Source organism: Rhizobium sp. RAF36, assembly GCF_052114105.1.
In the GTDB taxonomy this organism is placed as follows: Bacteria; Pseudomonadota; Alphaproteobacteria; order Rhizobiales; family Rhizobiaceae; genus Rhizobium.
Genome location: NZ_JBFREC010000008.1, coordinates 170949 through 227972, shown reverse-complemented (window position 1 = coordinate 227972; position 57024 = coordinate 170949). Strand labels below are relative to the sequence as shown.

53 protein-coding genes and 1 pseudogene (2 of these 54 running past the window's edge) are annotated in these 57024 nt (G+C 61.0%); 26 read left to right on the top strand and 28 right to left on the bottom strand.

Annotated elements, in window-relative coordinates; all coding sequences use genetic code 11:
- The 8 genes and pseudogenes from ehuC to AB4Z25_RS24350 all read right to left on the bottom strand — a co-directional run.
- Positions 1–4, bottom strand: the start of a protein-coding gene (ehuC, locus tag AB4Z25_RS24385) for an ectoine/hydroxyectoine ABC transporter permease subunit EhuC (protein WP_442209629.1). 662 nt of this gene lie to the left of the window's left edge; the window shows 4 of its 666 coding nt (coding positions 1–4); its start codon is at positions 2–4; its stop codon lies beyond the left edge, outside the window.
- A gap of 62 nt (positions 5–66) precedes the next feature.
- The gene (gene ehuB / locus AB4Z25_RS24380; RefSeq protein ID WP_442209627.1) at positions 67–918 is read right to left on the bottom strand and encodes an ectoine/hydroxyectoine ABC transporter substrate-binding protein EhuB; all 852 of its coding nucleotides are present in this window, start codon (positions 916–918) and stop codon (positions 67–69) included.
- Between the two features lie 62 nt (positions 919–980).
- Positions 981–1997 (bottom strand): N(2)-acetyl-L-2,4-diaminobutanoate deacetylase DoeB, encoded by a 1017-nt coding sequence (gene doeB, locus AB4Z25_RS24375; RefSeq protein ID WP_442209626.1) that lies wholly within the window; start codon positions 1995–1997, stop codon positions 981–983.
- 4 nt (positions 1998–2001) lie between these two features.
- Positions 2002–3180 (bottom strand): ectoine hydrolase DoeA, encoded by a 1179-nt coding sequence (doeA, locus tag AB4Z25_RS24370; protein WP_442209624.1) that lies wholly within the window; start codon positions 3178–3180, stop codon positions 2002–2004.
- Entirely contained in the window at positions 3177–4190 is a 1014-nt protein-coding gene (gene eutC, locus AB4Z25_RS24365; protein ID WP_442209622.1) for an ectoine utilization protein EutC, read from the bottom strand. The genes doeA and eutC overlap by 4 nt, the downstream gene beginning before the upstream one ends.
- Positions 4187–5203, bottom strand: coding sequence for a hydroxyectoine utilization dehydratase EutB (eutB, locus tag AB4Z25_RS24360; protein WP_442209621.1), 1017 nt, complete (start codon positions 5201–5203; stop codon positions 4187–4189). Before eutB ends, eutC begins: the two co-directional genes overlap by 4 nt.
- Positions 5204–5272: 69 nt before the next feature.
- A complete protein-coding gene (gene ehuR, locus AB4Z25_RS24355) occupies positions 5273–6721 on the bottom strand; it encodes a MocR-like ectoine utilization transcription factor EhuR (RefSeq protein ID WP_442209619.1) in 1449 nt (482 codons plus the stop codon).
- A 122-nt stretch (positions 6722–6843) separates the two neighbouring features.
- Positions 6844–6930 (bottom strand): annotated as a pseudogene (locus AB4Z25_RS24350) (ion channel); the annotation flags it as partial.
- Between the two features lie 88 nt (positions 6931–7018).
- Here AB4Z25_RS24350 and AB4Z25_RS24345 point away from each other — a divergent pair.
- Complete coding sequence (locus AB4Z25_RS24345; RefSeq protein WP_442209670.1) at positions 7019–7429, top strand: serine hydrolase; 411 nt, start codon at positions 7019–7021, stop codon at positions 7427–7429.
- A gap of 43 nt (positions 7430–7472) precedes the next feature.
- Here the strand turns inward: AB4Z25_RS24345 and AB4Z25_RS24340 are convergent, their stop codons facing one another.
- A complete protein-coding gene (locus AB4Z25_RS24340; RefSeq protein ID WP_442209617.1) occupies positions 7473–7943 on the bottom strand; it encodes a hypothetical protein in 471 nt (156 codons plus the stop codon).
- Positions 7944–8185: 242 nt separating this feature from the next.
- Here AB4Z25_RS24340 and AB4Z25_RS24335 point away from each other — a divergent pair, with 242 nt between their 5' ends.
- The 15 genes from AB4Z25_RS24335 (at position 8186) to AB4Z25_RS24265 (ending at position 27185) form a co-directional block, all read left to right on the top strand.
- Positions 8186–9721 carry a DHA2 family efflux MFS transporter permease subunit gene (locus AB4Z25_RS24335; protein WP_442209615.1) on the top strand — a complete coding sequence of 512 codons (1536 nt, stop codon included), beginning with the start codon at positions 8186–8188 and terminating at the stop codon, positions 9719–9721.
- A 235-nt stretch (positions 9722–9956) separates the two neighbouring features.
- On the top strand, positions 9957–10988 hold the full coding sequence (locus AB4Z25_RS24330; protein WP_442209613.1) for a substrate-binding domain-containing protein: 1032 nt from the start codon (positions 9957–9959) through the stop codon (positions 10986–10988).
- Positions 10989–11059: 71 nt separating this feature from the next.
- A complete protein-coding gene (locus tag AB4Z25_RS24325; RefSeq protein WP_442209611.1) occupies positions 11060–12604 on the top strand; it encodes a sugar ABC transporter ATP-binding protein in 1545 nt (514 codons plus the stop codon).
- Positions 12605–12632: 28 nt separating this feature from the next.
- Positions 12633–13622 carry an ABC transporter permease gene (locus AB4Z25_RS24320; RefSeq protein ID WP_442209609.1) on the top strand — a complete coding sequence of 330 codons (990 nt, stop codon included), beginning with the start codon at positions 12633–12635 and terminating at the stop codon, positions 13620–13622.
- A gap of 1 nt (position 13623) precedes the next feature.
- Entirely contained in the window at positions 13624–14628 is a 1005-nt protein-coding gene (locus AB4Z25_RS24315) for a sugar-binding transcriptional regulator (RefSeq protein ID WP_442209608.1), read from the top strand.
- The gene (locus AB4Z25_RS24310) at positions 14625–15620 is read left to right on the top strand and encodes an aldo/keto reductase (RefSeq protein WP_442209607.1); all 996 of its coding nucleotides are present in this window, start codon (positions 14625–14627) and stop codon (positions 15618–15620) included. The genes AB4Z25_RS24315 and AB4Z25_RS24310 overlap by 4 nt, the downstream gene beginning before the upstream one ends.
- A gap of 12 nt (positions 15621–15632) precedes the next feature.
- A complete protein-coding gene (locus AB4Z25_RS24305; RefSeq protein ID WP_442209605.1) occupies positions 15633–17378 on the top strand; it encodes an FAD-dependent oxidoreductase in 1746 nt (581 codons plus the stop codon).
- Positions 17351–18193 (top strand): class I fructose-bisphosphate aldolase, encoded by an 843-nt coding sequence (locus AB4Z25_RS24300; RefSeq protein WP_442209603.1) that lies wholly within the window; start codon positions 17351–17353, stop codon positions 18191–18193. The genes AB4Z25_RS24305 and AB4Z25_RS24300 overlap by 28 nt, the downstream gene beginning before the upstream one ends.
- A 31-nt stretch (positions 18194–18224) precedes the next feature.
- Positions 18225–19754 carry an FGGY-family carbohydrate kinase gene (locus AB4Z25_RS24295; protein ID WP_442209601.1) on the top strand — a complete coding sequence of 510 codons (1530 nt, stop codon included), beginning with the start codon at positions 18225–18227 and terminating at the stop codon, positions 19752–19754.
- Between the two features lie 2 nt (positions 19755–19756).
- Positions 19757–21370: a GMC family oxidoreductase gene (locus AB4Z25_RS24290; RefSeq protein ID WP_442209668.1), complete on the top strand. Its 1614-nt coding sequence runs from the start codon at positions 19757–19759 to the stop codon at positions 21368–21370.
- A gap of 363 nt (positions 21371–21733) precedes the next feature.
- Positions 21734–23080, top strand: a complete 1347-nt coding sequence (locus AB4Z25_RS24285) for an LLM class flavin-dependent oxidoreductase (protein ID WP_442209599.1) — start codon at positions 21734–21736, stop codon at positions 23078–23080.
- 26 nt (positions 23081–23106) lie between these two features.
- Positions 23107–23952, top strand: coding sequence for an ABC transporter permease (locus tag AB4Z25_RS24280; protein ID WP_442209597.1), 846 nt, complete (start codon positions 23107–23109; stop codon positions 23950–23952).
- A gap of 55 nt (positions 23953–24007) precedes the next feature.
- On the top strand, positions 24008–25012 hold the full coding sequence (locus AB4Z25_RS24275) for an ABC transporter substrate-binding protein (RefSeq protein WP_442209595.1): 1005 nt from the start codon (positions 24008–24010) through the stop codon (positions 25010–25012).
- 11 nt (positions 25013–25023) lie between these two features.
- A complete protein-coding gene (locus AB4Z25_RS24270; protein WP_112390038.1) occupies positions 25024–25794 on the top strand; it encodes an ABC transporter ATP-binding protein in 771 nt (256 codons plus the stop codon).
- Between the two features lie 35 nt (positions 25795–25829).
- Entirely contained in the window at positions 25830–27185 is a 1356-nt protein-coding gene (locus tag AB4Z25_RS24265) for an LLM class flavin-dependent oxidoreductase (RefSeq protein WP_442209594.1), read from the top strand.
- Between the two features lie 60 nt (positions 27186–27245).
- On the opposite strand, the gene AB4Z25_RS24260 is transcribed toward AB4Z25_RS24265, so the two are convergent.
- Positions 27246–27761 (bottom strand): PAS domain-containing protein, encoded by a 516-nt coding sequence (locus AB4Z25_RS24260; RefSeq protein WP_442209592.1) that lies wholly within the window; start codon positions 27759–27761, stop codon positions 27246–27248.
- Between the two features lie 514 nt (positions 27762–28275).
- Here AB4Z25_RS24260 and AB4Z25_RS24255 point away from each other — a divergent pair.
- From AB4Z25_RS24255 to AB4Z25_RS24230, 6 genes are all read left to right on the top strand, one after another.
- On the top strand, positions 28276–29445 hold the full coding sequence (locus AB4Z25_RS24255) for an ABC transporter substrate-binding protein (protein ID WP_442209590.1): 1170 nt from the start codon (positions 28276–28278) through the stop codon (positions 29443–29445).
- Positions 29442–31187 (top strand): ABC transporter permease, encoded by a 1746-nt coding sequence (locus tag AB4Z25_RS24250; protein ID WP_442209588.1) that lies wholly within the window; start codon positions 29442–29444, stop codon positions 31185–31187. Before AB4Z25_RS24255 ends, AB4Z25_RS24250 begins: the two co-directional genes overlap by 4 nt.
- Position 31188: 1 nt before the next feature.
- Entirely contained in the window at positions 31189–32283 is a 1095-nt protein-coding gene (locus AB4Z25_RS24245) for an ABC transporter ATP-binding protein (RefSeq protein WP_442209586.1), read from the top strand.
- 89 nt (positions 32284–32372) lie between these two features.
- Positions 32373–33527, top strand: a complete 1155-nt coding sequence (locus tag AB4Z25_RS24240) for a mandelate racemase/muconate lactonizing enzyme family protein (RefSeq protein ID WP_442209584.1) — start codon at positions 32373–32375, stop codon at positions 33525–33527.
- Between the two features lie 236 nt (positions 33528–33763).
- Positions 33764–34642, top strand: a complete 879-nt coding sequence (locus AB4Z25_RS24235) for an alpha/beta hydrolase (protein WP_442209582.1) — start codon at positions 33764–33766, stop codon at positions 34640–34642.
- Between the two features lie 5 nt (positions 34643–34647).
- Positions 34648–35496 carry an IclR family transcriptional regulator gene (locus AB4Z25_RS24230; RefSeq protein WP_442209666.1) on the top strand — a complete coding sequence of 283 codons (849 nt, stop codon included), beginning with the start codon at positions 34648–34650 and terminating at the stop codon, positions 35494–35496.
- 30 nt (positions 35497–35526) lie between these two features.
- On the opposite strand, the gene AB4Z25_RS24225 is transcribed toward AB4Z25_RS24230, so the two are convergent.
- The 7 genes from AB4Z25_RS24225 to AB4Z25_RS24195 all read right to left on the bottom strand — a co-directional run bounded on the left by AB4Z25_RS24225 (position 35527) and on the right by AB4Z25_RS24195 (position 40927).
- Positions 35527–36354 carry a shikimate dehydrogenase family protein gene (locus AB4Z25_RS24225; protein WP_442209580.1) on the bottom strand — a complete coding sequence of 276 codons (828 nt, stop codon included), beginning with the start codon at positions 36352–36354 and terminating at the stop codon, positions 35527–35529.
- The gene (locus tag AB4Z25_RS24220; protein WP_442209579.1) at positions 36351–37436 is read right to left on the bottom strand and encodes a Gfo/Idh/MocA family protein; all 1086 of its coding nucleotides are present in this window, start codon (positions 37434–37436) and stop codon (positions 36351–36353) included. Before AB4Z25_RS24220 ends, AB4Z25_RS24225 begins: the two co-directional genes overlap by 4 nt.
- Positions 37437–37447: 11 nt before the next feature.
- Entirely contained in the window at positions 37448–38176 is a 729-nt protein-coding gene (locus AB4Z25_RS24215) for an amino acid ABC transporter ATP-binding protein (RefSeq protein ID WP_112390091.1), read from the bottom strand.
- A gap of 55 nt (positions 38177–38231) precedes the next feature.
- Positions 38232–38876 (bottom strand): amino acid ABC transporter permease, encoded by a 645-nt coding sequence (locus AB4Z25_RS24210; protein WP_442209577.1) that lies wholly within the window; start codon positions 38874–38876, stop codon positions 38232–38234.
- Positions 38877–38885: 9 nt separating this feature from the next.
- A complete protein-coding gene (locus AB4Z25_RS24205; RefSeq protein WP_112390032.1) occupies positions 38886–39554 on the bottom strand; it encodes an amino acid ABC transporter permease in 669 nt (222 codons plus the stop codon).
- Positions 39551–40000: a type II 3-dehydroquinate dehydratase gene (gene aroQ, locus AB4Z25_RS24200; RefSeq protein ID WP_112599079.1), complete on the bottom strand. Its 450-nt coding sequence runs from the start codon at positions 39998–40000 to the stop codon at positions 39551–39553. The genes AB4Z25_RS24205 and aroQ overlap by 4 nt, the downstream gene beginning before the upstream one ends.
- 96 nt (positions 40001–40096) lie before the next feature.
- On the bottom strand, positions 40097–40927 hold the full coding sequence (locus tag AB4Z25_RS24195; RefSeq protein ID WP_442209574.1) for a transporter substrate-binding domain-containing protein: 831 nt from the start codon (positions 40925–40927) through the stop codon (positions 40097–40099).
- Positions 40928–41169: 242 nt separating this feature from the next.
- Here AB4Z25_RS24195 and AB4Z25_RS24190 point away from each other — a divergent pair, with 242 nt between their 5' ends.
- On the top strand, positions 41170–43056 hold the full coding sequence (locus AB4Z25_RS24190) for a bifunctional sugar phosphate isomerase/epimerase/4-hydroxyphenylpyruvate dioxygenase family protein (RefSeq protein WP_442209572.1): 1887 nt from the start codon (positions 41170–41172) through the stop codon (positions 43054–43056).
- Positions 43057–43065: 9 nt separating this feature from the next.
- On the opposite strand, the gene AB4Z25_RS24185 is transcribed toward AB4Z25_RS24190, so the two are convergent.
- Together AB4Z25_RS24185 and AB4Z25_RS24180 are read right to left on the bottom strand one after the other, a co-directional pair.
- A complete protein-coding gene (locus tag AB4Z25_RS24185) occupies positions 43066–43740 on the bottom strand; it encodes a GntR family transcriptional regulator (protein ID WP_112390029.1) in 675 nt (224 codons plus the stop codon).
- A gap of 39 nt (positions 43741–43779) precedes the next feature.
- The gene (locus AB4Z25_RS24180; protein WP_112390028.1) at positions 43780–44466 is read right to left on the bottom strand and encodes a GntR family transcriptional regulator; all 687 of its coding nucleotides are present in this window, start codon (positions 44464–44466) and stop codon (positions 43780–43782) included.
- Positions 44467–44833: 367 nt separating this feature from the next.
- Between AB4Z25_RS24180 and AB4Z25_RS24175 the strand changes: the two genes are divergently transcribed.
- Complete coding sequence (locus AB4Z25_RS24175; protein ID WP_442209570.1) at positions 44834–45874, top strand: isopenicillin N synthase family dioxygenase; 1041 nt, start codon at positions 44834–44836, stop codon at positions 45872–45874.
- 37 nt (positions 45875–45911) lie between these two features.
- Here AB4Z25_RS24175 and AB4Z25_RS24170 read toward each other — a convergent pair whose 3' ends face one another.
- Complete coding sequence (locus tag AB4Z25_RS24170; protein ID WP_112390022.1) at positions 45912–46217, bottom strand: hypothetical protein; 306 nt, start codon at positions 46215–46217, stop codon at positions 45912–45914.
- Between the two features lie 196 nt (positions 46218–46413).
- On the opposite strand from AB4Z25_RS24170, the gene AB4Z25_RS24165 reads away from it, so the two are divergent.
- Complete coding sequence (locus tag AB4Z25_RS24165; protein WP_112599014.1) at positions 46414–46761, top strand: RidA family protein; 348 nt, start codon at positions 46414–46416, stop codon at positions 46759–46761.
- 50 nt (positions 46762–46811) lie between these two features.
- Here AB4Z25_RS24165 and AB4Z25_RS24160 read toward each other — a convergent pair whose 3' ends face one another.
- The 4 genes from AB4Z25_RS24160 to AB4Z25_RS24145 form a co-directional block, all read right to left on the bottom strand.
- Positions 46812–48878, bottom strand: coding sequence for an ATP-binding protein (locus AB4Z25_RS24160; RefSeq protein WP_442209567.1), 2067 nt, complete (start codon positions 48876–48878; stop codon positions 46812–46814).
- Positions 48856–50364, bottom strand: a complete 1509-nt coding sequence (locus AB4Z25_RS24155; protein WP_112390019.1) for an ATPase domain-containing protein — start codon at positions 50362–50364, stop codon at positions 48856–48858. Before AB4Z25_RS24155 ends, AB4Z25_RS24160 begins: the two co-directional genes overlap by 23 nt.
- A 192-nt stretch (positions 50365–50556) precedes the next feature.
- Complete coding sequence (gene yghU / locus AB4Z25_RS24150) at positions 50557–51450, bottom strand: glutathione-dependent disulfide-bond oxidoreductase (protein ID WP_442209565.1); 894 nt, start codon at positions 51448–51450, stop codon at positions 50557–50559.
- Positions 51451–51686: 236 nt separating this feature from the next.
- A complete protein-coding gene (locus tag AB4Z25_RS24145) occupies positions 51687–52520 on the bottom strand; it encodes an alpha/beta fold hydrolase (protein WP_442209664.1) in 834 nt (277 codons plus the stop codon).
- 273 nt (positions 52521–52793) lie between these two features.
- Here AB4Z25_RS24145 and AB4Z25_RS24140 point away from each other — a divergent pair, with 273 nt between their 5' ends.
- Entirely contained in the window at positions 52794–53222 is a 429-nt protein-coding gene (locus AB4Z25_RS24140) for a MarR family winged helix-turn-helix transcriptional regulator (RefSeq protein WP_442209563.1), read from the top strand.
- Positions 53223–53315: 93 nt separating this feature from the next.
- On the opposite strand, the gene AB4Z25_RS24135 is transcribed toward AB4Z25_RS24140, so the two are convergent.
- The 4 genes in view from AB4Z25_RS24135 to AB4Z25_RS24120 are tightly spaced (at most 32 nt apart) and all read right to left on the bottom strand, a layout consistent with a single transcriptional unit that may run on beyond the window.
- Positions 53316–54701 (bottom strand): LLM class flavin-dependent oxidoreductase, encoded by a 1386-nt coding sequence (locus AB4Z25_RS24135; protein WP_442209561.1) that lies wholly within the window; start codon positions 54699–54701, stop codon positions 53316–53318.
- Positions 54702–54733: 32 nt separating this feature from the next.
- Positions 54734–55711 (bottom strand): ABC transporter permease, encoded by a 978-nt coding sequence (locus AB4Z25_RS24130; RefSeq protein ID WP_442209560.1) that lies wholly within the window; start codon positions 55709–55711, stop codon positions 54734–54736.
- A 1-nt stretch (position 55712) separates the two neighbouring features.
- Positions 55713–56729, bottom strand: coding sequence for an ABC transporter permease (locus tag AB4Z25_RS24125; protein WP_442209558.1), 1017 nt, complete (start codon positions 56727–56729; stop codon positions 55713–55715).
- Positions 56719–57024, bottom strand: the final stretch of a protein-coding gene (locus tag AB4Z25_RS24120) for a sugar ABC transporter ATP-binding protein (RefSeq protein WP_442209556.1). It continues 1245 nt past the right edge of the window; only the last 306 of its 1551 coding nucleotides appear in the window; its start codon lies off the right edge, out of view; the stop codon is at positions 56719–56721. Before AB4Z25_RS24120 ends, AB4Z25_RS24125 begins: the two co-directional genes overlap by 11 nt.

The following is a 57024-nucleotide window of genomic DNA, read 5'->3' as shown; positions in this document are numbered from 1 at the left end:
TCATGCGGAAGTCTCCCGGTCCTTAGGAGTGGCGCCCGATCAGAGGTGATCGAGCGCCTTCTGCCGTTACTTGCCGGCGCAGAGGTCTTCGACCTTCTTGCCTGCCGCCGCAGCGATGCTCTGTTCGGATACACCGTACTTGGTCAGGATTGCCTTGTACTCATCCGTCGTGCGGAACTTGACGAGGGCGGCATTGAAGGCGTCGCGCAGTTCCTTGTCTTCCGGACGGAAGGCGAAGCCACCATAGTTGCGAACCGGGGCGTCCTTGACGATCGGATCCTCGAACGGCGCGGCTTGTTCGACCTGCGCTTGGCCCTTTGCCAGTGCCGCGACAGTCAATTCCGTCGCTGCATAGGCGTCGGTGCGGCTTTGAACAGTCGGGATCGCATCGGCATTGGCCGGAATGAAGACGATCTGCTCATCCTTGACGCCGACGGCGCGCAGGAAGTCGACATTGTTGGCGCCCGAAACGACGGCAACCGTCAGCGACGGGTCCTTGGCGATATCGGCATAGGTCTTCAGGCCCTTCGGATTGCCCCTCTTGACGAGCAGGCCTTCGCCATAGGAGGAGTTCGGCTCGGTGAAGGCCACCTGCTTGCAGCGTTCCGGCGAGATATTCTGCTCGGCGGCGGCAAAATCGAAGCGCTTGGCCTTGAGGCCGGGGATCAGCGTACCGAACGGCGTCACCGTCCAGTTGATCTCGGCAATTCCCATGGATTTCAGCACGGCGCTGGCGACATCCGGGCCGATACCGGCAGAGGTGCCGTCGGGCTGCATGTAGGAATAGGGCACTTCGTTGGCGGTGGCAGCGCGGATATAGCCCTGGTCCTTGACCTCTGCGAGCGTCAGGGCGCTGGCAGATGTTACGCCCAGGATCAGGGCAAGGGCGGAAAGGCCGGCGATCGTCTTGATAGGCATGCGAATTCTCCTCTGGTTAGGGTTTGCGGTCCGTTTTCGGATCTCGCGTCGGTTTCTCTTGGTTATGTCTCTCCCGTGACCGTGGCGATCACGGAAAGGCAGTCGCCGGCCTTTATCAGGCCGGGTACGTGGCGAGCCGCGAGCACGCCATCCATGGCGGCGCGGTACTCGATCGGTGCGAGGCCGGTCTTGCCGGCCGGATAGACGCGGGCGATGATCTCGCCGTTTCTCACGGGATCACCGAGATCTACGGCGAAGGCGATCAGCCCCTCATCCTCGGCAAAGGTAAAGCAGTCGCTCGATGGCATATCCAACCAACGAGTGGGCGTGACATTCGGTTCACCCGAAAGGATCCCGGCATGCCGCAAAAGATTGAGGCTGCCCCGACGGGCAATCCCGATCGAGCGTGCCGTGGCCGTCCCGGCGCCGCCGAGTTCGGTGGTAACGAAGGTCTTGCCCATCTCTTCGACCGTTGTGTCGAGCATGCCGACAGCGTCGATCTCCAGCATCTTCATGGAGAAGGGGGCAGCGAAGGCGGCGACGGCATTAAAGCAGCGCGCCTCCTGATCCTTGTCCGGGAGTTCGTGCGCGGCGGCATAGGGCAGGAAGTCCAATGTCCTGCCGCCTGAGTGGAAGTCGATAACGATATCGGCGAGCGGGAGCAGATGGCGCGTGACGTAATCGGCGATCTTTTCGGTCACCGTGCCGTCCGGTCGGCCCGGAAAGCTGCGGTTCAGGTTCCCCCGATCGATCGGCGACGTCCGTGTTCCGGCGCGAAAGGCCGGGTAGTTGAGGGCGGGAACGATGATGATGCGACCATTCACTTCGGAAGGATCCAGCGTCTGCGCCAGTTCGAAGAGTGCCGCCGGCCCTTCATATTCATCGCCATGGTTGGCGCCGGTCAGAAGTGCCGTCGGGCCTTCGCCATTGGCAATGACGCAGATCGGGATCATGACCGAGCCCCAGGCGCTGTCATCACGGCTATAGGGCAGGCGCAGATGTCCATGCCGCACGCCCTTTGCGTCGAAATCGACGGAGGGCGTGATCGGCGAGGGACGGAGCGCAGCACTGGTCGGCATCGCCTCAGCCCTTCACGAACAGTTGGCGCGGCACATTCGACAGGCATTCGACGCCGGTTTCGGTGATCGCTATACTCTCGGTGATCTCAAGCCCCATATCTTCCAGCCAGAGGCCGGTCATGAAATGGAAGGTCATGCCGGGCTTCAGTTCGGTGCGGTCGCCGGGGCGCAGGCTCATGGTGCGCTCGCCCCAATCCGGCGGGTAGGAAAGCCCGATCGGATAGCCGGTGCGGTTGTCCTTGATGATCCCGTATTTCTTCAGGACGGCGAAGAAGGCGTTGGCGATATCTTCGCAGGTGTTGCCAGGCTTGGCAGCCGCAAGACCAGCTTCCATGCCTTCCAGCGTCGCCTTCTCGGCATCGAGAAAGGCTTGCGTCGGCTTGCCGAGGAAGACGGTGCGCGACAGCGGGCAGTGATAGCGCCTGTAGGCGCCGGCGATCTCGAAGAAGGTGCCTTCGCCTGAGAGCATCGGCTTGTCGTCCCAGGTCAGGTGCGGCGCGGATGCGTCGGCGCCTGATGGAAGAAGCGGCACGATTGCCGGATAGTCGCCGCCGAACTCAGGCGTTCCCCGGATGCCCGCGTCATAGATTTCGGCGACGAGATCGCATTTGCGCATGCCAGGCTCGACCACCTCGACGATGCGCTTGTGCATCAGTTCGACGATCTTGCCGGCCTTGCGCATGTAGTCGAGTTCGGTCGGGCTCTTGATGGCGCGCTGCCAGTTGACGAGGCCTGCGGCATCCTTGAAGCGGGCATTCGGCAGGTTCTTCTGCAACGAGGCGTAGGCAGCCGCAGAGAAGTAGTAATTGTCCATCTCCACGCCGACCGTGAGGCCCGACCATTTGCGCTCGTCGATGATCTTCGAAAGCAGATCCATCGGGTGCCGTTCGGTCGACTGCACATAATGATCGGGATAGCCGACGATGTTGTCGTGATGGAGGTAAGCGGTGCGCTTTGCGCCGTTGGCGTCCTGCTTGCGGCCGTACCAGATCGGCTCGCCTGATGGTGGCACCAGCACGCATTGGTGCACATAGAAGGACCAGCCATCGTAGCCGGTGAGCCAGTGCATGTTCGACGGGTCGGTGACGACGAGCAGATCGATCCCGGCCTTTTCCATCGCATGACGGGTCTTGGACAGGCGCTCGGCATATTCCTCACGCGTAAAGTTCAGCGTCACACTCACGCGGCATCTCCCATTTCTCTTTTGTTTTCGATTGTCTGGCCGCTGTCTGCCGCGACGGCGCGGCTGACGGCCAGATTGGCGATCGCGGTGTCCTGCACGCCGGTGCCCGTCAGGTCGGCGAAGGTTATGTCTTCGGCACTTGCGCGGCCCGTTGCCTTGCCGGCGATCACCGCTCCGAGTTCGGCGAATTGCTGTTCCGATGTGGCAAAGCCGGCCTTGATGGCGTGGTGCAACTCGCCGAGAATGCATGTCTGTGACAGCCGGTCGGCAATGTAGGTGGTGCGGGCGAAGACGGCCGGATCGATCTCGTTCTTGTGTTCGGAATCCGATCCCATCGCCGTCAGATGCTGGCCGGGTTCGAGCCACTCGGCCATCAGGATGGGCTTCTCGGTCGGCGTCGTGGTGACGATGATGTCGCTGCCGCGTACGGCCTCGCGCGGATCGGCAACGGCGGTAACGTCGATCCCGTATTGCCGTGCGCAGTCTGCGGCCAGCTTCTCTGCTTTTTCATGATCACGCGCCCAGATGCGCGCCGATCTGATAGGCCGCACCAGCATCAGTGCCGCAAGCTGCAGCTGCGCCTGCATGCCTGCGCCGAAGATCGTGGCGACGGAGGCATCGTCTCGCGACAGATGGCGGGCAGAAACGGCACCGGCTGCCGCGGTGCGCACGTCCGTCAGGTAGCCATTGTCGAGAAGAAGTGCTTCCACCAGGCCCGTCCTGGCGCTGAACAGGATCATCAGCCCGTTGAGGCTGGGAAGGCCAAGCTTCGGATTGTCGAAGAAGCCAGGGCTCACCTTGATCGCGAAGCCGTCGAAACCCGGCACATAGGCCGTCTTGACGTCCACTTCGCCGCGGAACTCGGGAATGTCGAGACGCAGGATCGGCGGCATGGCAACCGGCAGGGTCGCAAGCGCCAGAAACGCCTGCTCGACACAGTCGACGGCGGAAAGATCGAGGCTGACGACGGCACGCAGGTCTCTTTCCGTCAGGATCCGAATGCGGCTCATGCGGCGCCTCCCGCGATGATGTGGCGGTGAACCGCAGGATCGATATTGCCGCCAGAGATGATCAGGGCCGTGGTGCCGGAGAGCGCGACCTTGCCTGCAAGGATGGCGGCGATGCCAACGGCACCGGCACCCTCGACTGTCTCGCCTTCTTCGCGCGCGGAATGGCGAATGCCCATTGCAATCTCGGCCTCGGTCAGCAGTACGCTCTCGTCGAGCAGATCGCGGCAGAGCGGAAAGGTCACGCGGTTCGAGAGGCCGATACCGCCACCCAGCGAATCCGCCAGCGTTTCTTCCTCGCGCACGGCAACAGGTCTGCCGGCGGCGATCGATGCATGCATCGCCGCGCCGCGCTCCATCGAGATGCCGATGATCCGCACCCGAGGCTTCAGCGACTTGACCGCGACGGCGATGCCAGCTGCCAGCCCGCCGCCGGAAAGAGGGATGAGAATGGTCGAGAGATCCGGCAGGTCATCGACGATCTCGAGGCCGATCGTGCCTTGGCCGGCAACGACGTCGGCATGGTCAAACGGTGGGATCGGCGTCAGTCCATGGCTTGCAACGAGCCGCTCGACCTCGTCCTGCGCATCGTCCTGCGAGACGCCGACAATGCGGATTTCCGCACCCAGTGCCCTTATGGCTTCGACCTTGTTGGCGGGCACCAGCGACGACATGCAGATCGTTGCCGGGATGCCGAGCGCGCGCGCTGCAAAAGCGACGGCCCGGCCGTGATTGCCGGTCGAGGCGGTGACGAGACCACGCTCGCGTGCGGCCGGATCGAGCGAGAGGATGGCGTTCGTCGCGCCGCGCAGCTTGAAGGCGCCGATCGGCTGACGTGTCTCGAGCTTCAGATGAACGGGTTGCCCGGCATGCCTGGAGAGCGCAGCGGAGTGAACGAGCGGCGTGCGCGTCACGTGATCCCGGATGCGGGCGGCAGCGCGCTCGATATCAGCCAGGCTGACCGGCAGCGTCTCGTCTGTTGATCTCGGCAATGTCTCGCTCTTCATGATTGTCATGTTGAGAGCGAAATAAAATCATGTCAATTATTATATTGTAATGATTCAATGATTGTGCCGCACCGGATCTCAGCCGATGGAGCCGACGTCATAGACGGGCGGCAGCTGCTCGAAGGCCTGCCGCACGGTCGTCAGCGCCTTCCTCAGGCTCGCATGGCTCATTCGTCCGCCAAGGCAGATACGGATGCCGCCACCGTGCCCGGGTCCGGCAATGAAGGGCTCCGATGGCGTGACCGCGACCTTCTGGTTGGCGAGCGAGCGCACCAGGCCGTCCTCGGTCCAATGTTCAGGCACTTTCAGCCAGGCGCAGAGTGACAGCGGGTGGCTGGATGCGAAATGGCCGCCGAGGATTTCGACAGCGATGGTTTGGCGTGCGCGTGCTTCCTCCCGCTGTATTGCCAGCAAATGCTGCGCCGTGCCGTTCTCGACCCAGCGCGTGGCGATTTCGGCGGTCAGGTAGGTGCCGCTCCAGCTCGACACCCGCAGGATGGAGGCAGCGCGGATGGAATAGGCGGGTGGGACGACGAGATAGCCGACCCTGAGGCCTGTCAGGACCGTCTTGGTAAAGCTTGTGGCGAAGAAGCCGAGATCAGGCAGCAGCTCGCTGATCGAGGGCAGGTCGTCCTCGATCATCGGCCTGTAGACCTCATCTTCGATGACGAAGACGCCGTAACGCTGGGCGATCTCGGCGATCGCGCGCCTGCGCGCCGCGCCGGCAACATGGCTGGTCGGATTGTTGAGCGTCGGAATGAGGACCAAAGCCCGTACGCTGCCCGCTGCGCAGGCGGCTTCCAGGGCATCGGGCAAAATCCCCTCGGCATCGGTGGGCAATCCCTTCAGGCTGAAGCCGAGGATATTGGACAGGCCGATGATGCCGTGATCGGTGAGATTTTCGCACAGCACGACATCGCCGGAGCGGATGATGCAGCTGAGCGCAAGGAAGATGCTATGCGCCGCTCCGTTGGTCACCAGGATGCGCTCGGCGCCGGCGCTGACGCCCATCGGCCGCAGCCAGAGCTGCGCTGTCTCGCGATGGCGGTCGAGCCCGGCGATCGGACGGCAGGGCCGCATGAAGCTGGCGATATCGCTGTCTGCGAGCTCGCGGAAGATTTCTCGGGAAGCGTCCTCATGCGCGTCTAGATAGACGGCGCGGATGATGGAAAGGTCTAGCACTTCGTTTTCGCTGTGGTCGAGCATCATCCGGCCTGCGCGGTCGGTCACGCGCGGCCTGACGAAGGTGCCACGGCCGATCTCGCCACTGAGATAGCCGAGCCTTTCTGCTTCCTTGTAGGAGAGGCTGACGGTCTGGACCGACAGCCCGATTTCGCGCGCCAGATCGCGATGTGTCGGCATCCGATCCATCGGCTTGAGAAGGCCGGAATCGATATCGGCGATGATACGCTCGGTCAGAGCCGAATGCTTCGTCTCGCCCTTTTGCTTTGCTAGGCTCGGTCGCCAATTGACCGGTTTTGTCGCGGAAATCGGTTTTGTGGCGAGCGGATTGGCTTGGCGGCGCATGAATTGTCTCGTTCTAACGGAAAGTATTTCATGACATTATGCACGTTCCGAACAAAAAGATGAAGCGCTGAGCATAGTGAGCGGCATTCCTCACGACCCTTCGTCCGGTATATTCAGGATTTCGGCGTCGTGATGTCTCCAAACCCCGCCGCCGTCACGGTCACGACGGTGAAGTAGAGCGCATCAACGAAGCCTTCGCCTCCCGCTCTTGTCGAAGAACGACTGAATGACGGAGCCTGTCCTGGTAAGGGCTTCGCTATCTAACACGATGGTGCCGCTGAGCGGCCCCATGCCCGGATCACCGTCGACCTGGAAGGCACGGCGCGGGCCGGCGGCGGCCTGTTCCTGTCCGCGCGCGACTTCGCCCGTCTTGGCGATCTGATCCGCCGCGGCGGCGCACGCGACGGAAAACAGATCATTCCCGCGGACTGGATCCGCGACACCACGACCGGCGGCAGCCGTCATGCCTGGACAACCGGCAACTTCGCCCCCTGGCTCCCCTCCGGCTACTACCGGAACCAATGGTACCAGACCGGCAACGCCGACGGCGCCTTCTTCGCACTCGGCATCCACGGCCAATGGCTCTTCGTCAACCCGCGCGCAGACCTCGTGATCGTCAAATTCTCGTCACAGCCGAATCCGGTGGATGATGGCCTGAAGCAGATGAATATGGCGCTATTCGATGCGATTGCGGAGATCGCTGGATAGGGCGGTGGTAACGCAGGCGGCGGAAGCTCGCCGGCCGGCGGCGTCAATTGTCCCCGGCGAATTCGACGGATGAGATTTCGACCGACCAATCCAGGTCGCCCGGCGACGGGTTGCCAGGCAGGGTTTGCAGGCCGCGATACGAATTGAGCGCCCAGCACGTGCCGTAGGTCTCATGCGGTCCGATGATCTTGTAGCTGGACAGATAGTCCGAGTAGGTCTCGATGCTGAAACCTGGACGTTTGGCGATCAGGCGAAAACGCACCGTGTTGATCGCGCGGTCCGATCCGTTGGAAAGTTCGACGAAAACCGGCTTGTCCGCTGTCTCACAGCCGCGCGTTGAACTCTTGCCCACCACGAGCCTTGCCATGTCATCGCGACCGGACTGTTGGGAGTAAAAATATGCGGCAATGCCCCCGCCGGCGACAATGAAGATCGCAAGAGCAATTAATGCAGGCCGGGGAAACAGAAAGAAGAAAACAACAAATACAACGACGGCAACGATCAACAATATCATCTGGCGATGCCCCTTTGATGATGACCTAGTGTCATTGGCCCGGACATGCAAGGCTGGGGCCTGGGATGATCGTTTCATCCGCTAGCTATCGGCGCGTATAGGGCCATGCCATTGTGGCAGGAGAGGTTCGTCCTCGCCTTCGGATCTGCGGCTCGATGCCCTCTTGTTTTCGATTGCCAATGCCGTGACGCTGACGGTGCGCCAATCGGATCGATAACGCGGCTCTCTGGAGGGCCAGAACCATGCCTGATGTTGCAGACGCCAGTTCGAAGCCCGTGCTCGTGTGGACCGGCTTTCTGGCGATGTGCATAGGCATGTTCATGGCCATCCTCGACGTTCAAGTCGTTGCGACTTCGCTGCCGACAATCCAGTCAGCGTTGGCAATCGACCCGGACCAGATGAGCTGGATACAGACCGCCTACCTGATCGCTGAAGTGGTCGCGATACCCCTGACCGGTTTTCTGACGCGCCTCCTCAGCATGCGGTGGCTGTTCGTCGCCTCCCTGAGCCTCTTTGTTGTCGCGTCGGCCGGCTGCGCCACGAGCGGCAGTTTTGACGGCCTCGTTGCCTGGCGCGTTCTTCAGGGCTTCTCCGGCGGCACATTGATCCCCTCGGTATTCTCGGCGGTCTTCATCCTTTTCCCCGCGGAGCGGCAGACAATTGCGACGACTATTGCCGGCGTCCTCGCGGTTCTCGCGCCGACGGTCGGGCCTATCGTCGGCGGCTGGCTGACAGAGACCTATTCGTGGCACTGGCTGTTTCTGGTCAACGTCATCCCTGGCATCCTCGCGGCACTGGTTGCCGCGCGATCGCTGCCGCGGGAAACCGGCGACATTTCCGAGCTCCGAAACCTTGACATATCAGCGCTTATGCTGATGGCGGCGAGCCTCGCATCACTGGAAATCGCCTTGAAGGAGGCTCCGACCAGCGGCTGGCGGTCGCTCTACGTCATCTCGCTTCTCATCTTGTCGATCGGATCGGGATTTGCCTTCGCCGCGCGGACGTTGCGCCGGTCGCGGCCGCTGGTGAACCTCAACAATTTCCGCGACCGGAACTTCCTGGCGGGATCGATCCTCAGCTTCATCCTTGGCATCGGCCTGTTCGGATCGGTCTATCTGATGCCGGTCTTTCTGGCTTTTGTACGCGGACATAACGCCCTGGAGATCGGCATGACCATGCTTGTCACCGGGATAACCCAGCTTGCGACGGCACCGATCGCCGTGGCGCTGGAAAAGCGCGTGGATGCCAGGCTGTTATCTGCCTTCGGCTTTGCGCTATTTGCGGCGGGTATCGCCATGAGTGCCTTCCAGGATCCACGTTCCGATTACGATGCGATGTTCTGGCCGCAGGTTGTCCGCGGCACCGCGATCATGTTTTGCCTTCTGCCGCCAACGCGCCTGGCGCTCGGAACGCTGCCACCAGACCGGGTCCCGGATGCGAGCGGGCTCTTCAACCTGATGCGCAACCTCGGCGGTGCCATCGGCATCGCCCTAATCGACACGATCATCTACACCCGGTCGGATCCGCTGGGGCAGGCGCTTTTGGTGCGGCTGCAGGCTGGGGATGTAAAGGCCGCGGCATTCGCCGGAATTCCAATGCAAATGATCGCCGATCAAAAAGGACCGCTGAGCGAGGAGACGATGGCGGCGATCGACCCGCTTGTGCAAACCGCGGCAACCGTTCTGGCCCTCAACGAGGCATGGATGGTCATGGCCGTTCTTACGGCGTGCGCGATGCTGTGTCTGCCCTTTGCCCGAAGAGTTGCTTCGGCCGGCTGATGCGGCAAGGTGTGATCAAGCGCGGAATACTTGTCCACCAAAACATTCCACGGTTTCAGGCCTCACTTCTCGGCTTCTTTATGAAATATATTTCATTGCGTGAATTATATTGACAGTACTCATTGCCTCAAGCTAACTGACATTACCGGCGTTCGAGGAGGAAATCCGGTTTCACTAAAAAGGCGCAAGCGCGCCATCGGCTTTTTGGGAGGGGCTTCGGCCTCGAGGAGGAACTTTGCGCAATTTTCTAGGAACGACTGCGATAGCCCTTTTGGCTGCCGCGACGTTGAGCACTGCGGCATCGGCAGCGGAAACGGATAACCCGTTTCGTTGCAAGCCGGGCGAAAAATACGTCATGAACGTTATGGTTTCGGGCGTCGAATACTGGTTTCCGGTCTATGAAATGTTCAAGCAGGCAGGTCAGCAGCTCGGTTGCGAGACCGCCTATACCGGCACACCGGAATATGACGTCAACAAGCAGATCGCGACCTTCGATCAGGCTCTGGCTCAGAACCCAGCCGGAATTCTCGTTCACCCGATGAATTCCGACCCCTTCATCGAGCCGATCAACCGGGCGATCGGCCAGGGCACGGCCGTTGTCACCTTCGCGGCGGATTCACCGCTTTCCAAGCGCATTTCCTTCATCACCTCGGACAACACGCGCGAAGGCACCTATGCCGCCGATGCGATTGCCGAGAAACTGGGTGGCAAGGGCGAGTATGCGGTTCTGGAAAATCCGGGGCAGGACAACCACGACAAGCGCATTGCCGCTTTCATCGCCCGCATGGATGAAAAATATCCGGACATGAAGCTCGTCGGCCGGGCTGCTTCGAACCAGGATCCGAACAAGGCCTACCAGGGCCTGATGAGCCTGGTTCAGGCACATCCGAACCTCAACGCCGTCTTCATGCCGGAAGCGAACTCTGCAATCGGTGCGGCTCAGGCCAACAAGGAAAGCGGCGGCAAGATCCTGGTGATGTGCGCCGACGTCAACGCCAATATTCTCGACATGATCAAGGCAGGCGAAGTGTTCGGTTCGATCAATCCGAACCAGGGCATGCAGGGCTACATGGGCTTCATGATGCTTTGGCTTGCCAAGCATCCCGAACTGATCGATCCGATGAACGATGCCAAGCGTTCGGGCTTCAACCCGATGAGCATTCCCTTCGTCGACAACGGCCTGTCGATCGTGACGGCTGCCAATGCCGATGATTTCTATTGGGACAAGTATCTGAAGCGCCGTGGTACCAAGGGTATCGAGGAATAAGCTTTCAGCAAGGCTGCCCGGGATGAGGAGATTCCGGGCAGCCACGCAAAGCACGAAGGAGGGAGATTGTCATGGTTCACGCGCCGGTCTTGGAGATACGCAATGTCAGCAAACGCTTTGGCGCGATCAAGGCCCTGACAGAGGTGACGTTTTCCCTTGAAAAGGGCGAGGTTCATGCTCTCTGCGGTGAGAATGGCGCGGGAAAATCGACGTTGATGAACATCATCGCCGGCGTATTGCAGCCGAATGAGGGAGAAATCCTTGTCGATGGCGCAGCGGTCAAGATCGCTTCCCCTGCCTTTGCCCAGTCGCTGGGTATCGGCCTCGTTCACCAGGAAATCGCGCTCTGCCCGGATGCGACGGTTGCCGAGAACATGTTCATGGCGGCAACCAACCGCCGCCGCTCGCCCTTCATGAATTTCGCCAGGCTGGAGCGCGAGGCGCAGGCGGTGATGAACCGCCTTGCTCCGATCGACGTCCGCCAGAAGGTCGGCGATCTGCCGATCTCAAGCCAGCAGCTGGTCGAGATCGCCAAGGCGCTGACGCTCGACTGCCGCGTCCTGATCTTCGACGAGCCGACGGCGGCGCTGACGGAAGCTGAAGCGCAGGTGCTGTTCGGCATCATCAACGATCTGAAAGCCCAGGGAATATCGATCGTCTATATCAGCCATCGTATGGCCGAGATCTTCAGTCTCTGCGACCGGGTCACCGTCTTTCGCGACGGACGTTATGTTTTGACGGAGAACGTGTCCGAAATCACGTCGGAAGACATTGTCCGCCGTATGGTCGGCCGCGAAATCACGCAGCTCTATCCCGAAAAGCAGCCTGTTTCCGAGCGCGGGGGAGAGCCCATTTTGTCCATCCGCGATCTCGGCGACGGCAAGCGCTTCCATGATGTCAGCTTCGAGCTGCGGAAGGGCGAAATCCTGGGGATCGGCGGCCTCATCGGTTCCGGCCGGACGGAGATTGCAGAGGGCATCTGCGGCCTGCGCACCGTAACCGAAGGCGACGTCAAGCTGGAAGGCAAGGCATTGCGGACGGCATCCTATGCAGATGCGGTTCGGGCGGGCGTGGTCTATCTGTCGGAGGATCGCAAGGGTTCTGGCGTCTTCCTCGATCTGTCGATCGCGCAGAATATCGCCGCTCTCGATCTGAAATCGCTGACCGGGCGGTTCGGGCTCCTGAACACGAAGGCGGAGGCAGAACGGGCAACGGATCTCACGCGCCGCCTGGGCGTCCGCATGGGTGGCATCGACATGCCGGTCTCATCGCTTTCCGGCGGCAACCAGCAGAAGGTGGCGATCGCCAAGCAGCTGGCAGTCGATCCGAAAGTTATCCTCATGGATGAGCCGACCCGCGGTATCGACGTCGGCGCCAAGTCCGAGATTCACCGGCTGCTTCGCGATCTCGCGCGGTCCGGGATCGGCATCGTCGTCATCACCTCGGAGCTGCCCGAGCTGCTCGGTCTTTGCGACCGGGCGGTCGTCATCCACGAAGGCCGGGTTGCCGGCGAACTCGAAGGCGAGGCGATGACCGAGGAGGCGATCATGCGGCTAGCCTCCGGTGTCGACACGCGGCAACACTTCACAACAAAGGCATCAGAGCATGCCGTCTGAAGAAAAAGCAGGGGCAGGAGACCAAACAATGACAGATCACGCATTGGCGGCGGCGAAGGAGCGGCCCTCTTCCTGGAAGAGATTCGGAACGATGCGGGAGGCGGGGCTGATCGCCATCATTCTCGCACTGTGCGTACTCATGAGTTTCGGCTCTCCGCACTTTCTGACGCTCGGCAATTTCAGAGCCATGCTGATGTCCTTCTCGGTGGAAGGCATCGTCGTGGTCGGCATGACCATCCTTCTGATCGTCGGCGGTATCGATCTGTCCGTCGGGTCCGTCGTCTGTTTCTCGATGGTGCTGTCGGGCTCGCTGTTTCTGATGGGCCTCGATCCGTGGAGCGCGTCGCTGATCGGAATTCTCGCGAGCGCGCTGATCGGTTGCGCGATGGGTTTCTTTGTCACGGTCGTCGGGCTCAACCATTTCATCACGTCACTCGCGGCGATGGTCATCGTGCGTGGAGTCTGCCTGATCATCACCAAGGGAACGCCGCTCTCGCTGTTCACGCTGCCACCGTCGTTCAAGGCGGTCGGGCAGGGAACGTTCTACGGGGTGCCTTACGTCATCCTGATCTTCGTGGCGGTCGTTGCCATCTTCGATTTCCTGCTGCGCCGGGCGACCGCCTTCCGCAAGGTTTTCTATACCGGCAGCAATGAGAAGGCAGCGCTCTATTCCGGGATCAAGACAGACCAGGTGAAGTTCTGGGTGACGGTTCTTTGCGCCACGCTGTCAGGCGTCGCCGGCGTCATCTACATGTCGCGCTTTGGTGCGGCCACCCCGACCTTCGGCGTTGGCATGGAGCTTAACATCATCGCGGCGGCTGTGATCGGCGGTGCATCTCTCAGCGGCGGGTCCGGGACGATCCTGGGCGCCATCCTCGGCATTGCGCTTCTCTCGGTCGTCACTAGCTCGCTGATCCTGCTCGATGTCTCCGTCTACTGGCAGGACATGATCAAGGGCTGCATTCTGCTGGCGGCGGTTTCCATCGACCATTTCCTTCACAAGCGGAAGGCTATCTGACATGCGGATTGCAAAACCGAAATCTCCCGCCGCACCGCGCGAAGAAATCGTCATTGCGCGGCAGATGCATCAAGCTCTGGTGCTGCACTTCCTTGAAGGACTGACGCAGGCACAAATCGCCGACCAGCTTGGCATCTCGCATGCCACCGTCAACCGGCTGATCAAGCGCGGGCGCCAGCTCGGCCTCGTTGAAATCAAGATCAAATCGCCGGTCGAGCCGTTGGTCGACATGGAGGAACAACTTCTGGCTCTCGGCGGCATCAGCCGTGCCATCGTGGTGCCGACCGTCTCCGACAATCCGCAGACGGCTTTGCAGGCGGTTGGCGAGGCGGCAGCACGTCTGCTTCTGGAGCAGATTGCCGACGGGGACACGATATGCATCACCGGTGGCAAGGGCGTCAGCGCTGTCGTTGCCGGTCTTCAGGCGCCGCGCCGTTTCGGTGTCGAAGTCATTCCGGCAACGGGCTGTGTGCAGGGCAAGCACTATACCGATGTGAACCACGTCTCGACGATGATGGCGGATAGGCTGGGTGGCCGGTCATACCAGATCCACGCGCCTCTCTTTGCCGACAGCGCGGCCGAGCGCGGCATGCTGATCAACATGCGTTCGGTTGCCGATGTCTTCAAAAGAGCGCGTGAGGCCAAGGTGGCGATCGTCGGCATCGGCTCGATCCTCTCCGACGACTCCAGCTATTACGATCTCCATCCGTCTTCCAGCACCGACCGCGCCGCGATCGAGCGCTCGGGTGCCTCATGCGAACTGCTTGCTCACTTGCTCGATGACGCAGGCGATATCTGCGACTACAGCCTCAACCGTTCTCTCGTGTCGCTGACGCTGCCGGAATTCGCGTCGATCCCGACGAAGATCGGCGTGGCAAGCGGGCCGAACAAGGCGGGTCCTATCCTCAGCGTCATGCGCGGCCACCATCTCGATACGCTGGTCACCGACGAGGCGACCGGTGCACGCGTTCTGGCGCTTGCAAGCTCGGAAGGAGGACGCGCATGAGCGGGCAGCAATTGACACGCGAAATCGGATCTTCGGGCGTCGCCGCCTCGGCGGTCGGCCTTGGCACCTGGGCTATCGGCGGCTGGATGTGGGGCGGCACGGACGAGGCGGAATCGATCTCCGCGATCCAGGCCTCGCTCGACGCCGGTGTGACCTTGATTGACACGGCGCCGGCCTATGGTCTCGGCCGGTCGGAAGAAATCGTTGGCAAGGCGCTCGCCGGCCGACGCGACAAGGCGGTCATCGCAACGAAGTGCGGCCTGGTCTGGCATACGGACAAGGGAACGCATTTCTTCGATCAGGACGGCAAGCCTGTTTACCGCTATCTCGGCCGCGATGCGATTTTCCATGAAGTCGAAGAGAGCCTGCGCCGCCTGGGCACCGACTATATCGACCTCTACATCACGCATTGGCAGGACCCGACCACGCCGATCGAAGAAACGATGCGGGCGCTCGAAGATCTGAAAACATCAGGCAAGATCCGCGCGATCGGCGCCAGCAATGTCAGTGCCACCGAGCTCAAGGCCTATATTTCCGCTGGCGGTCTGGATGCCATCCAGGAGCGTTTCAGCATCATCGACAGAGAGATCGAGGCCGATTTGTTGCCGCTGACCGGCGCAAACGGCATTGCGACGCTGAGCTACTCTTCTCTCGCACTTGGCCTCCTGTCCGGCGCGATCGGGCCTGAGCGGGTCTTTTCCGGGGATGACCAACGGCGGGACAATCCGCGCTTCTCTGTGGCTAACCGCGAGAAGGCGCTGGCTTTTGCCACGGCCATCCGGCCGGTCGCCGACAAGCACAGGGCCAGCATCGCGCAGACGGTCATCGCCTGGACGCTTGCCCAGCCCGGCGTCACTTTCGCGCTTTGCGGCGCCCGCAATCCGGCACAGGCGATCGACAATGCCCGGGCCGGAACCATACGGCTGGACGCGGAAGATCAGTCGGCCATCGACGCAGCCATCTCAGCGAAACTGACCGATATGGACAGGTAACGGATCGCCATCATGAATCGTGAAGAGACGTTGGACGGGCTTCGCCAAAGCCCGAAAGTGGACGTGTGTGTCATTGGCGGCGGTATCAACGGCATCAGCGTCTTCCGGGAGTTGGCGCTACAGGGGGTCAATGTGCTTCTCGTCGAGAAGCACGATTATTGCTCTGGTGCGAGCGCGGCGTTGTCACGCATGGTGCATGGCGGCCTTCGCTATCTGGAGAATGGCGAATTCAAGCTGGTGCAGGAATCGCTGATGGAGCGTGAGCGGCTGCTGCGCAACGCCCCGCACTATGTTGCCCCTCTGCCGACGACAGTGCCGGTTTTCGATATCTTCTCGGGGCTCGGCAACGGCATCGTCCGCTTCCTGGGCTTGACCCGCCGGCCAAGCCGACGCGGCGCCGTTGCGATCAAGGCGGGGCTCTGCATCTATGACTTCCTGATCCGCAAGCGGGCCATGATGCCGTTGCACCAGTTTCGCAGCCGGCGGGCCACTCTCGCCAAGTGGCCGGCGCTCAATCCTGATATCCGGAGCTCCGCCACCTACTACGACGCCTGGGTCAGCCACCCGGAGCGGCTTGGCATCGAACTGCTGGACGACGGACTGTCGGCGCAACCACAGGCGCGTGCATTGAACTACGCGGAGATCACCGGGAAAGCCGGCGGCTATGCCCTCCGCGACAGTATCGGCGGCGCGTTGGTAGCGATCGAGCCGGCACTCATCATCAACGCAACGGGCGGATGGATCGACATTACCAACAACACGCTCCTTATGCCGGATGCCCGCCCGGCACCTCTGATGGGAGGAACCAAGGGCTCGCATCTCATCATCGACAATACGGCTCTCCACGATGCGCTTGGCGGCCACATGATCTATTACGAAAACGAGGATGGCCGGATCTGCATCCTGTTTCCCTATCTGGGCAAGGTGCTGGTCGGCTCCACCGATATTCGCGTCGAAGACCCGGAAACGGTGCGCTGCGAGGCCGACGAGCGCGACTATATCCTCCAGTCGCTTGCCTTCGTCCTGCCGGGGATCGAGATCCGGCCGGAAGAGATCAGCTTTCAGTTCTCCGGCGTGCGGCCGCTGCCGGCGAGCACGGACAGTTTCACCGGCCGCATCCCACGCGATCATTTCTGCACGGTCATCGACGCCGATGACGGCGGTGCGGCGGTGGTGTGCATGATCGGCGGCAAATGGACGACGTTCCGGTCCTTCGGCGAATTGGCAGCAGACATCGCGCTGGAACGGCTGGGCAGGCAGCGGCAGATCTCAACCGCTGACCGGGCAATCGGCGGCGGGCGGAGATTTCCACTCGATCGTGCAGCCTGGATCGCTGAAGCCGCGGCGGGAAAAGGGCTCCCCGCGGCGCGCATGGCAGCGCTTTTCTCTCGCTACGGCACAGAGGCGGAGGCGATCGCGAGCTTCATCGCAGCCGCACCCGATGCAAGCATGCCGCATGCGGACTACTCGGCGCGCGAACTGCTTTTTCTTATCCGCAACGAAGCGGTCGAACGGCTGGACGATGTGCTTCTCAGGCGAACCACCCTTGCCATAAGCGGTGATCTGTCCCTGCAGATGGTGGATGCCGTGCTCGATCTTATTGCAACCGAGAGATCCTGGACGCCGGCGCAGCGCGAGGCCGAACGCGCCCGCTTTCTGACCCTCTTGCGCGAACGTCACGGCGTTGCCGAAAGCACACTTTTCGAACGGAATGAACAAAGGAGCATGGAATGCGAAACAACAGCAAAGTCCGGATGAACAGGCTGTTCGGTGGTGGCCGTTGCCTGGACGTGGCAATCGATCATGGAGTGTGCAACGAGCCGTCGTTTCTGAGCGGCCTGGAAGACATGCAAACGGTCGTCCGGGCTCTGGTCGATGCGGCGCCCGATGCAATCCAGATGAATTACGGCCAGGCCGACCTGCTGCAGGATGTTGCGGGCAAGGACAAGCCGGCGCTGGTCATGCGCGTCGATATGGGCAATCCGTACAACAGCACGCGCCACCGCCACATGTGGGCCGTGCTGCAGAACGAGGCGGAACCTCTGATCGGCGCCATCGAGATGGACGCGGCCTGTGTCGTCGTCAATCTGTTCATGCTGCCGGATGAGCCGGACCTGTTCCGCCAATGTGTCCAGAACATCGCCCGCATCCGTGCGGATTGCGACAAATACGGCATGCCGCTGATGATCGAACCGCTGGTGATGCAGCCGGTCGACAAGGCCGGCGGCTATATGGTGGACGGTGACGCCGACAAGATCGTCACCCTGACCCGCCTTGCCCGTGAGATGGGAGCCGATATCGTCAAGGCAGACCCGACGACCAATGCCGAGGATTTTCACCGGGTTGTCGAGGCGGCGCGGTGCCCGGTGCTGGTGCGTGGCGGCGGCAAGGAAGACCTTCGTGCCGTCTTTGGCAAATCGGCGGCCTTGATGCGGCAGGGCGCGGTCGGCATGGTCTATGGGCGCAACATCTATCAGCACGCCAACCCCAGTGCGGTTGTTCGAGGATTGATGGCGATCGTGCATGACGATGCTGGCGGCGACGATGCCTTCGAGCTTTATCAGCGCGGCTAAGACTCAATAAAAACCTTGGGAGGGGTTCCGCATGGCACGTTATCTACTGGGGCTGGACGCCGGCAACACGGTCATCAAGGCCGTGATTTTCGACACGGAGGGCAATGAAATTGCCGCCGCATCCGCGGAGGGACACAGCCGGATGCCGCATCCCGGCCACGTAGAGCGTGGGCTCGACGAACTCTGGTCGAATGCCCGCAAGGTCATTCGCAGCTGCATCGAGCAGGCCGCCATCGAACCCGGGGATATTGCCGGCGTCGGCTGTGCCGGTCATGGAAACGGCCTCTATGCACTGGATCGGGGCGGAGAGCCGCTGCTCGGCATCCAATCGCTCGATACGCGAGCCGCTGCGCTGGTGGAGGAATGGCAGTCGCAGGGCGTCGGCGATCGGACACATCCGATCGCCCGGCAGCGTCCCTGGCCATCGCAGACGCCAACCTTGCTGGCCTGGCTGAAGCGTCACCGGCCGGACCTGTTCAACCGTATCGGGACGGTATTCCTCTCCAAGGACTTCGTCGTCAACCGGCTGACCGGCCGCCGTGTCAGTGATGTGTCCGACATGTCCGGAGCTGGCCTGCTCAATCTTGCCGAGCGTCGCTATGACGCCGCACTGATGGAGGCCTACGGTCTTGGTGATCACATGGATCTCCTGCCGCCGCTGATCGAAAGTGCGGATATCGCCGGTGCGGTGACTGAAGAGGTCTCCCGGCAAACGGGACTTGCCACGGGCACGCCTGTGGTCGGCGGGCTGTTCGATGTCGTTGCGTCGGCGCTCGGTTCTGGCGTATCGCGCACCGGCAGTGCGTCGATCATCGCAGGTACCTGGAGCATCAATCAGGTTATCATCGATGGCCCCGACCTCGACGGGCCGGTCTTCATGTCATCGACCTTCGATCGCACCCGCTACATGGCGATGGAGAACAGCGCCACCTCGGCTGCCAATCTCGAATGGCTGGTCAAGGAGTTCTTCGAGGGCGACCACTCAGCGGCCGGTTCACCCTTTGACGCTTGCTGCGCGCTAGCTGGGGCAATCGATCCGGCCGCAGACGATCCGCTCTACCACCCCTATGTCTATGGTGCTCAGCAGGACGGCCATGCGCGCGCCGGCTTCTACGGCATTGCGGGGTGGCATAGCAAAGGCCATCTGGTGCGCGCCGTGCTCGAAGGTGTTGCGTTCGGTCACCGTCAGCATATCGAGACGATCCGGAAGGCCGGCGCGGTATTCAACGAAGCAGTGCTGTCAGGGGGGGGCTCGCGAAGCCTCATCTGGCCACAGATCTTCGCCGATGTGCTTGGCGTTCCCGTCACCGTTGCCCGCTCGCGTGAGACCGGCGCGCTTGGCGCTGCGATCGCGGCCGGCACCGGCGTCGGTCTCTTCGCAGACTTTGAAGCAGGTGCCGAAGCAATGGTCCGCGTTGAGCGGCACTACCGGCCGGACACCACGCTGGAAGCCCACTATGCACGACGCTACGCGCTCTACACTGACATCGCCGAGGCGATGGCGCCCCTTTGGCGGCGGCTGACGGCAGTCCCTCCTGCTTTGGCGGAGGCCGCGGCTTGACCATGCACAGAGATGAGACGCCGGTTGACGCAGGAACCTATGACTTCATCATTGTCGGCGCTGGATCGGCCGGGTGTGTCCTGGCAAACCGGCTGTCGGCCAATCCAAACAATCGCGTTCTGCTTCTGGAAGCTGGCGGAAGTGACCGTTACCACTGGGTCCATATTCCGATCGGATATCTCTTCTGCATGGGTAATCCGCGGACGGATTGGATGATGACGACGATGCCGGAGGCTGGCCTCAACGGGCGTTCGCTTCCCTATCCACGCGGCAAGCTTCTCGGCGGCTGCTCCTCGATCAACGGAATGATCTATATGCGCGGCCAGGCCGCCGACTATGATGGGTGGCGTCAGGCGGGCAATGCCGGTTGGGGCTGGGACGACGTCCTTCCATATTTCCGCAAGTCGGAAGACAACTACCGGGGAAGTTCCGAAATCCACGGCGCGGGCGGTGAATGGCGGGTGGAGCGTCAGCGCCTGTCATGGCCCGTTCTCGATGCTTTTCGGGATGCGGCCGAGGAACTCGGCATTCCAAAGACGGATGATTTTAATGGGGGCGACAACGAGGGCTCAGGTTATTTCGAGGTCAACCAGCGGGGTGGGATGCGCTGGAACACCACAAGGGCCTTTCTCCGGCCCGCCATGAGACGCCCCAATCTCCGCGTCCTGACCGCGGCGGAAACGGAAAAACTCCAGTTCGACGGCCGGCGGATCACCGGCGTCCGCTTCCGGTCGAACGGCAAGGTTCATCAGGCACGGGCCAGCCGCGAGGTTATCCTTTCCGCCGGTGCGATCAACTCGCCGAAGATCCTGGAGCTTTCTGGCATCGGCAGACCCGGTGTGCTCCAATCGGCCGGGATCGACGTCATTCACCCGCTTGATGGCGTCGGCGAAAACCTGCAGGACCACCTGCAAATCCGCACGGTCTTCCGTATCGAAGGCGCAAGAACGCTGAACCAGCTTTATCACAACCTCTTTTCCCGCGCGGGGATGGGGCTGGAATACGCACTGCGCCGCTCCGGCCCTCTTTCCATGGCCCCGAGCCAGCTCGGCATCTTCGCAAAAAGCGATCCGTCGCTGGCAACCGCAGATCTTGAATATCACGTCCAGCCGCTCAGCACCGACAGGCTCGGCGAGCCGCTGCATCGCTTCCCCGCCGTCACGGTTTCGGTGTGTAACCTCCGCCCCGAAAGCCGCGGCACAGTCCACATCTCAGGGCCAGACACGTCGGTAGCTGCGGATATAAGGCCAAACTATCTCTCGACCGCCGGCGACCGTATCGTGGCGGCGAGATCGATCCGTCATGCCCGCAGTCTGATGCAGGCCAAGGCAGTATCGCGCTTCGCGCCCAAGGAGATGCTGCCGGGCGCAGAGTTTCAGAGTGACGAAGACCTGATCCAGAGAGCGGGCGACATAGCGACGACGATCTTTCATCCGGTTGGAACGTGCAGGATGGGAAGCGATGACCATGCAGTCGTTGATCAGGAATTGCGTGTCAGAGGGCTTGTGGGGCTGAGGGTCGTTGATGCGTCCGTCATGCCGACGATTGTGTCGGGCAATACCAATTCACCTGTCATTATGATTGCCGAGAAGGCCGCCGACATGATTGCCAATTAGCCGGGCTGGCGTGATGCGGCGCCGCCCATGACATTGAGCCACGCCAGGCAAACATAACGCGTGCTTCTTGCCATCAACGATGGTTCGCCGAACGTATCGGACGTCACCCTGGAGCCTGAACTGATCGTCCGAGGCAGCACCCGATAGAGGTAGCTTCGGGAGAACTGCGCCTTCCGCCGAAGCTATTCGGCTCGCCGCCTTTACCGATATGTCCGGCAAATTAGAAAAATAATTTAGCGGGTGGGAAAGCGAAAGAATTAATAGCCTATCAAATTTCTAGATTTCATCGAATTTTATGTCGCGTTCCGATGCTTCCGATGGCCGATCCCTTCGCCATCGCAAATGGAACCGAGGAGGAATTCGGTGGCACGACAGATCAGATTGGGCGCTTTTCTACCTGGCGGTGGCCAGCATATTGCTTCGTGGCGGCACCCGGACCAGCCGGTCGATGGCGCAACCAACCTCCAGTTCCATATCAAGCTCGCGCAGGAAGCCGAACGTGGTCTGTTCGACGCCTATTTCCTGGCGGACGGGCTCGCGGTTGCCTTCGGCGGCGGCATCGAAGGCGGAAACGCAAGGGTCGTCGGATTTGAACCCGTGACACTTTTCTCCGCTCTTGCGCCGTTTACAAAGCATCTGGGCTTCATCGCCACCGCTTCGACGACCTATGAAGAGCCCTATTCGGTGGCCCGCAAGTTCGCTTCGCTTGATCTGATTTCCGGCGGACGAGCCGGATGGAACGTCGTCACGACAGCGACGGAAGCAGCAGCCCGGAATTTCAACCGGGACCAGCAGCTTCCCCATGCCGCACGATACCGCCGCGCAGCCGAGCATGTGAGTGTCGTCAAGAAGCTCTGGGAAAGCTTCGAGGACGATGCCTTCATCCGTGATCGCGAAAGCGGTGTTTATTTCGACGTGAACAAGGTCCACCGTACGGATCACCGCGGCGAGCATTTCAAGGTCGAGGGACCGCTGAATGTCAGCCGCTCCCCGCAGGGTCACCCGGTCATCGTTCAGGCGGGCCAGTCCGACGACGGCCGCGACCTTGCCGCGGCTACCGCCGAGGTGATTTTCACCGCCCACCAGAAGCTCGATACCGCGCAAGAGTTCTATCGCGACATCAAGGCCCGTGCTCGGGCGCATGGACGAAATCCAGCTCATGTTCTGGTCATGCCGGGCGTCTCGCCATTTGTCGGCCGGACGGAAGCCGAAGCGCGCGAAAAATACGAACGTCTGACGAGCTTGATCATCGAGGAAGACGGCCTTGCGCTCATCAACGCCTTGAGTGGCGGCGAGCTTGATCTTGCCGGCGCCGATCTCGATGGCCCGCTCCCGCCAGCGCCGCCGACGGAAGGGATGAAAAGCCGCCAGGACTTGATCCGCCGCATTGCCGACGAAAACAACTTCTCGATCCGGCAGCTTTACCAGTGGATCGCCTCGGCAAGGGGACACTACACGATCGTCGGCTCGGCCGTGCAGATTGCCGACACGCTTCAGGAATGGTTCGAAAATGAGGGGGCGGACGGCTTCAACATCCTGCCGCCGTGGCTGCCCACCGGCCTCACGGACTTTGTAGATCTGGTGATCCCGGAGCTGCAGCGCAGAGGGCTGTTCCGCACCGCCTACGAGGAGAACACGCTCCGCGGCAATCTCGGCCTTTCTTTCCCGCATACCCGCTGGGCAAGCCCAGCGTCTGAAGCCGCAGAATAGCGAAAAGCCAACAAGGAGACATGCAGATGGCAATCAACGATGACCAGCCAGCCGTATTGCAGGGCTTTCAGGCCGGAGCTTTCTGGCGGGAAGGGGCAGGCAGAGAGTTTCTGTCTTTCACCGGAAACATCTTCTCCCGCTGGGGGCTTCTCATCACATTCGCCGTCTTCTGGCAGATCGCACCGTCGATGGGCTGGACCAATAAGGCCGTCCTGCCGCCGCTCAGCATCATCGTCCAGGCGCTCTGGAACGGAATTGCCGCTGGTACTTTCTCGAATGATATCCTGATCAGCCTGCAACGGGCCGGTATCGCCTTCGGAGCGGCGGCTGCCGTGGGTATCCCGCTCGGGCTGTTCATGGGACAAATCCGCATCATCGAGCGCGCTCTCGACCCGATCCTCCAGCTTTTCCGCCAGACCTCAGCGCTTGCGCTCTATCCTGTCTTCATTCTCCTGCTCGGGCTTGGCGAAGCGTCGAAGATCTTCGTCATTTTCTGGGCGACGCTGTTTCCGATCCTCCTGTCGACGATCGGCGGGGTGAAGCAGGTTGATCCCAAGCTCCTCGAAATGGCACGCGTCTATGGCGCCGGCCGCTTGACCATCTTCCGCCGTGTCGTGCTGCCGGCTGCATTGCCCCAGATTTTCGTCGGGTTGCGTCTTTCCGCCACGACGGCCCTCCTGCTCTTGATTGCTGCGGAGATGATCGGCGCTAATTCCGGTGTCGGTTTCCAGGTCATGAATGCGCAATACAACTTCCAGATTCCGATGATGTTTGCCGCGATCCTGCTTCTGGCACTGCTCGGGCTATCCGCGAACTTCGTCCTCGAACGCCTGCAGGCCCGGCTTTGCCGTTGGACCAAGGTCAAGAACTGAAACGCATGCTCTCAGCCGCACAAAGCGCTGATCCACCAAAACTCAGGAGATTGAAATGCACATTCTGCGCCGTTCCGGCGGTCACGCCCTCGCGCTCACCGCCGGCCTCTTTCTTGCCGCTTCCACCAGTTTCGCCGCTGCTGCCGAACCGGAGCAGGTGACGATCCGGTTCCTGGCCAGCCAGGGTGGCCTTGCTGCCCACGAACTGGCGGATGCGCTGGGCTACTTCAACGGCACCGGCATCACGCTCAAGAATGTCGGTTACGCGCAGGGCGGTCCGGCATCGCTCTTTGCACTCGCTTCCGGCGATGTCGAGCTCGGCAGCGCTGCGACGGCAGCCGTTTTGAATTCGGTTGCCAGCGGCAATGATTTCATCGCGGCCTATGCTTCGAACGGCATCAACAAGACGACTGAAAGCATTTTCTACACGCTTGACGAAAGCCCGATCCATTCGATCAAGGACCTTGCCGGCAAGACGATCGCCGTCAACACGCTTGGTGCGCATCTGGACTACACGGTCCGTGAGGCGCTTCATTCGGTCGGCCTTCCCGAGAATGCCGCAAAGCTCGTCGTCGTGCCGGGCCCGCAGCTCGAGCAGGTCCTTCGCTCGAAGCAGGTTGATATCTCCGCGTTCGGCTATTGGCAGAAGACCTTCGAAGGCGCTGCCCTGAAGAATGGTCCGCTGCAGAAGGTCTTCGGGGATACCGATGTGCTCGGCGAAATCGCCGGCGGCTTCGTCGTGCTGCGCCGCGATTGGATCAAGGAACATCCGCAGGCTGCCAAGGTCTTCGTCGAAAAGTCCGAAGCTGCCCTCGAATATGCGCGTCTGCATCCCGAGGAGACGAAAGCCGTCATCGCAAAGGTGCTCGCTTCGCGCGGTGAGAATGCCGATATCGCCCAGTATTTCACCGGCTACGGTGTGCGCGAAGGCGGCAAGGCGGTGACCCGCGATCTGCAGTTCTGGATCGACATTCTGGCACGCGGCGGCGTTCTTCAGCCGGGCCAGCTCAAGGCCGAGGATATTCTCTACAATCCTGCCAACTTCGCAGTCGCGAACTGAGGAGATAAGCGATGAGCATCGCCGAACCGGCAGTCCGTGGCGAAGTCACGATCCGAAACCTCTCGAAATCCTATTCGATCAAGGGCCGTCGTCTCGACGTGCTTCAGGGCGTCAGCAATCACATTCGCGCTGGGGAAAGTCTTGCGATCGTCGGTGCATCAGGGTCGGGCAAGACAACGCTGCTTCGGGTGCTTGCGGGGCTTGAGGATGCCGATCGCGGCGAGGTTCTGATAGACAGGCAGCCGGTTCGCGGTGTTGGCCGCGACCGGGCGGTTATCTTTCAGGAACCGCGGCTGCTGCCTTGGCTGAGCGTGCTCGACAATGTCGCCTTTCCGCTGGAAAATCGTGGGCTAGGCAAGTCGGAAGCCCGTGCAAGCGCCAGGCATTACATCAAGCTTGTCGGCCTCAGCGACTTTGCCGATGCCCTGCCATCGCAGCTTTCGGGCGGCATGGCGCAACGCGTCGGCATCGCGCGGGCGCTGGCCGTCAAGCCGGAGATCCTGCTGCTGGACGAGCCGTTCGGAGCGCTCGATGCGATGACGAAAATCACCATGCAGGAGGAGCTCGCGCGCATCTGGCGCGAAGAGCGGGTGACGATGATCCTCGTTACGCATGATCTCGAGGAAGCCGTCTATCTGGCCGACAGGGTGCTGATCCTGCCCAAGGACAAAGGCGGGCGGACGCGCGAGATCGAGGTCGATCTTCCGAGGCCGCGAAACCGCAGCGAGCCGCGCTTCGTGCGGCTGCGCGAACAATTGCTGAATGAATTTGGCCTGCATTGATGGCGCGCCGCAAGCGCGTTTGAAGGGAGATTTTTATGCCTAGACGTGACCGCCAAATGAGCCTCGGCGCCTTCCTGCTCTATACGGGACATCATGTTGCCGCATGGCGCCATCCAGGCGCGTCCGACAGCACCCGCTTTCAGGACTTTGCGCAGTTCGCGCGCATCGCCGAGGAAGCCAAGTTCGACGCCGTCTTCCTTGCCGATGGCGTCAGCGCCCGTATCACCGATGCGGCGGCCGCGAGCCGCAAGGCTCATTCCGGGTTCTATCCCTTCGAACCCGTCACGTTGCTATCGGCCTTGTCGGCGGTGACGAGCCGGATCGGCTTGGTGGCGACGGCATCCACCTCTTTTTCCGATCCCTATAACCTTGCGCGCCAGTTTGCGTCGCTCGATCATCTTTCGGATGGCCGGGCAGGGTGGAACCTCGTCACCTCTGCGGATCAGGGCGCCGCCTTCAACTTCAGCCGCGACGCCATTATTGCCCATGCCGATCGCTATCGGCGAGCCGAAGAATTCGTCGATGTCGTGACCGGCCTGTGGGATACCACCGATGATGACGCCTTCAGCCGCGACCGGGAGAACGGGATCTATTTCGATCCCGGCAAAGTCCGCGCGCTCGACCATCGCGGCACCTTCTTCCAGGTGCGGGGACCGCTGAATATTCCCCGGCCTCCTCAGGGACGGCCTGTCGTCATCCAGGCGGGCTCCTCCGAGCCGGGCAAAGAGCTTGCGGCACGAACGGCAGAAGCGGTTTTCACGGCACAGCAGACATTGGCGGGCTCCGTTGCCTTCTATAGCGATCTGAAGGGGCGCCTCTCCAAATACGGGCGCTCCGCAGATGACCTCAAGATCCTGCCCGGAGTTTTCCCCGTGGTCGGAAAGACCAGGCAGGAAGCGAGCGACAAGTTCGAGCAGTTGCAAAGCCTTCTCGAGCCGTCTGTCGGACTGGACATGCTCGCCGATCTTGCGGGCGTGGAGGACATAAGGACGATGTCGGTCGATCTGCTGATATCGGATCTGCCGGAGACCGAGGGCGGGAAGAGCCGCAGGGCGCTTTTCCTCGAGCTTGCGGCTCGCGAGAACTTGACGCTTCGTCAGCTCTACGAGCGCGTGGCGGGCGCCCGCGGCCATTGGCAGATTGTCGGTTCCGCTGAGGACATCGCCGACGAATTGGAGGAGCGTTTCGTCAACCATGGGGCCGACGGTTTCAACATCATGTCACCGGCGCTTCCCTGGGGCCTGTCGGACTTCGTTGAGCTCGTCGTCCCGGAACTGCGCCGCCGCGGCCTCTTCAGGCAGGAATATCAGGGCCATACGTTGAGGGATCATCTCGGTCTTTCCCGGCCAGACTTGCTGCGGGGCGCACTTCCGAAGGTGGCGGCCGAGTGATGTAAGGCCCACGCTACGGCGATCGCTTCGGGTGCCGTGTGGGAAACGCGGCGCCCGTTCTCAGTGAATGGACGTATCCTGCTCGGAACGCCGACCGTAACGGCGCAGAGCTTGGCCTAAAAGCTCCACCATTTCCATTTCGCCGCATTGCCGCGCCAGATCATGCGCCTGCAGGCAATGCCAGAAGAGCCTCTCCGATGGCATCGGCTGGCCGATTGACGGGTAGACAATGCCCGCATAGTGCGAGGGCGTGCCGTTCGCGTCTCGAAAGCATCGCCCGAATGCCGAGACGCCGACCTCCGTGGCATCCGGCCGCACGATCCGGTAGTCGCGCTGGTAAGCTTCGCCCGTGACGATCGCTTCGTGAATGGCCTTGGCAACATCCGGTCTGTCGTCCTCGCGGATGCGGTCGAGAAACCGGACGATCGGCAGACCACGCTCGGCTTCACGCGAATCCAGCCCGAAGAGATCGGCCAACGCGGCATCGGCATAGACAGTGTCGTCGCCCAGCTGCCACATGAATATCCCGGCATCGGCGGACCGCGCTGAAGTGTCTTCCGTCATATAGTCGTTCATCCGGCCGCCGCCCCAAACTGAAACATTTTACGGTCTTTTAATCTCATCTGCGGGATCGTTTTGCTATCCCGAGAAATCGGGATGCGGGCAAATATTTCAAGGCGTTAGCTTTCTAACATTGATCGGCATTGCGACGCCTGTTTGGCGTTCGGCCTTCACGCAATTGGTGCATTAAACTGCACATTGTCGCCGTCGCCCGGCGCGCCGGATGCGGTTTCCGGTCAAAAGGGGCGTTCTTCCGCATCAGGGCAGCCGCCACGCAGCAGAGACGCCGCTTATCTGTTTCGATATAATTTATCACTGAATGACAAATTATTTTGCTTATTGACAAATAAGAACGTGAAGCGCTTTATTCGACCCGGCTCTAAAAACTTGGCATGGACGCCCCCCGGCTTTGTTCATGCGCAAGTTCATCGGCCTTTCTCAGGGAGGTGGATCCACGTCAGTGGGTCCCGGGATTCATTCATCGGGAGGTGAGACAGTGCTCTTCAGAAATATCGTGTTCGGACTTTCAATGTCCGCGGCTTCGGTCGCGATCGGCCTGACGGCTGCGCAGGCGCAGACGCTGCCGGACTATTATCCGAGCTCCTACAGTCAGATCGTCGAGGGCTCCAAGGCCGAAGGTTCGCTGCTCGTGCAGTCGAATGTCGGGCAGCCCAACTGGAAGCCGATCCTGGAAGCCTTTGCCAAGGAATATCCGTGGATCAAGGTGCAGACGCTGGATCTCAGCGGCACCGAAGTCTTCGAGCGCTACTATGCCGAACAGGCTGCAGGTTCGAGCGAGGCCGATATCATTCTCGCCGCATCGGGTGCCGCATGGGCCGATTTCATCGCCAAGGGCAATGTCGTGCCCTACGAGTCTCCGGAAGCCTCGAAGGTTCCGGATTGGTCGAAGCCGGTCCCCGGCGTTTATACGATCTCGGTCGATCCCTCTGTTATCGTTTATAACAAGCGTGTCCTGAAGGAATCCGAATATCCGACATCGATCAGCGATCTGGCCAAGCTGGTCCAGGCCAATCCGGGCAAATTCACCAAGCGCTTGGCCACGATCGAGCCCTTCGGCTCCTCGGCAAAGGAATCGCAGGAAACCCACTACCTGCATCACGTCGGCCTCGACAAGGCGCTGGCAAACTTCTCGATCCTTGGCCCGGTTGCCGACCTGCAGCGTTCCGGCGGCCCGGTCTTCGAAAAGATCCTGACGGGCGAGTATGTCGCCGGGTGGGACCTGTCCGCTGTCCAGCTTGTGCCGTTCCTGCGTGATCCGGCCCGCGCCAGCATCATCGGCTTTGCGCTGCCGAAGGACGGCCTCGTCATGTCGACGCGCTACTACTCGATCGCCAAGACGACGAAACATCCGAATGCTGCCAAGCTGCTGGTCGACTTCATCATCTCGAAGAAGGGTCAGGAAGCCGTCAGCGCCGGAGGCCTGATCCCCTACCGCTCGGGCCTCGATATCCCGACAGGCGTCTATGACTTCACCTATGACAAGATCGTCAAGGAAGTCGGCGAGCAGAACATCGTCCAGACGTCGCTCGACAAGAACCTCATTACTGCTCCGCCGGAATATCTCGAAAACATGCGGCCTTCGGGATCAAGAAGAAGTAACTCCGGCACAGCCCGGATTGCATCTCCAATATGGGGGCCGGCTCCTCCCGGCCTCCTGTTTGAAGGAATGAGGACGTGACCTTAGCTACTCAACATGATGCGGCAGCCGGACCGGCCCTCGGCGGCGGTTCGCGTCTTCTGCGAAGACTACTGAACGAGCGATCGCTGATCATCAAGATCATCTGGGCCGCCCTGCTGTTCGTGCTCCTGGTCTCTCCGATGATCCCGATCATCTACCAGGGCTTCCTGGACAAGGCGCTGTATGAAGAGGGGGCGCAGTATACCTTCAAGAACTTCTCGAACCTGTTCGGCGATCCGGAATTTGCCGATGCGATGCTGAACACGCTTTATATCGCGGTGCTGGGCACGCTGTTCTCGACGTCGATCGGCTTCCTGGCGGCACTTTTCCTCGACAGGTTTGCTCTGCCGTTCCAGCGCACGCTCCGGCTGCTCTTCCTGTCGCCGATGTTCCTGTCGTCGCTGATCCTCGCGTTTGCCTGGTCGATGATGTACAGCCCGACCGGCTTCATTGCGCTGGCGCTTCAGGGTGCCACCGGCCTCGGCTTGCCGAACCTGAATTCGCTGGGTGGCATCACCCTGCTTGCCGGCGTTTCCGCCGCGCCGATCAGCTACATCTATTTCTCCTCGGCGATGATGAACATCCCGAACACGCTGGAGCTTGCAGCTCGCGCGGCTGGTGCAACACCGCTCCAGGCGATCCGCGGCGTCGTCGTGCCGCTGCTGATGCCTTCGCTGCTCTATTGCCTGATGCTCAACTTCGTCCTGAAGCTCGATCTTCTCGCCGTGCCGCTGGTTCTCGGCGTCCCAGCCCGCATCGAGGTGCTGTCCACCTATCTTTATGACAAGGGCCTGACCTCGGCGCGTGTGGATTACGGCCTCGTCAGTGCCGCCGCCATCGTCATGCTGCTTCTGGTGCAATTCTTCGTCTATGCGCAGAAATTCATCCTCGGCGACACCCGCAAATACAACACGATCGGCGGCAAGGCCGGCCGTCAAACCCCGATCCCGATGGGTGTATGGGGATGGGTCGTTGCCGCGGTGATGTTCCTTTACTGCATGCTGACCGCCATCCTGCCCTGCATGTTCCTGATCCTCAGGTCCTTCACCTCGTTCCTGTCGCCCTACATGCCGATCAGCGAAGTGCTGACGCTCGACAATTTCCGCCTGGTCTTCGGCTATCAGGACTATATCAACAGCATCTACAACACGCTGATCATCGCCATCGGCGGCGGCGCTCTGGCCGTGCTGATCACCTTTATCAGCACCATCGTCGCCTATCGTTCGCCGGGCTTCCTGAAATCCTTCACGGAACAGACCGCCTTCATCCCGAAGGCGATCCCGGGTCTCGTCGTCGGTATCGGCATCTTCTATGCCACCGTCATCATTCCGGGCAGCGGCTTCCTGCGCGGCAGCCTGCTGATCCTGGTGATCGCTTATGTGATCCGCTACTTCCCGACCGGCTTTGCGTCGATTTCGCCGGCATTCCAGCAGATCTCGACCGATCTGGAAAAGGCCGTGCGGGTTTCCGGCGGTTCGGAATGGCGCTCGTACATCTCTGTCACGTTCCCGCTGCTGCGGCCGGCGCTTTTCTCCTGCTTCCTGCTCTACTTCGTGCAGTTCTTCAAGGAATATGCAGCCGCCTCCTTCCTCTTCGGACCGAACACGGCGGTCATCGGCACCACGATGCTGCAGCTGAACGTCATGGGCAATTACGGGCCGGTGGCAGCACTTTCGGCGATCACGCTGGCGCTGACGCTGCCCATCGCGATCCTCATCCACTACAAGAAAAGGGAGGCCTGACATGGGCGTGGCTGTAAAACTGCAAGGCATCCGGAAAAGCTACGGTGCGCTCGAAATCCTCAAGGGTCTCGATCTCGACATCGCCGACGGCTCGTTCACCTCGCTGCTCGGCCCGAGCGGCTGCGGCAAGACGACCCTTCTCAACATGATCGGCGGTCTCGACCAGCCGACCAGCGGCGATATCCGCATCTATTCCGATGAGGTCTTCTCCAAGTCGAAGCTGATCAACGTGCCGATCGAGCGCCGTAATATCGGTTTCGTCTTCCAGAACTACGCGCTCTGGCCGCACATGACGGTGCTGCAAAATGTCGGCTTCTCGCTGAAGCTCAGGGGCATCGCCCGGGCCGAGCGCGAGAAGCGCTCCCGCGAAATGCTCGAGCGCCTCGAGCTCGCACACCTTGCCGATCGCTATCCCTACCAGCTGTCGGGCGGGCAGCAGCAGCGTGTGGCGATCGCCCGCGCGCTTGTCTACCAGCCCCGCTTGCTGCTGCTCGACGAGCCGTTGTCCAACCTCGACGCGCAGCTGCGCGAACGGGCTCGGTCCTGGCTCAAGGATATCCATCAGGCGTTCAAGCTGACGACCATCCTCGTCACGCACGACCAGGTGGAAGCCCTGTCGCTCAGCGATCAGGTCGTGCTGCTGAATAATGGCGGCATCGAGCAGAAGGGCAGCGCCACCGAGATCTACAGCCGGCCGGCAACGGTCTACGTCGCGGATTTCGTCGGCGGTTCCAACATTATCGGCGGCAAGCTTTCCGGCCTGTCGGGCCGCAATGAAGGCACGGTCGCCACGATCACGACATCGGACGGGACGCTGATCACCGCGCGGTCCCACGCGGAACTGACCGTCGGCATGCAGGCGAGCATCGCCGTGCGGCCGCAGAAGGTCATCCTTTCGGCAAGCAAGGACGGCGGCACGCGGGCCGGTTCGGTGATCGGCTTCGTGCCGCGCACGGTTCTCTACCACGGCGGCCAGTATGAAGTGATCGGCGATACACCCTTCGGGCACCTACGCGTCCTGTCGGAACATGAGCCTGCAGCAGACACGGCCTATGCCCTGCTGCCAACCGAAGACTGCCTTTGCGTTCCGGCCTGAGGGCCGGACGCCGTTTCAATTCCCTGACGGCTCCGCAGCTAATTCTGCTGCCCGAGCCTGTCCCGCATGCAATTCAGATGGAGCATATAATGAGCAATTCTGCCGTTACCGAAGCGCAAAAAGCCAATGACCTGATCCAGTCCGCGCGAGGCGAGATCAAGATCACCAACGCGACAGTCGCCTGCTATTCCTGGCCGCGCGTGCAGCCGATCACCAACGGTCTGCATACCTATGTGAACGTCAATATCGCGATCACCAAGATCGAGACTGATATCGGCGTGACGGGCTACGGCATCGGCCGCGACAATGTCGGTGAAAATGCCATGCGCAAGCAGTTCCTCGCCAAGATGATCGGCAAGGACCCGACGATGACCGAGGCGGTCTGGAAGGAATTCTGGATCCCGAAGCTCTACGGCCGCCGCGGCCAGGAGACCAAGGCGCTATCGTCGATCGACATGGCGCTATGGGACATCAAGGGCAAGCTCGCCGGCCTGCCGATCTGGCGCCTGCTCGGCGGCTACCGCAACCGTATCCCGACCTATGTCGCCGGCGGTTACTACAGCAAGGGCAAGGGCACCCGCGATCTGCAGGCGGAGATGGAAGGGCACGTCAGGAACAACGCCCGCGCCGTCAAGATGAAGATCGGTGCGGTCGAGATCGCCGAGGATGTTGAGCGCATCAAGGCTGTACGCGAAGTGCTTGGCCCGGACATCAAGCTGATGATCGACGCCAACTGCGCTTACTCCTATTCGGATGCGATCCGTCTCGCCAAGCGCGTCGAGGAATATGACATCTACTGGTTCGAAGAAGCCGTTCAGCCGGATGATTACGAAGGCTTCATCAAGCTTTCGCGCGCCACCTCCATTCCGCTCGCCACCGGCGAAAACGAATATACCAAGCACGGCTTCCGCGACCTGATTGCCACCCAGGCGATCGCCTTCCTGCAGCCGGACGCCCGCTACATGGGCGGCGTCACCGAATTCATGAAGGTCGCCGGCATGGCACAGGCCCACGGCCTCAACATCTGCCCGCACGGCGACCAGCAGGCGCATATCCAGCTGCTGGGTGCTATTCCGAACGGCCACATGCTCGAATTCGGCGCCAAGGAACTGAACCCGATGGCCGGCCAGGTCTACAAGTATTCGGCGGATCTGAACGAAGACGGCACGGTCACCATTTCCGATGTACCGGGCATGGCGAGCGATCCGAACGAGGCGGCGCTGGAGAAGTACCGGGTCGCATGATGCGATCTGTCGCGGGGCACCGGAAGGCCATGAGGCCTTCTGCAGGTGTCCCGCTATACTCTCCTGATTCGTGGCGGATGATGCAGGCTCGAAAGAACTGACATCATCCGTTTCGGCCCCGGCAGCGCCGCCGCGAAAGCGGCTAGCGTGTTGTTGAAAGCGCTGAACCATGCTACCGGATCCGGTAAAAAAGAAGGTTTTTCATCGGGATAGCGATCCAGATAAGGGAATGTTGGTTGCCAAGCGAAACAACGGAAAAGATCGTTTATGTGAAGACGGAGGATGGCCTGACGCTTGAGGGCCTGATGCTGCAGCCCTTGGGTCAGTCGGCACCCACCGAGACGATCATATGGTTTCACGGCCTGCACCAAAAATTCTCGGAAATGGAATACGTCAATATCGGCCGGCAGCTGGCTGCCCGCGGGTTTCGCTTCATTACGGCAAATCTTCGCGGCCACGATTTCGGCACATGGTTCCGGACCGATAAGGGTGCCTATCTCGGCGGCAGCGCATGGGAGCTTTTCAGCGAGTCCCCGCTCGACATCGCCGCGTGGGTCGATTTCGCGACGAAGGATTCCGGGCGCGTCGTGCTCGCAGGGCACGGTCTCGGCGGCGCGAAAGTTGTCTATTACCAGGCCGAGCGCCGTGATCCCCGTCTGGCGGGGCTGATCATTGCGTCCTCCGGTTCTCTCTTCCGCGAAAAAATGCGTCAGGACCTGCATCCCCTGGCGGCGAAGATGATCGCCGATGGGCGCGAAAAGGAACTGCTTCCCTGGGGCACGCGCGGCGACCGGCAGGTCGCGACGATCAGCGCTGAATCCTACATGGATTTGGACAGAATCCACGAGTCGCTCTACGGATACCAGAGCGTTCCGCCGGCGCTGGCGCGTATCACATGCCCGATCCTTGCCTGGTACGGCTCGAAGGAAAAGCTTGCCAACAAGGACATTGACGACTTCTTGGCGCGGGTGCGGCGCACGGCGACGGCGTCGTCGCTGGTGAAGACGCGGAAGATTGCAGGGGTTGAATTTTTCTACACCGGAAGTGAAAAGGTAATAGCCGGCGAAATCGAGCGCTGGTGCGAACAATTGCGCACACTTCAGGCGGCTGTTTGATTGATATGAAGGAAGTTTCCAAACGTCCCGGGCGCAAGCCCACCCGCGAAGTCCTGCCGGTGACCCGCACCTTGGACCGTGGGCTCTTCCTGCTGCAAATTCTCGCCAAGGCACCCGGCCTCAGCCTCTCGGAACTATCGCGCGAGCTCGATATGTCGCCAAGCACCGTGTCGCGGCTGCTCGCGACCCTGTCAGAGCGCGGTTTCGTCGCCCAGGAGAATGGGGCCTTTAAGATAGGCCTCGCAGCCTTCGAAGTCGGTCTGGCTTTCTCGAAGCACATGCGCCTCGATCAGGTGGCCGGCCCGATTGCCCAGAGACTGGTTCACGAGATCGGCGACACGGTGAGCCTCTGCATTCTTGAGGGCAGGGAGGTCATCTATATCGACCAGTACGAGGGGCGCGGTACCGCCAGAACGGTGATGCGGATCGGTTCGCGGCAACCGCTTTATTGCACGGCAGCGGGCAAGGTCATGCTCGCATGGCTCTGGGAGGAGCGCGTCCGTGACCTCTTGGGCGATGGTGAGCTCGTTCGCTATACGCAGCACACGCTGACCACCACCGACCAGGTTCTGCACGAGCTGGAGACGGTGCGAAAGCGCGGCTATGCGACAGATCTGCAGGAGTTGGAGAACGGCGTCTGCTGTGTTGCGGCCCCCATTCGCGGCCGGTCAGGCGATGTCGTCGGCGCGATTTCCGCCTCGGCGGTGGAACTGCGGATGACGCCCGAGCGCATCGCGTTTCTGGGACCGGAGCTTTCCAAGGTCGCAACCGATATCTCCCATCGGCTGGGCTGGCGCTCTCCCGATCAGGGCAATCGCGGCCATTCCGAATTCAACGACGTTTTCAGCGACTGAGGGCAGCTCGCCCCGTTCTCGATCTCATGGTCAAATCCGCGCGACGGCACGCAACTCTTCGGCGGTCGTGACGGGAAAGCCGAAGAATTCGAGATAGGCCGGAATCTGCTCGAAGAGCATGTCGGTGCCGACCTGGAATTTGCAGCCTCTGTCGCGCGCGGCGTCAAGGAACGGCGTGATCTCGGCTTTCATCACGACTTCGCCGACGAAGGTTTCCGGCGAAAGACGCGAGACATCGACGGGCAGCGGATCGCCCTTGCGCATGCCAAGCGGCGTCGCGTTGACGACGATGTCGAAACCATCGGGATCATTCGATCCTGACGTTACCGCCGTTTGCGGATAGTGTGCGTTCAGCCGGGCGTTCAAACCATTCAACGCTGTCTCATTGGCGTCGTGAAGCGCAATTTGCTTCACACCCGCGGCGGCAAGGGACGCGGCAATCGCCGATCCGACGCCGCCGGTACCGACGATAAGAACCTTGGTGCCCTTGACCCGCTGGCCCTTGCGGACCAACCCGCGGACGAAACCTTCGCCATCGAACATGTCGCCGATCAGCTGACCCTCCGCGCCGAGTTTCACCGCATTGCAGGATCCGGCCACCTTCGCATTTGTCGAGATCTCGTCGAGCAGGTCCATCGTCGTGGTCTTGTGCGGCATGGTGACGAGGGCGCCATGGATATTGGAGAGGCGGAAGACCAGCTTCAGAAAATCGGGATAGTCCTGCGCCTTGCAGCCCATCGGCACGACGACGGCATCGATGCCGTGCTTGTCGAAATAGGGATTGTAAATCAGCGGCGCCTTGAAGGTTTCCGTGGGGTAGCCGAGATGGGCAATCAATCGGGTCGTGCCGCTGATCATGACAACCGTTCCTTCTCGCGCCGTGCATCGGCCTTGAGGTGAACGGTCATCCCTGAACGCGCCGATGCCTTGATCGCTTCGATGACGCGCAGTGTCTCCAGACCTTCCCGTCCGCTGACGAGTGGATTGGCGTTGCCACAGATGACGTCGCAGAAGTGATTGAGCTGAGCGGCAAGCGGCTCGACGGCATCGAAGGGCAGGCGCTCCTTGACGAGGCGTTCCAGCCAGTTCGCGGCCCCGGCGTTTGTCCAGAGCGTCATTTGCGGAATGGAGAGCGAGCCGGCGGTGCCGCCGATCTGATAGCATATCTGATCCTGCCGGGGATAAGACGGGTTTTCGCCTGACGTCATTTCCCAACTCCAGGGCGATGCTGCAGCGTCCGACGCATTGAACGTCGCGAGGACGCCGCTTTCGAAGCGCATCACCACGACAGCCGTGTCTTCGACCGGATACCCACGTGCCGAACTTGACTGCATGGCGTGCACGCTTTCGACATTCCCGAAGAAGTGCCGGAAGAGATCGACGTCGTGGATCATGTTGATGAGGATCGGGCCGCCGCCTTCTTCGCGCCGCCACTGAACGGTGAAGTAGTCCTCTGGCTTGGCAACCCAAAAGGTACCCTGCGCCGTCAGCACCTTGCCGAGCCGTCCCGTCTCCAGAGCGGCTTTGACGGCTTGAACCATGGGGTTATGGCGGCGGTGATGACCGACGAGGATCGGCACACCTGCGGCCTCCGCCGAGGTGACGATGATTTCGGCGCCGACGGCATCGTCGGCGATAGGCTTTTCGATGAGAGCCGGCAGTCCCGCGTGAACCGCTTCAAGGGTATTTGCGACATGCAACTGGTTCGGCGTCGCGATGACGACTCCGTCGAGCGAGCCGCCTGCGAGCGCTGCGGCAAGCGAGGGGAACCATGGCGCCTTCTTCCCTGCCGCATATTCCCGGGCTGCATCCGTCGGATCGATGATTGCGGCAAGTGCCGTGCGCCGTTCGGCGCCGATCGCCTCGATATGGCGCTTGCCGATCAGGCCCGCGCCCATGACCGCGATTTTCAGGGATGCCGTCTGCTGGTGGGTCGCCATTGCACTCGAACCTAGTTACGCAGGATTTCGCCAAGAAACTGGCGGGTGCGCTCGTGGCGCGGATTGGTGAAGAACTCTGCCGGGTGCGCCTCCTCGACGATCGCGCCGCTGGCCATGAAGATGACCCGGTCGGCGACCTGCCGCGCGAAGCCCATTTCATGGGTCACGCAGATCATCGTCATGCCCTCTTCGGCGAGACTGATCATCGTATCGAGCACTTCCTTGACCATTTCCGGGTCAAGCGCCGAGGTTGGCTCGTCGAACAGCATCACCTTCGGGCGCATGCACAGCGCCCGGGCGATCGCCACGCGCTGCTGCTGGCCGCCGGAAAGCTGGACCGGATATTTGTTGGCCTGCTCGAGGATCTTCACTCTGGCAAGCAGCGAGCGGGCGCGCTCCTCGGCTTCGGCCTTTCCGGCGCCAAGTGCCCGCATCGGTGCCAGCATGCAGTTTTCGAGCACTGTCAGATGCGGGAAGAGATTGAACTGCTGGAAAACCATGCCGACTTCACGGCGGATCGCATCGATCGCCTTGGCCTGGTTGCCAAGCAGGATGCCGCCAACGCGGATCTCGCCTTTTTCGTAGCTCTCCAGATGGTTGATGCAGCGGATCAAGGTCGATTTGCCGCTGCCCGACGGGCCGCAGAGCACGATCCGCTCGCCGGTGCGTACCGACATGTTGATGTCGTGCAGCGCCTGGAATGCGCCGTACCATTTCTCCACGTGGCTCATGGTGATCATGGTTTCGGTCGATGATGTGGAAAGGCTGGTCATGGTCTGGTTCCCATCGTGGCGGTCAGCGGGCGGCAGAGGCGGCGAAGCGCCGTTCAAGCCGTGTACCAAGGATCGTCAGCGGGCAGCACATCAGGAAATACAGCGCGCCGACGATGCCGAAGACGGTCAGCGGCTCAAAGATCTGGTTGGAGATCATGTTGCCGGCGCGGGTGAGCTCGGTGAAACCGACGATCGAGGCGAGCGACGTTCCCTTGATCAGCTGTACGAGGAAGCCGATGGTGGCGGGGAGCGAGATACGGATCGCCTGCGGCAGGATCACGTCCTTCATCCGCGACATATATTTGAGGCTGAGGGCCTTTGCCGCCTCGGTCTGGCCGCGCGGTACGGCATCGATGGAGCCGCGCCAGATTTCGCCGAGATAGGCACTGGCATGGAGCGTCAGGCCGATGGCGACGGCGAGCCAGGCGTCGAGCTTCAGTCCGATCAGGGCGAGGCCGTAATAGACGACGAAAAGCTGCATCAGCAGGGGGGTGCCCTGAAAAACGGCGATATAACCGGCCGTCGCCCGTTCCAGCAGTGGGATCTGCGACGTGCGCGCCAGCGCTACGCCGAGCCCGGCGATGCCGCCGCAGACAAAGCCGATGACCGAAAGAAGAACGGTCCATTTCAGGCCGATCAGGAGGAAGACGAATTCTTCTCTGCCCATGGTTGCCTCCTACTTGACCGGATAGGTGAAATAGCGGGCCGAAAACAGCGCGAAGAGGCGCATCATCAGCCAGGAGATGACGAGGTAGAAAAGCGTCACCGTGAAATAGACCTCGAAGCTTCGGAAGCTGTCCGACTCGATGCGCTGGGCGACGGATGTCAGTTCATAGGCCGAGATCGCCGAAACGATGCTGGTCGAGAGCGTCAGCAGCACGAACTGGCTGGTCAGCGACGGGAAAATCGCCCGCAATGCCGGCTTCAGGATGATCAGACGGAAGACCTGTGCCTTATGCAGGCCAAGCGCCAGCCCGGCCTCCATCTGGCCCTTGGGCACCGATTGCACGCCGCCCCTGATGATCTCGATCGCGTAGGCGCCGCCATTGATGCCGAGCGCAATGATCGCCGTCGGCGTCGGATCGAGCCGGATGCCGGCAAGCGGCAGGGCGAAATAGAGGAAGAAGATCTGCACCAGAAACGGCGTGTTGCGGATCAGTTCGACAAAGCCAATGATCAGCCAGCGGACCGGCTTCAGCGGGGAATCCCTCAGCGCCACGCCGCCGATGCCGATGACGATTGCGAGCAGCATGCCGCAGATCGCCAGGAGAAAGGTGCCGAGGCAGCCAAGCAGCAAGCTTGGGAGCCCATCGATGACAGGCGTAAAATCCAGCTGGTAGTTCATGTTTTCGCCGCTCCCACCATGCCTGCCATAGCCTCGATGGCGAGTTCGTAGCCGCGGGCGCCGAAGCCGATCATGATGGCGGTGGCGATGCGCGACACGAGGGACTTGTGGTAGATCTCTTCGCGGGCATGGACATTGGAAATATGCAGCTCGATCTTCGGCGGATCGAAGGTTTTCAAGGCGTCGAGAAGTGCGATCGAGGTGAATGTATAGGCGGCCGGATTGATGATGATGCCGCAGGCTTCCTTGCGGGCCTGGTGGATGCTTTCCACCAGCTCACCTTCGAAATTGGTCTGGCGGAAATCGACCTCGAAACCCAGGCTCGTTGCCTTGGAGAGGCACATCTGCCGGATATCGGCGAGCGTTGTTGAGCCGTAAATGCTGGGCTCGCGTTCACCGAGCAGGTTCAGGTTCGGTCCGTTGAGGACGAAGATGGTCTTGGTCATGTCGCGCATCTCAAACGGGATAGATTTCGGGCGCAGGGCCGGATTGGCGGGCATCGCGATGCCCGCCTCGGGTTTGGATAGTTGCGAGCTTTTGGCTCAGTTGACGGCGAACGGAATGCCTTCGAGCTTCTCCGGGAATTCCGGTACCGGCACCTTCATCCACTTGTCGTAGATTTTCTTCAGCTCGCCATTGGCCTTGATCTTGTCGACGAAGGCGTTGATCGAGGCGTTGATTTCCTTCTCGCCAAGGCGGGTGCAGGCGCCGTTGTAGAGCTTCTGGAATTCAAGCTTGTTCTCGAATTCGCCCGGGCGGGCCTTCTCGACGCGATCCATGTAGAAAATGTTGCCGCCGAGGGCCTGTATCTGGCCGGAGACCAGCGCCTGTACGCTCGGTGCATCGCCGTCGAAGCGGCGGATGGTTGCCGTCGTCGGGGCGTTCTTGGTCACCTGCGTGTCCTGTGCAGCGCCTTTGGCTACGCCGATCGTCAGGTTCGCCATGTCGTCGTTGGTTTTGATCGACATCGTTTTCGGCGCGATCAGAACGATGGCATTGGCGACATAAGGCTTGGAGAACTGGACGGCCTTGGCGCGGTCCGGCAGCATTGCCATGGTGGCGAACAGCACATCGACGCGGCCGGTCGTCAGGGCAGGAATGCGGTTATTGACCTCGAGCGGCACGAATTCGACCTCGACGCCGAGTTCCTTTGCATAGAGCGTGGCGATGTCGGCGTCGAGACCATCCTGCTTGCCGGCGCTGGTGACGAAGCCCCAGGGCGGATTGTCGCCCTGAATGCCGACGATAAGCTTTCCGCGCGCCTTGATTTCGTCCGGTGTGATGGCGGCTGCCGGGCTTGCAAGCCCAATCGCGGTCACGAGAGCCGCGGCTCCCAGCATCGCATTACGGCGTGTCAGCATCGATTTGAACATGTGTTTCCTCCTCCGTTTGCCGGCCGTCCGACTGCAGCAGTCATCCTCTCCCCGACCGTATGCCGCCATAATTGCCAGAGGTGCGATTTCAAATCAACCTATTTTTCAAGAAACCTATGATGATTCATAATTCACCAACTGAATTGAAATCTTCACGACATTCTGCATAATGCCTATAGCCGATTTCCGAGGAGACCTGCGTGGCCGCCCATCCGGCGGCACAGCATGAAAGGATTCCAGATATGAAGACCTCGATTGCCACGGTGAGCATCAGCGGCGAGTTGCCCGAAAAGCTCGAGGCCATCGCCAAGGCCGGTTTCGACGGCGTGGAGATTTTTGAGAACGACTTTCTGGCCTATGACAACAGTCCCGCCGAGGTCGGCCGCATGGCGAGAGACCTCGGTCTGGAGATCACGCTGTTTCAGCCTTTCCGCGACTTCGAGGGCATGCCGGAGCCACTGCGCGTCCGGACATTCGATCGCGCCGAGCGCAAGTTCGATGTGATGCAGGAACTCGGAACCGACCTCGTGCTCGTCTGCTCCAACGTGTCGTCGGTAGCCCTTGGCGGCATCGACCGTGCCGCCGCCGATTTTCATGAGCTCGGAGAACGCGCGGCGCGAAGGGGGCTGAAGGTTGGCTACGAGGCACTGGCCTGGGGCCGCTTCATCAACGACCATCGCGACGCCTGGGAAATCGTGCGCCGCGCCAATCATCCCAATATCGGGTTGATCCTGGACAGCTTCCACTCGCTGTCGCGCAAGATCGATGTCAATTCGATCCGTTCCATCCCGCCGGAAAAGATATTCATCGTCCAGCTCGCCGATGCACCGCTGATCGACATGGATCTGCTCTATTGGAGCCGTCATTTCCGCAACATGCCGGGAGAGGGCGATCTGCCGGTCTCGGCCTTTGCCGAGGCGGTCGCCGCAACCGGCTATGATGGCTATTTTTCGCTGGAGATTTTCAACGACCAGTTCCGTGGCGGTTCGACGCGCGAAATCGCGGCCGATGGCCACCGCTCGCTGATCTATCTCGGCGATCAGGTCAGCCGGAGCACCAAGACAGCAATCGGGGCGGCCATGCCACCGCGTGCCCCTGCCGAGGGGATCGGTTTCATCGAGTTCGCGACCGACGAGGACGAGGCGGGCGAACTTGAAGACCTCCTTAAGGCGCTTGGGTTCCGCAAGGCGGGCGTGCATCGCTCCAAGAGGGTCAGCCTTTACCAGCAGGGCGCGATCCGCATTCTTGTGAATGTCGATCCGGCCGGCTTTGCCAACGCGGCCTACGCTGTGCATGGCACTTTTGCTTACGCGATGGCACTGGTTGTTGATGATGCCGACGCGGCCTACCGGCGGGCGCTGGCGCTGGATGCCGAGCCTTTCCGTCAGACCGTTGCCGAAGGCGAGCTGGAAATCCCCGCCATTCGCGGTGTCGGTGGCGGGCTGATCTATCTGATCGACGGCAAGAGCCCGCTCGGCCATTTTTCGGAAATCGACTTCGAACCGGTGGAAGGCGATGGCAATGCGGATGCAGGGCTTCTCGACGTCGATCACATTGCACAGACCGTTTCCTACGATGAGATGCTGACCTGGATGCTGTTCTACACCTCGATCTTCGAGACCCGGAAAACGCCGATGGTTGATATCATCGATCCCGGCGGCGTGGTGCGAAGCCAGGTCATCGAAAATGCCAGCGGATCGCTTCGCATCACCATGAACGGCGCTGAAAATCGCAGAACGCTTGCCGGTCACTTCATCGCGGAGAAATTCGGCTCAGGCATCCAGCATCTGGCCTTCTCGACAGCCGATATCTTCGCCACCGCCAAAGCGCTGCGCGAAAAGAGTTTCAAAGCCTTGCACATCTCGCCCAACTATTACGATGACGTCGAGGCCCGCTTCGGGCTCGATCCCGATCTCAGCGAACGGCTGAAGGCAGAAAACATCCTTTATGATCGCGACGACGAGGGTGAGTATTTCCAGCTCTACAGCGGGACCTACGGGGAGGGGTTCTTCTTCGAGATCGTCGAGCGCCGTGGCTATCGCGGCTACGGCGCGCCGAACGCGATCTTCCGGATTGCGGCGCTGAAGAAGCAGATGCGGCCGGACGGCATCCCGAAGGACGCCTTCTGAATGCCATCGCTAGGCGATGCGGCCGCTTTTCACCACATGTTCGACGCCGCTCAATATGTGGCGGCGGATGACGGCGCGGGCACCCTCGACGTCCCGCTTCAGCGCGAGTTCAAAGAGGAGCCTGTGATCGTCGACAACCGCTTTGCCGCGAAAACTCTGCGCCAACATATGATAGCGCAGGAAACGGTCGAAGACGGAGGACAGCGTCTCCATCAGCGTCGCCGAATTACAGGCGGAGACGATCGCCTGATGAAACTCCCAATCGTAGCGGACCCAGTCGATCGTGCGCGAGGCGTCGCCGGCAAGCAGCCTCTTTTCGGCGGCCGCAAGCTTGTGGTGCGCGGCAACGATGCGCCCTTCCCATTCGAGATTCCCTGCGGCAAATGACAGGCCGATGGCATGGGTCTCCAGCACAGTGCGGAGATCGGCGAGTTCCTCCAACTCCTTGAGCGAGGCAGGGCTGACTTCGAAGCCGCGCTGGCCTTCGGCTAGCACCAGGTTTTCGGTGGTGAGGCGGCTCAGGATCTCGCGCAGCGACGACACACTGATCGAATAGTGCTCCTTGGCCTGCTCCAGCTTGATCTTCGCACCCGGCGCCAATGTCCCGGAGATGATATCCTGACGAATTTGCCGGGAGACGACGTCGCTGACAGTCTCGGAATGTTCACCGGTCACTTTGAGCATTGATTCCTCTACGTCCCGCACCATCGTGCGTGGAATACATTATCCTGCCGATAGGCGAATGGTCGCCAGCGAACCCTTGCTCAACGCATGCTCGACGCCCTGCTGAATATGCCGCTGCAATATTCTCTTTGCCGTCGTGATGTCACGCTGAAGAGCGGCCTCCAGCAGTTGCTTGTGCTCTTCTTCCGCAACGCCGCCGCGATAGGACAATGCCACCATCTGATATCGCAGATATTTGTCGAACACCGCCGAATGCGTTTCCATCAGCAGGCGCGATCCGCAGGCCGAGATCAGAGCCTGGTGAAACTCCCAGTCGTAGCGCTTCCAGTCTTCCGCCCTGCTGGTATCGCCCGAGGCCATCACCTCTTCCATGCGCGCCAGCTTGTAATGGGCCGAGACCAGCCGCGCTTCCCATTCGACATCGCCCTGTTCGAAGGCCTGCTCCAGCGCATGTTCCTCGAGAAGCAGACGCAGCGCTGCGGTCTCTCTCAAGTCGGCGACCGAAACACGCGCGACTTCGAAGCCGCGCTGCCCCTCGGCAACGACGAGGCCTTCTGACGTCAGGCGGTTCAGAATCTCTCTCAGTGTGCTGACGCTGGTTTGGTAGGCGATTCTCAGATTTTCAAGCTTGAGCTTCTGCCCCGGCGAAAGCCGCCCGAAAATGATATCCGCCCTTATTTGCCGGTAGCCGCTCTCTGCGACGGTCTCGTTTGAGATTTCGTTCAACGACCATTACCTCTGATATTCCTATTTCCTTCATATATAACGGAATAAGTATGCCGTATTCAACAAGCGAAAATGCGATTGGCGGCCGTTCTGCGGGTGCTGAACCCTGCTCTCCGGATCTGTATGGCATGGCAGGCGTCTTGACGAATCTCGCAGCGATGTTCTGCGGCAGCCTTGCCGTGCTGTTCCACTGGCGGCAACGGCCACCCGTAGTATGGCACGCGCTGCCGGTGATTTGTTCTTCCGTCCCGTCATGACGGGCAACGGTTTTTCAATCTGAACCGCGACCTTGAACGGATCTGTGTTTCAGTCCGCTCGATCGTCTCTATGCTGGGCCCATCGATGCCTGCAGGAGACGAGGATTTTCATGACGGCCCTGAACGACGCCAACCCATCCGGCAGTGCGCTGCCCGTGCTTGATATCTCGCGGTTTCATGGCCGGGAACGCGAGGCTTTCGTCGCAGAGCTCCGCCATGTGCTTCATGATCATGGTTTCTTCTATCTCACCGGGCACGGGGTCGAGCAGGCCTTCATCGACGATGTCATTGCCGCGTCCAAAAGGTTCTTCGCGCTTCCAATGGACGAGAAGCTGAAGATCGAGATGATCAAGTCACCGCATTTTAGGGGATACAATCGCGCCGGGCAGGAACGCACGCGCGGAGAACAGGATTGGCGCGAGCAGCTCGACATCAACACCGAAGGCACGGCTGCGAAGATCGGTCCCGGCACGCCGCCATGGAAATGGCTCCAGGGCCCGAACCAGTGGCCGGAAGCCCTTCCTGAACTGAAACCGCTTCTTCTCGCCTATCAGGCTGAAGTGACAAGGATCGGCATCGATATTCTGAAGGCCATCGCTGTTGCGCTCGACCAGCCGGAAGATGTGTTCGCCGGTATCTACGATCCGCAGCCGTCGCAGCTTCTGAAGATCATCCGGTATCCGGGCCGGGATGTCGCCGAGACCGATCAAGGCGTCGGGGCACACAAGGATGGCGGCTTCGTCACCGTTCTTCTCCAGGACAAGACGCCCGGCCTGCGCGTCCGCACAGAAGCCGGCGAGTGGATCAGCGCGCCGCCGGTTCCCGGCACCTTCGTCATCAACACGGGCGAACTCCTTGAACTGGCGACAAACGGTTTCGTCCGTGCAGACGTTCACGACGTCGTCGCACCGCCTCCAGGCGTCGAGCGGTTTTCGGTGGCGTTCTTCCTGGGCTCGCGTCCCGATGCGACGATACCGGTGATCGAGCTTCCAGATGCGCTTCGCAGCAGTGAGCGTGGCGTGACCTCGGATCCGCTGAACCCGATCTTTCGAGAAGTGGGGATCAACCAGCTGAAAAGCCGCCTGCGATCTCATCCTGATGTCGCTCATGCCCATCATGCCGATCTGGCGAAATCAATTCTCGGATCATAGCCCGGCCCGAAGCCGGGCTGGCAACACTTCCAGTTTCCTAGATGCCGGAACCATCGAGGTTCTGATGGTCGTCGCCCGCCCAGGGCGCCGGCATTGAGCTGCGTCCAAGATTTGCGGAAGGCATCGGCATCCAGCACTTCAATTCCGGTTCGGCATATTCGATGATCTGCCCGGGCGAGGAATCCGACGCGCGCCAGCCTTCGCCGCCAAACTGATCGCCATTCGACCAATAGGCGAGATCGACTTCCGCCGATCCCTGCTCGGACGGACGGATCGTCACCAGAATCCGGCTGCCGTCTCTCGGCGCACTTGCCATCTGGCGCCAGCGGTCCAACTCTTCCACCGTTTTCTCCTCCTGCCTTGATACGCTTGTAAATGTCGTCCCGACATCGGGAACGGTCAACTTAAACTTTCAGCAAAACCGGCGAACCGATGCCAACTTCCAGGGATAGGCCGCGCGCCCCAGAAGATGCTGGCCTTTTCGTATTTCAGGCGCTAGCGCTGTGGCTCAGACGAGATCGAGCATGAAAGGGCATTGAATGATCGAGAGAATTGGCTTGGCGGCGCGTTGGAGCGACGCAGTGGTCGTCGGAAACCTGATCTTCCTCGCCGGCCATACGGCTGAAACCACCCGTGGCCAGCCGGTGCGGCTGCAGACCGAGGATGTTCTGGCCAGCCTCGACGATACGCTGGCGCAGGCGGGCGTCAGCAAGGAAAATCTCGTCAGCGTCACCATCTATCTCTCAGACATTTCAGGATTTGACGAGATGAATGCGGCTTGGGATGCGTGGGTTCCAGCGGGACATGCGCCGGCTCGTGCAACGGTCGAGGCCAGGCTGGCTTCGCCTGACCTCTTCGTTGAAATGACGGCGATCGCGGCGAAGTAATCGTCCCGTCAGTCTCGCAAATCAGACGCGCGATCAGCGGGCGCTCGCGATCAGCGGGCGCTGAAGGCGACCTTGGCGATCTCATTGGCCAGCTGGTCCTGTGTGTAGGGCTTTCCAAGCCTTGCGACATCGAGATCGACCCCTGGGGGAAGCTCGGCATAGCCGGACGCAATGAGAATCGGCAGGGCCGGCGCGATGGCGCGCACGGCTCTCGCCAGGTCGCCGCCGGTCATGCCGGGCATGGAATAGTCGGTGATGACAAGATCGAAGGCCGATCCGTCACCGAAAAATTCCAGCGCCTCCGTTCCGGAATGGGCTTCGACGACGTCATGCCCGAGATCCATCAGCATGTCGGCAGAGCTCATCGCGATGAGAAGGTCGTCGTCGACAAGCAATATCCGCTTCGGCCCTGAAGCATTGCCGGCGGCCTGTGGCGGGATGACGATCAATTCCGGCTGTGCAGCGCTGGAGATCGATACAGGTATCCACAACTCGGCCGTCGTGCCCTTGCGAACTTCGCTGGTCAGTTTGAGGTCGCCCTTCAGCTGCGATGCAAGGCCATGGATCATCGACAGGCCGAGACCGGTTCCCTTGCCGAGCTCCTTGGTCGAGAAGAACGGCTCGATCGCCTTTTTCAGCGTCTCCTCGTCCATTCCGTGCCCCTGGTCGGCGACGGAAAGGATGACATAGCTGCCAGCCGCTAGTTCTGCCGTCCCGGATATCTGCTCGGATTGTCTGAGTTCGATACGAATGGTGCCGCCGTCAGGCATCGCGTCACGGGCATTGACGGCGAGATTGAGCAGCGCCAGTTCGACCTGGTTTGCGTCTGCGGAGACGAGGGGAAGATTATCCGGCACCACGGTCTCGACAACGATAGTCGATCCGACGGAGCGCTTGAGAAGGTCTTCCATGCCAAACACCAGCGCCCGCATATCGACCGGGTCGATGCGAAGATCCTGCCGCCTGGAAAAGGCCAGCAGACGCTGAGTCAGCGACGCGCCTCTCCTGGCGCCTTGCTGGGCGCCGTCGATCAGGCGCAGCGCCTTGGCATCGTCTCCCGCAAGTTTGCGCAGAAGTTCAAGATTGCCGAGAACTGCCATGAGAAGATTGTTGAAATCATGCGCGACCCCGCCGGTCAGCTGGCCGATCGCCTCCATCTTTTGAGCCTGCCGCAACTGTTCTTCGGCGCGCTCACGCTGGCTCACCTCTGCCATGACGACCGCGTGCGCCTGTTCTAGCTCGCGGGTGCGCTCGGCGACCCGCTCTTCTAGCAGCTCGTTCAGCTGCCGCTGGTGTTCCTCCGCTTTGAGGCGGTCGGTAATGTCAGCCGAAACGCCGACAAGTTTGATCGCCTTGCCCCACCGGTCCTTGTAGAGCTGCGCCCGGATTTCGGCCCAATGCACCGATCCGTCTTTCCAGATCGTCCGGTACTCGATCGAATAATCCGCTCCGCTTTCGATCGTCGCCCGGACGGCGGTCTGCATCCGGCCGACATCCTCTGGGTGAATGATAGCGAGCAGATCGGTATACGAAAACGCATCGTCCGGGCTGCGTCCGAAAATCGCTTTGCAGGTCGCCGAAGTTGTCAGCTCATTGGTGGTGAGATCGAGCTCCCAGGCGCCGAGCCGGCCGGCGCCGAGCGCGGTCTGCAGGCGGCGCTCACCCTCATCGAGAGCCTCGATACGCGACCGTGCCTCATATTGCCGCCGGCGCCCGCGCATGGCGGAACGCGCCACGCTGATGAAGGTGGTTGCATGGAACGGGCGCTCAACGAAGCTGACATTTCCGAGCACTTCCGAGAGCCGGGCGGCAGCCGGATTACGTTCGGGGCCACCACCGCGATTGGTGAGGATGATGAAGGGAAGGTCGGACCAGCTCGGCTGCACTTCGATCCATGCGGAAACGGCCCGCAGATCGGCCGAACGAAATGCTTCCTCGGTGATAACGGCAAAGGCGACAGCGTCGCCAAGGTTGGCGGCAAAGGACGGCAGATCGGACACGATCCTTGCCTTGATGCCTGCCTCCTGCAGGAGAGACGCTGCAATTTTCGAATCCCGGCCGACTGGAGCGTAGATCAGGCCGATGGTATCGCTGTTAGGAATCGGTGCCGTCCTCATCTGACAATGGAAGGAGCGGCTGTCTTTCTCCAACGAAATTCGGGACGCCGCGCAGCACGCCCTGGAACCCCGAGAGCGGTTCGCCAAGCGACAGTCCGGCATTGGAAATTCGAAATTCGCGGATGGTATCCTCGTGCGGTCCGGTTCGCTTCTTGATGACGGAGACCGCGCGGCGCACCTTGCCCAAGGCTTCGAAATACCGGAGCAGGATGACGCTGTCGGCGAGATAGGTGACATCGACGGGCGACTTCATGTCGCCGACAAGACCGTGCTGGGCGACGGTCAGGAACGTATTGGCGCCTTGCCGGTTCAGATATTGAAGCAGCTCATGCATGTGCAGAATGAGAGCGTTTTCCTCCGGCATCGCGGCCTGATAGCCGTTGATGCTGTCGATAATGACCGTTTTTGCGTCATAGCTTGCAACTCTGTCTCTGACACGCTGCGTAAACTCTCCCGGGGAAAGTTCGGCCGCATCCAGCTGCTCGATATGGATAGACCCATCGTCGCGCATCTTTTCAAGATCGATGCCCATCGACTTCGTACGTGCGAAGAGGAGTCCCAGCTCTTCATCGAAAATAAAGATCGCGGCCCTCTCGCCCCGCTGCACCGCCGCATTGACGAATTGCAGGGTAAACAGGCTTTTGCCGGTACCGGCCGGGCCGATCAGCAAGGTGCTGGATCCTCGCTCGATGCCGCCGCCCAGAAGACGATCGAATTCGCGCAGCCCGCTGGAGAGGGTGGTCCGCTCGAACCCGGTCTTGTGCTCGACAGCGCGCAGGCGCGGGAAGACCGCGACACCGCCGGTTTTGATGACGAAGTCGTGGTAGCCGCCGCGGAACGACTGGCCGCGGTACTTGATGACTCTGAGGCGGCGGCGCTCCGATCCATAGTTAGGCGCCAGCTGCTCAAGATGGATGACGCCGTGGACGACGCTGTGCACGGTCTTGTCGAGGCTATCGGACGTCATGTCGTCGAGCAGCAGGACGGTCGCATCCGATCGCGAGAAAAAGTGCTTCAGCGCCAGAATCTGCCGGCGGTAGCGGAGCGAACTCTGCGCCAGCAGGCGGATTTCCGACAGGCTGTCGATGACGACACGCTGCGGCTTGATCCGCTCGAAGGCCTCGAAGATCAGCTTGGTCGTTTCTCCAAGTTCCAGGTCCGACGAATAGAGCAGGCTCTGCTGCTGGTCGGCGTCGAGCAGACTTTCCGGCGGCACGAGTTCGAAGATCTCGACCCGCGAGTCGATCTCCATACCGTGCGACCTGGCGCAATCACGAAGCTCCTCATCGGTTTCGGAAAGGCTGATGTAGAGACAACGCTCGCCGAGTGCGGCACCCTCGAGAAGGAACTGCAGCGCGATCGTCGTTTTCCCCGTGCCGGGAGATCCTTCGAGCAGAAATACATGTTTGCGGGTAAACCCGCCGGCAAGCACATCGTCGAGGCCCTGGACGCCAGTCTCTGCCTTGCTCATCAATACCTTATCCATGCTTCCTCCGAATTCGCTAAAATACTTAGGGCGGATAGCACATGGAAACAAGGCGGTAGCCGCGCACGAAACCGGGTGTCATCGAGGCGCAGGCGCTACTGATTTCGGGCAGCACTAGCGGGTGCCGCGAGCGTCGAGACGTTTGGCTGGCCGCCGCATGCCCGTTTCAGGGCTGCGGCGGCCAGCGTCCGTTTACTTGGCGATCTTGTCCTGGGTCTTGGTCTCGAAGTCCGACGCATCGTGCCGCTCGTGCAGCTGTTCGGACGGGTCGCCATGGACGCGGTTGACCATCCGGCCGCGCTTTACGGCGGGGCGTTCGGCGATCTCCTGCGTCCAGCGCTGCAGATGCTTATAGCTTGCGACGTCGAGGAACTCGCCGGCCTCGCCATAGGCCTTGCCCTGCGCAAGATTGCCGTACCACGGCCAGATCGCCATGTCGGCGATCGAATATTCGTCGCCAGCCATGTATTTGTTATCGGCGAGCTGACGGTCGAGCACATCAAGCTGGCGTTTGACCTCCATCGAGAAGCGGTCGATGGCATATTTGATGTGGATCGGTGCATAGGCATAGAAGTGACCGAAGCCGCCGCCGAGATAGGGCGCCGAGGCCATCTGCCAGAAGAGCCAGTTCATGGTCTCCGTCTGCGCCTTGTGATCCTCCGGAAGGAAGGCGCCGAACTTCTTCGCCAGATAGAGCAGGATCGATCCGCTCTCGAATACGCGGGTCGGCTCTGGCGTCGAATGGTCGAAAAGAGCAGGGATCTTCGAGTTCGGATTGACGTCGACAAAGCCGGAGCCGAACTGGTCGCCATCACCGATCCTGATCAGCCAGGCATCGTATTCCGCGCCTTCGTGGCCGAGCGCCAGCAATTCCTCGAGCATGATGGTGACTTTGACGCCGTTCGGCGTGGCGAGCGAATAGAGCTGCAGCGGATGCTTGCCGACAGGCAGAACCTTGTCATGGGTTGGCCCGGCAATCGGCCGGTTGATATTGGCGAACTGGCCGCCATTACCCTTGTCCCAAGTCCAAACCTTAGGGACTTCGTATCCTGCCGGAAAATTATCGGCGGGGTTCTTCTCTGCCATTTTATCGGTCCTTTTCAATCGGCGCATTCTGGTTCGGCTTGAGAACCTAACGACAAATGTCACGCTTTCAACTGCTTCACAGCGGATATTGCTGCAAAGCGGCAAATGGGCGCTGGCGAAGAGAACAGGAGAGGGAAGGGCGTCCGTGCAGCCCTGCCTGGGCGACCATGCAGCGGCACCATTCGCGCGACGGAAGATGTGCCCGCAGGGCGGGCACATCGGTTTTCATCTGAAACTCAGGCCGTGAAGAAAGCCAGGAGGTCGGCGTTGATCACGTCGGCATGGGTGGTTGCCATGCCGTGTGGCAATCCCTTGTAGACCTTCAGCTCGCCCTTCTTCAGGAGCTTGGCCGAAAGCAAGGCGGAATCGGCGATCGGCACGATCTGGTCGTCGTCTCCATGCATGACAAGGACGGGTACGTCGATCGTCTTGAGGTCGTCGGTGAAGTCGGTCTCGGAGAATGCCTTGATGCAATCGTAATGGGCCTTAGCGCCGCCCATCATCCCCTGGCGCCACCAATTGTCGATGACCCCTTCGGAAACCTTCGCGCCCGGCCGGTTGAAGCCATAGAAGGGACCGGCAGGAATATCGTGGAAGAACTGCGCGCGGTTGGCGACCAGCGCGGCGCGGAAGCCGTCGAACACCTCGATCGGCAGGCCGCCCGGGTTCTTGTCCGATTTCAGCATGATCGGAGGAACGGCGCCGAGCAGCGCCGCCTTGGCAACGCGGCCGCCACCGCCATGCTTGGCGACATAGCGCGCAACCTCGCCGCCACCCGTCGAATGGCCGACATGGATAGCATCTTTCAGATCGAGATGCTTGGCGAGCTCGGCGACGTCGGATGCATAGGTGTCCATATCGTTGCCGGTCGCCGTCTGGCTGGAGCGGCCGTGACCCCGGCGGTCATGGGCGATGACACGGTAGCCCTTGTCGAGGAAGAACAGCATCTGGGCATCCCAGTCGTCTGCACTCAGCGGCCATCCATGGTGGAAGACGACCGGCTGGCCCTTGCCCCAGTCCTTGTAGAAGATCTGCGTACCGTCCTTGGTGGTGAAGGTATTGCTGCTCATCGTATCGTTCTCCTTTGGCGATTGCTTGGTCTTGGCTTCTGCGTTTTGGGCAAGCGGAATGGCGGCCGCGGCGGCGAGGCCCAATCCGGCGGCCATCACGCCGCGGCGGGTTGTGTCAAACTGGCTCATCTCGGATCTCCGTGTTATATGTTTCGCAATATTTATTATCGCGATAAATAAAAGCTAGCGCCTCATTCCGCGCTTGTCCAGAGAAATAATTATCGCGATAATATTTTTTGCGGTATATGGAGCGAAGACGACTGGAGATTGCCTATGCCACTGCCTCTCGATAACCAGCTTTGCTTTTCGCTCTATGCCACCAGCATCGCCATCAACCGCACCTACAAGCCGATGCTCGACGCCATGGGCATCACCTATCCTCAGTATCTGGTGCTGAATGCGCTGGGCGAGGATGACGGCATGACGATCGGCGGCATCGCCGAGCGTCTTTCATTGGAATCGAGCACTGTTACGCCACCGGTCAAGCGAATGGAGCAGGCTGGCCTTGTCGCGCGGCGCCGGAGCAAGGAAGACGAACGGCAAGTCCATGTCTGGCTGACCGATGCCGGAAAGGCTCTGCTGCAGCAGAGTAATTGTCTTGGCGAGACGCTGCTGGCGCGTTCAGGCCTATCGATGGAAGGCATTGGAGCGCTGAATGAGGACGTAAAGCGGCTTCGCGCCGCGCTGACGAGCGAAGAATAGCGGCATCGAGAACAGCTGGGGCTTGAGCCGCCTACGCAATGCGAGGCAGCCCAAGCGCGTCTCGACAACTGTTTGTCGTCACGGTGGCCGGCGCTACTCCGCCGCCAGCCGCGCGCCGGTCCGCCGGTAGTTTGCGCCCGGATGCGGGGCGACGAGCCTCGGCCCCTTGCCCCCCAGTTTTTCGCGAAGCGTGCCCTTGCGGTACTCGTTCTTGTAGACGCCGCGCCGCTGAAGCTCGGGGACGAGAAGATCGACGGCATCCTCGAAACTCTCGGGGGTCACCGCGTAGGCGAGGTTGAAACCGTCAACGTCGGTATCCTCGACCCATTCCTGCATCAGGTCGGCGACCGTCGATGGCGAGCCGACGAAGACGGGACCGAAGCCGCCGATGCCGACCCAGTCGGCCATCTCGCGCACTGTCCACTCCTTGTTTGGATCGATGGTGGTGAAGGTCTCGACTGCTGACTGCACCGCGTTCGTATGGCGATGGCGCAGGACTTCGTCCGGGCCGAACTGGCCGAAATCGATGCCGGTCCATCCCGAGATCAGGGTAAGGGCGCCTTCGAGCGAGGCATACTTCCGGTATTCGTTGAACTTGCGTTGTGCCTCCGCGTCTGTCTCGCCGAGGATCACGGTCTGCAGGTTGAAGGCGAGAATCTCGCGCGGATTGCGTCCGGCACGTTCGGCCGCTTCGCGGACATTCGCGACATAGCGCTTCAGGACAGGCTTAGAGGGGGCAGCAACGAAGATGCATTCAGCGTGCGCACCGGCAAAGTCCTTGCCCCGGCTGGAAGCGCCCGCTTGGTAGAGAACCGGCGTGCGTTGCGGCGATGGCTCGCTAAGATGGATTCCGGGCACCGTGAAATGCTTGCCGGCATGATTGATCGGATGGACCTTTTCGGGATGGGTGAAAATACCGGCATCCCTGTCGCGCACCACGGCGTCATCTTCCCAGCTCCCCTCCCAAAGCTTGTAGCAAACGTCGAGATATTCATCGGCGAGATCATAACGGTCGTCGTGGTTCGTCTGCGCCGGCTGGCCGATATTCAGCGCGCCGCTGTTAAGATAGGAGGTGACTATGTTCCAGCCGACCCGGCCCTTCGTCAGGTGGTCGAGCGTCGAGATCCGGCGGGCAAATGTGTAGGGGTGCTCGAACGACAGCGAGGCCGTCAGGCCGAAACCCAGATGCTCGGTGGCGTAGGCCATGGTTGGAATGATCTGCAGCGGATCGTTGACCGGAACCTGTGCGGAATGGCGAAGGGCTGCATCGACATTGCCGTTCAGCACGTCGTAGACGCCGAGCACATCAGCAATGAACAACCCGTCGAATTTGCCGCGCTCCAGGGTCTTTGCCAGATGCACCCAGTAATCGAGATCCTTGTAGTTGGAGGATTTGTCGCGCGGATGCCGCCAGAGACCTGGCGACTGATGTCCGACGCAGTTCATATCGAAGGCGTTCAGCCTGATTTCACGTGTCATGCGATTGTTCCTGAAGCGGCGGCCGATCGATGTCAGGCCGCGGCGGTTTTCCGGTTGATGAAGCTGAAGGCCAGCACCGCAAAGATCAGCGTTCCTGTCGCGACCTGCTGCCAGTAGAAATTGAGGCCGGTCAGAAGCAGGCCGTTGGCGACGACGCTGAGAAGCAGGACGCCAAGGACGGTGCCGGGAATGTTGGGGCGGCCGAGCGGCGAAAGCGTCGTGCCGATGAACGTTGCGCCGATGGCATTCAGAAGAAAGGCGTTGCCCGAGGAGGGGATGTAGACGGTGACCGTCGCCGTCAGCACCAGCCCGGCGATTGCGGCGATGATGCCTGCCAGGATGAAGGTTGCACCGACGGGTATGCCAAGGTTGATGCCGGAATAGCGAACCACGCTTGGCTGGATGCCGATCGACAGCACCACGCGCCCGAAACGCGTCCAGGCCAGGATCGCGGCCGATGCGGCGATGACAGCTGCGGCGATCACCAGCGGCACCGGTACGCCGGCGATCGTCCCGTGCCCGAGAAACCGGAACGCATCAGGGATCCCCGATGGTGGCAGATAGACTGGATTGCCGCCGTTGGTCAGCAGCTGCTGGATGCTGCGGCCGATGAACAGGGTGCCGAGCGTGGCGAGGAAAGGTGCCACGCCGATGACGGAAACCAGTACCGCATTCACAGCGCCGACGAGTGCGCCCGCGGCGAGTCCGGCAAGGGCGGCCAGCGACACAGGCTCGCCAGCGAGCACGAGGGAGACGAAGGCGAAGCTTGCGAAATCGACCGCCGTGCCGACCGAAAGATCTATACCCCCGGCCGTGACGGCGAATGTCATGGCGATCGAGACGATCGCCAGCAGCGTGAAGTTATTGACCAGGATGCTCTGCAAGTTGCCGACGGTCAGAAATGCCGGCGCGAGGATCGAGAACAGCGCGAAGACCCCGACCAGAGCCGCGATCAGTCCATAGCGGGCAAGGCCGGCGATCGACCCCTCGGCGAGTTTCAAACCGGACATATCAAGCCTCCCGTTTGCGCAGCAGGGTCGTGGCCGAGACCACGATGAGGATGAGAAGACCCTGGACGCCGCTGACCAGTGTGCTCGGGAGGTTGAGAAGCTGGAAGCCGTTGGTCAGGAAGCCGACGAACAGCGCCGAGATCAATGTGCCCGGAATTGTTGGAACCAGACGGCGCGAGAACACCGAGCCGAGAAGCGCGATGACGACGACGGGGAGCAGCGCTTCGCCGGAACCGGTAGTGCTGCCGCTGAGATAGGAGACCGAGAGAATGCCGGCCACCCCGCCGCACAACCCGCTGGCAATGAAGGCGCCTGCAAGCAGGCGCTTGACCGGCAAGCCGGCGGCCCGCGCAGCATCCGGAAACACGCCGACTGCATAGAGCCGCAGGCCAGCCGGCGTGTATTGGATGATCGCCCCGGCAAGGGCGGCAAAGCCGAGCAAGATATAGGCAAGGAACGGGATGCCGAAGCTGTCTGACGAGGAGATCGCCGTCAGGAAATCGGTCGATGCTGGAACGACGGTATTTTGCGTCAGCACGAGCTCCAGACCGGCGGCTATATTCATTACTGCGAGTGTCGCGAGCAACGGCACGATACCGGCGAGCACCACCGCGGCTGCGTTGACCGCGCCAATCGAAAGGCCGGTCAACAGTGCCGCTCCGGCGGCGGCCGGGTCGCTGAAACCCAGCTGGATCAATGTCGCGTAGACTGCGGCGCTCAGGCCCATATTGGCGGCAATAGAAAGGTCGATGCCGCCGGTGACGACATTGGAGCCGCCGGCGATCAGCACTACCGTCAGTCCGATTGCCAATATCCCCGAAATTGCCGATTGGCCGAGCACATTGCCGATATTGCCGACGGAGAGGAAATAAGGTGCGGTGAGTGCAAATGCGGCCAGTATGACTGCGAAGACGAGCAGCGAGCCGAAACGGAGGATCGCCGCCGCCGAGGTGCCGCCGGTGCGCGGTACATCGGCGAGATAATCCGGGGAGGGAGCGAGCTGGATATCAGCCGACATGATGCAATCCTTCCGAAGCGCCCGTCGAGATCGCGAGCACTTCATCGGTTGTGGTTTCTGCTGAGGCGAGTTCACGGATCAGCCGTCCGCGGAAGAACACCAGAATGCGATCGGTGATACCGACGAGCTCAGGCAGGTCGGAAGACAGCACGATGACGCCCGCGCCGCGCGCCGCAAGCTCGCCGATCAGCGTGTAGATCTCGACCTTCGAGCCAATGTCCACGCCGACGGTCGGCTCATCGAGCAGATAGACTTCGGAATGGCGGCTCAGCCATTTTGCGATCGCCACTTTCTG

Bases quoted from the DNA above. Each gene is read 5' to 3' on its own strand.
- AB4Z25_RS24265 (WP_442209594.1), top strand. From the start codon at position 25,830: ATGCCTAGACGTGACCGCCAAATGAGCCTCGGCGCCTTCCTGCTCTAT.
- AB4Z25_RS24210 (WP_442209577.1), bottom strand. From the start codon at position 38,876: ATGGGCAGAGAAGAATTCGTCTTCCTCCTGATCGGCCTGAAATGGACC.
- AB4Z25_RS24300 (WP_442209603.1), top strand. From the start codon at position 17,351: ATGCGAAACAACAGCAAAGTCCGGATGAACAGGCTGTTCGGTGGTGGC.
- ehuR (WP_442209619.1), bottom strand. From the start codon at position 6,721: ATGCGCCGCCAAGCCAATCCGCTCGCCACAAAACCGATTTCCGCGACA.
- AB4Z25_RS24340 (WP_442209617.1), bottom strand. From the start codon at position 7,943: ATGATATTGTTGATCGTTGCCGTCGTTGTATTTGTTGTTTTCTTCTTT.
- AB4Z25_RS24310 (WP_442209607.1), top strand. From the start codon at position 14,625: ATGAGCGGGCAGCAATTGACACGCGAAATCGGATCTTCGGGCGTCGCC.
- AB4Z25_RS24320 (WP_442209609.1), top strand. From the start codon at position 12,633: ATGACAGATCACGCATTGGCGGCGGCGAAGGAGCGGCCCTCTTCCTGG.
- AB4Z25_RS24225 (WP_442209580.1), bottom strand. From the start codon at position 36,354: ATGATCAGCGGCACGACCCGATTGATTGCCCATCTCGGCTACCCCACG.
- AB4Z25_RS24275 (WP_442209595.1), top strand. From the start codon at position 24,008: ATGCACATTCTGCGCCGTTCCGGCGGTCACGCCCTCGCGCTCACCGCC.
- yghU (WP_442209565.1), bottom strand. From the start codon at position 51,450: ATGGCAGAGAAGAACCCCGCCGATAATTTTCCGGCAGGATACGAAGTC.
- AB4Z25_RS24315 (WP_442209608.1), top strand. From the start codon at position 13,624: ATGCGGATTGCAAAACCGAAATCTCCCGCCGCACCGCGCGAAGAAATC.
- AB4Z25_RS24190 (WP_442209572.1), top strand. From the start codon at position 41,170: ATGAAGACCTCGATTGCCACGGTGAGCATCAGCGGCGAGTTGCCCGAA.
- AB4Z25_RS24145 (WP_442209664.1), bottom strand. From the start codon at position 52,520: ATGAGCAGCAATACCTTCACCACCAAGGACGGTACGCAGATCTTCTAC.
- doeB (WP_442209626.1), bottom strand. From the start codon at position 1,997: ATGCCGACCAGTGCTGCGCTCCGTCCCTCGCCGATCACGCCCTCCGTC.
- ehuB (WP_442209627.1), bottom strand. From the start codon at position 918: ATGCCTATCAAGACGATCGCCGGCCTTTCCGCCCTTGCCCTGATCCTG.
- AB4Z25_RS24215 (WP_112390091.1), bottom strand. From the start codon at position 38,176: ATGATCACCATGAGCCACGTGGAGAAATGGTACGGCGCATTCCAGGCG.
- AB4Z25_RS24245 (WP_442209586.1), top strand. From the start codon at position 31,189: ATGGGCGTGGCTGTAAAACTGCAAGGCATCCGGAAAAGCTACGGTGCG.
- AB4Z25_RS24205 (WP_112390032.1), bottom strand. From the start codon at position 39,554: ATGAACTACCAGCTGGATTTTACGCCTGTCATCGATGGGCTCCCAAGC.
- eutB (WP_442209621.1), bottom strand. From the start codon at position 5,203: ATGACAATCATGAAGAGCGAGACATTGCCGAGATCAACAGACGAGACG.
- AB4Z25_RS24135 (WP_442209561.1), bottom strand. From the start codon at position 54,701: ATGACACGTGAAATCAGGCTGAACGCCTTCGATATGAACTGCGTCGGA.
- AB4Z25_RS24140 (WP_442209563.1), top strand. From the start codon at position 52,794: ATGCCACTGCCTCTCGATAACCAGCTTTGCTTTTCGCTCTATGCCACC.
- eutC (WP_442209622.1), bottom strand. From the start codon at position 4,190: ATGAGCCGCATTCGGATCCTGACGGAAAGAGACCTGCGTGCCGTCGTC.
- AB4Z25_RS24305 (WP_442209605.1), top strand. From the start codon at position 15,633: ATGAATCGTGAAGAGACGTTGGACGGGCTTCGCCAAAGCCCGAAAGTG.
- AB4Z25_RS24125 (WP_442209558.1), bottom strand. From the start codon at position 56,729: ATGTCGGCTGATATCCAGCTCGCTCCCTCCCCGGATTATCTCGCCGAT.
- AB4Z25_RS24185 (WP_112390029.1), bottom strand. From the start codon at position 43,740: ATGCTCAAAGTGACCGGTGAACATTCCGAGACTGTCAGCGACGTCGTC.
- AB4Z25_RS24295 (WP_442209601.1), top strand. From the start codon at position 18,225: ATGGCACGTTATCTACTGGGGCTGGACGCCGGCAACACGGTCATCAAG.
- aroQ (WP_112599079.1), bottom strand. From the start codon at position 40,000: ATGACCAAGACCATCTTCGTCCTCAACGGACCGAACCTGAACCTGCTC.
- AB4Z25_RS24325 (WP_442209611.1), top strand. From the start codon at position 11,060: ATGGTTCACGCGCCGGTCTTGGAGATACGCAATGTCAGCAAACGCTTT.
- AB4Z25_RS24165 (WP_112599014.1), top strand. From the start codon at position 46,414: ATGATCGAGAGAATTGGCTTGGCGGCGCGTTGGAGCGACGCAGTGGTC.
- AB4Z25_RS24130 (WP_442209560.1), bottom strand. From the start codon at position 55,711: ATGTCCGGTTTGAAACTCGCCGAGGGGTCGATCGCCGGCCTTGCCCGC.
- AB4Z25_RS24335 (WP_442209615.1), top strand. From the start codon at position 8,186: ATGCCTGATGTTGCAGACGCCAGTTCGAAGCCCGTGCTCGTGTGGACC.
- AB4Z25_RS24230 (WP_442209666.1), top strand. From the start codon at position 34,648: ATGAAGGAAGTTTCCAAACGTCCCGGGCGCAAGCCCACCCGCGAAGTC.
- AB4Z25_RS24220 (WP_442209579.1), bottom strand. From the start codon at position 37,436: ATGGCGACCCACCAGCAGACGGCATCCCTGAAAATCGCGGTCATGGGC.
- AB4Z25_RS24195 (WP_442209574.1), bottom strand. From the start codon at position 40,927: ATGTTCAAATCGATGCTGACACGCCGTAATGCGATGCTGGGAGCCGCG.
- AB4Z25_RS24270 (WP_112390038.1), top strand. From the start codon at position 25,024: ATGAGCATCGCCGAACCGGCAGTCCGTGGCGAAGTCACGATCCGAAAC.
- AB4Z25_RS24290 (WP_442209668.1), top strand. From the start codon at position 19,757: ATGCACAGAGATGAGACGCCGGTTGACGCAGGAACCTATGACTTCATC.
- AB4Z25_RS24280 (WP_442209597.1), top strand. From the start codon at position 23,107: ATGGCAATCAACGATGACCAGCCAGCCGTATTGCAGGGCTTTCAGGCC.
- AB4Z25_RS24260 (WP_442209592.1), bottom strand. From the start codon at position 27,761: ATGAACGACTATATGACGGAAGACACTTCAGCGCGGTCCGCCGATGCC.
- AB4Z25_RS24160 (WP_442209567.1), bottom strand. From the start codon at position 48,878: ATGAGGACGGCACCGATTCCTAACAGCGATACCATCGGCCTGATCTAC.
- AB4Z25_RS24155 (WP_112390019.1), bottom strand. From the start codon at position 50,364: ATGGATAAGGTATTGATGAGCAAGGCAGAGACTGGCGTCCAGGGCCTC.
- AB4Z25_RS24255 (WP_442209590.1), top strand. From the start codon at position 28,276: ATGTCCGCGGCTTCGGTCGCGATCGGCCTGACGGCTGCGCAGGCGCAG.
- AB4Z25_RS24175 (WP_442209570.1), top strand. From the start codon at position 44,834: ATGACGGCCCTGAACGACGCCAACCCATCCGGCAGTGCGCTGCCCGTG.
- AB4Z25_RS24240 (WP_442209584.1), top strand. From the start codon at position 32,373: ATGAGCAATTCTGCCGTTACCGAAGCGCAAAAAGCCAATGACCTGATC.